Origin of the sequence: Pseudoalteromonas sp. P1-30 (assembly GCF_001400005.1) — a bacterium.
GTDB classification, from domain to species: domain Bacteria; phylum Pseudomonadota; class Gammaproteobacteria; order Enterobacterales; family Alteromonadaceae; genus Pseudoalteromonas; species Pseudoalteromonas atlantica.
Genome location: NZ_LKBC01000002.1, coordinates 922,744 through 980,414 on the forward strand (window position 1 = coordinate 922,744; position 57,671 = coordinate 980,414).

The window sequence follows — 57,671 nt, forward strand, 5'->3', positions numbered from 1 at the left end:
ACCGAAATTAAAATGCTATTTGCGCCACCAAATTGTTTTTCGTGTTTGGTGTACACTTTCATGTATTCATGATTTAGCGGAATATTTTTGTTAAACGAGGCGTCTAGTTCAATGTGAGTGGCTTTATAGCCTAAAAAACATGTGATTAGCGCAAAAGCGATCAACATGATAGTACGGTGTCTAAACACTGCCTTTTCTAAAAAATCTAAAAACGTATGCATTAAGGGTTCAACTCCTTCACTTTAATGCCATCTTCTGTTGCCATGACTAATTTATTATTAATTATTACGCCATCAAGAATAGCTTTACCATCGGGGCGTTGTTCATGTGTAAGTAAGCCGTCTTTTAAATGAAAGATCACACCACTATTTGCCAGCAGTAACCAATGCTCATTATTATAATTTATAATGTTATTAACCGTGGCCGTTTTAACATTTTCAAAATGCTGCCATTGTTGTTCATTTTTATTTTTAACAAATACATTTCCTCTGAGCCCTGCCACAATCTCTTGCTGCGCATCTGATGCTACCGCAAAAAAAGAACCTGGGTAAATTTCATCAAGGCGTTGCCATGTTTGGCCATTATCACTGCTTTTGGCCATTAACCCCATTTCACCGACTAACATCAAACCACTGTCTGTTTTTTCAATACGATTAAAATGAGGGAGTATAGATGCTGTTTCAGCTTCGTAGCCTTGAGGATCATTTTCTTTTAAATCATTCAAATACTCTCTGTCTTCACTAAACAGTAAAGAGTCTAAAAAGCGTTTATGCCAGTGCTTACCGCCATCACTGGTTTGATAAAACATGCCATAAGCGCCAACAGCAAAACCATTTGAGTCATCTTCAAAGTAAATATCTAAACACGGCTTATCAAGCTCTGGCTTTGCTTGTTGTAATTGCCAATTTAAACCACCATCGGTGGTATTAATTATTGTGGCATCGTGCCCGCACGCCCACCCGTGGGTTTCATTAGAAAAATCGACAGCCGTTAACAATACCTGTGTAGGGACGCTTTGCGCTTGCTGCCACTGCTCAGCGCTTTTGCTTGTTATTACCGTACCGTGCTTACCTACAGCCACTAAAGCAGCACCTGTATTAGTAATATCAGTTAGTAGGGTTTTATTTGCGTTGATTGCGCTAATAGCATACTGAGGTGCATCTTGTGCAATACTCGCACCGCTTATGATCAGGCTGGCATATACCAAATACTTCATAAATTTTAATCGCCTTGAACTGAAGAATTGTTTGTCTGTTTGCTGAGGAAAATCCTGCGTGTCGTATAGACAAACGCGATGAGAAAGAAAAAAGCAGCTAACGGGCTGTTAGCTGCATATTACGTTGTTATCTACCTTCACGGCGTAAAGCGCTTGAAGTAAATTCGTTATCGTTAAACGACTCTGAAAAGTCGTACATTTTTTCTTGGTTATCTAAACCAATAGCTAAGTAACGGCGCGAATTTAAATCATGATACACTTCTAAAGTACTCCACTGCGTAGGTACTTCGTAGTAGTTTAAGCCATATGCCATTGCTACACGATAAAGCTGGTCGCGATTATCATAAATATCGGTCACTTGTACTTGCCAGCTATCTTCATCAATATAAAACACGCGTTTTTTATAAATATGGCGTGTATCATCTTTTAAGTTAGCTTCAACAACCCATACACGGTGCTTTTCATAACGCGTATGCTCTGGATTAATGTGGCCGGGTTTTAAAATATCGTCGTACTCTAGTTTATCACTGTGTAACTTGTAGCTATTGTACGGAATATATAGCTCTTGCTTACCTTTTAAGGTCCAGTTGTAACGGTTAGGTGAGCCATTAAACATATCAAAATCATCAGTAGTACGTAAGCTATCTGCGGCTGTACCTGGAGCGTCATATGCAACATTTGGTGCACGACGAACACGACGCTGACCCGAGTTATATGTCCACGCTTGGCGAGGCGTTAAAATTTGATCCATGGTTTCGTGTACAAGTAGCGCTGTACCGGCAAGGCGTGCTGGCTCTGTCACCTTTTGCTTAAATTTAAACAAAATGTTTGAGTCTTGAAGCTCTGCAGGAGTCGCTTTAGGATCTGAATATTTAACCAATAGTTGTTCATCAAAGCCTACATAATTGTACGAACCCGATGCGGTGGGTGCAGCTTGTCCACCAAAACGCTCTATTGATTGTCCACGATAGCGTAATAAGTGATTCCAAATAGCTTCTAAGCCAGATTTAGGAATAGGAAATGGAATACCAATTGCGGTATTTTTTATTCCGTTGCCACCTTCAATAAGCTCAGCCGTTGCAGCAAACTCTTTTGTTGCATCGTATACAAACTGTGGGTAAGACGCAGAGCGGCGCGTTTCATAAACAGGCATTTTAAACGTATCTGGGTATGCTTCAAATAAAGCAATTTGGCCAGGGCTTAAATTAGCTTTGTACCTATCAAGGTTTGTTTTATCAATGGTAAACAACACTTTGTCCGCAGAATACGGGTCTAAATGGTGCATCCCTGGTTCATAACCTTCTGGTGCAGATGTAATACCGCCATTCCACGCTGGAATTGACCCATCAGCATTGGCTGCTTTTTCTGCGCCAAATGGCGTTAAGTCTTGTCCTAAACGTGCAACTTCTTCAGCGCTCATTTTTGCCATTGCCGCTGAACTTAAAAACATGCTACACAAAGCGGTAGCGATGAGGGTAGGTTTTTTAATCATACTAATATTACCCCTAAATTGAATATTTTAAATTGAAAGAAACGTAGTCACGATCTGAGAAAGTATTGATATCGCCACCACCCCAAAATGAGTTGTAGCTCACATCAAGTGACCATGCATTTTGGTAATTAAAGTTCATCGTTACGCCCAACGATTTACGGTCTTCAATAAACAAGAACATAGGATCCGGTGTGTTACCGTTTACATCATGAGAAAATACAAATCGTGGAGAGAAGTTAATACCATTGTAAAGGTTAAAGTAATCACCTTTAGCAATTAGGCGGTAACCCCAAGATGATGCCGTTGCAAACGACTTTTCTTCTGGGCCATTAGAAAGGCCTAGTTGTAATGTTGTGTAGTCAGTAGTGCCTGGGCCTGTGATTACACCGCTTCGACCTGTACCCGACACATTTAAACGCATTTCGTCGTAGTCAGGCATATCATGAATTTTAACAGCACCTACTTCACCTACTACAGCCCAGCTATCAGCACCTAATGACGGGCCAAATAAATGTGTTGCAGTAAACTGAATTTGTGATGTGTCGCGTTCAATATAACCTTGTGCAACTTCACCTGCCGCTACAGAGCTAATCGCATCACCAAAACTCATTTGCGAAATACCCGCAAAGTCTGGGCGAATACCGGCAAGCGCCAATTGTTCAGGCATGGCGGTATAAAGTAGCTCTACATCGTCTATTTGTAACGGTTCGTCTTTACGAAATGCAAACTCACCAGCAAACGCGGTTTCGCCAATTGTGGTGTTAAAGCTTAAACCGTAAAGTTTAATATCTTCTGGGTAATCATTTTCTGCTTTTGAAAACGCAACTAAATCTGCCACGTTGTCATCTGTAATTTCTGTTGTTGCAATCATCGCTAAATCTTGTGCGATGGCAGCTTGAGAAAAGTTAGATACACGACCAGAAATTAGCGGACGTCGACTATGGTAGTTAACGTGGTATAACGCCACTTCTGTGTCGTTCCACTCTGGTAAAAATACACCTAAACGTAAACCATATTGGCCGCCGTCATCTGGCTCTGTTTTACCGTTATCGCCTTTACCTTTAAGCGCAACTTTAGTTGGATGAGCTAAATACATGTTTGCAAGCAGGGCTTGGCCTTCAGCACTTGTTGGGTCGATACCCTGTGCAGCGGCTACCTGAGCAAAATTAGTATAAAGGTTATTAAGGCTGTCGGTTAAAAAGGCCATATCAATGTCAGGGTTTGAAGTAAAACCTAACTGTACATTTTGCTGATAGCCGTTTTCTGCTGCAAAGTCATTGGTAGAAAAATAAGTACCTGCAGCCGGTAGGCGTGTTTCATGCCATTGGTACTGATAAAAACCTTCTAAAGTAATATTTTCAGTGATCCCTAATGACGCCCAAAGCATACCTACAGGAATAAATGCTTCTTTAAGCTCAGCACCTGGCGCTTTTAAGCGGTCAATATCGACCGGGTTTACGTTAATACCATGAGAGATAAGTGTACTCTCACCCCAGTTAACTACTTGTTGACCAAGGCGAATTGACAGCGGGTTGTTGCCATCGTTTAAGTCAAAATTTGCCCAAACGTAAGCATCTAATAAACGGATGTCGGCACAGCTTTGCTCTTTTGTGTCGTCATCATCACATGGATCTACGCCTTGTCCTGAGGTTGGGTTAACGTAGGCTCTATCACCATCCATTAACTCAAAATCGTAAAAGTACATAAAACGTGTGAATAAGCCGTAGTTATCTTTGCTAATTGAAAGGTCGTGTGTTCCTTTCAATAATTTTGAAAACGAATCACCGCTATCAAAATTAAGATTACCTGCATCGCCATTATTAGAGTAAGAGCCTGGTTGGGCCCAAACATCTTGAGAAGAATAAATTGTATTTAATGAAGGATTATACCCAGTCCAATCAAATGCAGGATTATTGCTTTTACCAATAATGTCGAAATCTCTGTCTTCAACACGGACGCTTTGACCATAGGAAAAAGTTGAGTCGAAGGTGACATCAAAGCCCCCTACCTCAAAATTTGCTGCATTCGCTGCTGCAGATAAACCTAAGCTTGCGGCTGCTAAACCTATAGCTATTTTGTTTTTAACAAAAAGCGATCTTCTTATCATTGTGTATCCCCCCTGTCGTGGGTAATTATGTGTGATCAAGTTATTGTTTTTAGTGTAATCTTAACGATAGAAGCGATTATAAAAAATTACAAATGGTCGCGTTCAATCAATTATTATATTTTTTGAGCTGACGTTTACGTATTGGTAAGACGTCATACCAGATAATTTATACACGTAAATTAACAATAGAACAAATTGAAATTAACAAAAAGATAATATTTTTATGTATCTATAACATAAAAACAGCAGGTTAGGCGATACGTTCGAGGCGAATAAATTTATTCTCGGGGGTAACTAAAAGTCTAAAATGCCCTCTTATTCCAATAGATGAAATGTAAGGGCGCAAGTGCGAGGCGGCAAAACGTATTGTTTTACCGTTATCCTCAACTACTTGTACTGAGCTAAAACGACCATGGTAGTAGTCCATGCATTTGTTATAGCTCAGGTGTAAAGAGAAGTAATACTCAATCATTTAATTAAGCGCTTTTTCAACCTTTTCAAATAAATCAGCACTTAATCCTTCAAGGTTTGCTAAGCGTTGCAACTGTGCTTTCATTGCTTGAGCACGGGTTGTGTCAAAGCGTTTCCACGACATGAAAGGCGTTAACATTCTAGAGGCATTTTGCGGATTTATCGCGTTTAGCTTAATAAGTAAATCACCTAATAATGCGTAACCTTCACCATCTTTTCGGTGAAATTGTGCGGTATTAAAATGACTAAAGCTACCCACTAATGCGCGTACACGATTTGGGTTTGAAAAATCAAAGCTAGGATGCGCGTACAACGCTTTTATATTCTCAATAGCACCATCACCAGATTGCATAGCCTGTAGTGCAAACCATTTGTCCATAACTAAAACATCATGACGCCACTGGCTATCAAAGTGATCTAACAACATTGTTCTTAATAGGTGTGATGCTTTTACTACCGCACTTAATGAGGCTAAAACATTGGTCATATTCGGTGAATCTGCCGATTCTCTAATAAAGCGGTCAACTTGCTCAGAAGGTATTTTAGCTAAGTAATGTAAACAAACACCTTTAAGCGCTCTTATAGCCACTGCATCTGCATTTATACTGCCATCATCTACTAACGAACTGTAACAATGTAAAAGCTCATCAGATAATTGCTCGGCAATCTGTTGCTCAAACAATCTTGTGATTGTAATGATTTCGTCAACAGGAATTATGTCAAACTCAGCGGCAAACGTGTCAAAGCTTGGCAGTTTTATAAGCTCTGCTACCAGTGCTAAATCACCACTTTGTGCGCTTATTAACACACGTAGTGCATTAATAACGTTTTCACTTAATGTTGCGTGTTCAGGTGCATTAACTGCTTGCTTAACTGCATTAATAAATAACTGCTGCTGCGCATCCCAACGCGAAAAATCGCTGCGCGCATAACGCATAATATGCAGTAAATCAGGTTCTGAATTTTGCTGGCTTAAAATACAGGGCGCTGAAAAATCTTCAAGTAGTACAGCCACTGGGCGAGCAGGTATTTGATCAAAGTAAAACGTTTGCGTTGGCGCAGTTACGTTAAGCACGTGGTCGCGTTTTTCACCTTGATAAGTAAGTGCAATACTTTGCCCATTTTCATCTAATAATTCGATGGCAAATGGAATGTGCATGCTCTTATTATCTGGCTGATTTAGCGGAGCTGATTGCTCAATTGTTAAAGTATAAAGTTGCTTATCGTGATCATAGTGCTGTGTTGCATTTAATCGTGGTGTACCTGATTGGCTATACCAACGCTTAAATTGCGTTAAATCTATGCCTGAAGCATCACTCATTGCAGCAACAAAATCATCACAGGTAACCGCTTGACCATCATGGCGTTCAAAGTAAAGCTGCATCCCTTTTTGAAAGTTAACCTCACCTAACAGGGTGTGCATCATTCTGATAACTTCAGCCCCTTTATCGTACACCGTTACGGTATAAAAGTTATTCATTTCGATAACTTTTTCAGGGCGAATTGGGTGCGCCATTGGCCCCGCATCTTCACTAAACTGATGTGTGCGCATTACTTTAACGGCATCAATGCGGTTAAGTGCGCGTGAGCCTAAATCGCTACTAAATTCTTGGTCTCTAAATACTGTGAGCCCTTCTTTTAACGATAGCTGAAACCAGTCTCTACAGGTAACACGGTTACCCGTCCAGTTATGAAAATACTCATGACCAACAATCGACTCTATCGTGTGATAATCTTTATCGGTGGCGGTTTCTTGGTTAGCCAATACGCATTTACTATTAAATACATTTAGCCCTTTGTTTTCCATTGCTCCCATATTGAAAAAATCTACGGCAACAATCATGTAAATATCTAAGTCGTATTCTAGGTTAAAGCGCGTTTCATCCCAATGCATGGCTTTTTTTAATGAGTTAATTGCATGTGGTGTTTTAGATAAATTGCCTTTATCAACAAATAACGCAAGCTCAATTTCGCGCCCACTTTTTGTTGTGTAAGTGTCTTTTAGTACATCAAAATCACCCGCTACTAATGCAAATAAGTAACTTGGCTTTTTAAATGGGTCTTGCCATTTAGCAAAATGGCGGCCATCAGCTGTTTCACCACTGTCAATTTGGTTACCATTTGACAGTAAATGCTTAAAGCTTTTATCAGCAATAATCGTCACATCGTATGTGCTTAGCACGTCAGGGCGGTCTAAAAAGTAGGTTATTTTTCTAAAACCTTGTGCTTCACATTGCGTGCAATACGCTCCACCAGATAAATACAAGCCTTCTAAAGAGGTATTTGTATCAGGAGAAATTTCAGTAACAATTTTAAGCTGGCATGTGTGAGGTAAATCATTAATGATTAGGTGCTCACCTTCAATCTTATAATTAGTATAAGCAACATTATCTACTTGCAGCTCCACTAATTGTAAGTCTATGCCATCTAACACAAGCGCTGAATTTTGATTTGTTGTTCTTTTAAGCGTTAGTAGCGCCGTCACTTTTGTATTTAGTGGTTGTAAGTCAAAAGTGAGTTCAGTGTGCTCTATAGAAAAATTAGGCGCAGTGTAGTCTTTTAAGTATTGCGCTTTTGGCTTTGCTGACACAGTCATAGTTACTCCAACTAAAGCTCCTTAAAAAAGGAGCTATTTAGATTTAAGCAGGTTGCTTGGGTTCAATGCGTAAAATTTTAATGCCTACGTACGCATAAATAATCGCTAAGAAAGGGTTAATTAAATTAAAGAAAGCATACAAGGCATAGTCAAATGGGTTTATTAATAAAACGCTTTGCATGTACGCACCACAGGTATTCCACGGAATTAACGGGCTTGTTATTGTGCCGCCATCTTCTAAAGTACGCGATAAATTAACGGGCTTTAAGCCACGCTTTTTATATTCTTCTTTAAACATACGACCAGGCACTACAATAGCAATGTATTGATCAGCCGCTATTAAGTTTGTGCCCACACAAGTAGCAATAGTTGATGTAATAAGCGAGCCCGTGCTTTTTGCAATTTTTAAAATGCTCTTAACAAAAATATCTAATAAACCGGTTTTTTCCATAATGGCACCAAACATAAGAGCCGTCATGATCAGCCATGTTGTAGTTAACATCCCTGCCATACCGCCACCACTGAGTAATGAATCCATTTTGTCATCACCCGTGTCGATGCTAAAACCATCGAAAAAAGTCGTCCAAATAATTTTAAAATAACCAACCAACTCACCCTGAGAAAGGTCAATTTGTGTCGCAATTAAATCAGACTGAAACAACATTGCCCACACAGCCCCAATTACAGCGCCAATTGAAATTGCCGGAAACGCTGGCATTTTTTTAATAGCTAAAACTAGCAGCACAATTAATGGAATTAACATTTCAAAGCCAATATTAAAGTTTTGCTCTAAAATCGCTGTTATTTCGTCAATCCTGCCGGCTTCATTCGAGGCAGTTGCATTGAAGCCCATAAATATAAAAATGATTAATGCAATGACAAAGCTAGGAACAGTAGTCCATAACATGTGGTGAATATGTTCAAATAAATCAGCTCCAACAACAGCCGGTGCTAAGTTAGTAGTTTCAGAAAGCGGACTGAGTTTGTCACCAAAGTAAGCACCCGAAATAACCGCCCCTGCCGTCACAGTTTGATCAAGCCCTAACCCGGTTGCCACCCCTAAAAGCGCCACACCTATGGTGGCAGCTGTGGTCCAAGAGCTACCTATACTCATTGCAACAATGCCACAAATTAAGCAGCTTGCAGCGTAAAACCAGCTTGGGTTAATAACCTGTAAGCCATAATAAATAAGCGTTGGCACGGTGCCCGACAACAGCCAAGTACCAATTAAGGCACCCACCATTAATAAAATTAAAATAGCCCCCAATGATAAGGTAATACCTTCAATCATGGCTTCTTCAAGCTTTTTCCACGTATAGCCATTTTTTAGCCCTATTAATGCCGCAGCAAAAGTGGCAAATAATAACGCTATTTGGTTAGGACCTGATGACGAGTTATCGCCAAATAAATATACCGCTGCGCCTAAAAGGCAAATTAAAACAGTGATAGGAACAAGTGCATCAAAAAACGAGGCGGGTTTAATCGGTTTTTCTAAAGGCTTCAAAATAGTGACTCCTGCACACCACATATCGTGGCGTGGTTATTTATTATTTTTAGCGTATCAGTGCTTTTTTTAAGCCACAGTAATGTAACTCAATTTAGTAATTCGCGATTATAGCAATTTAGCGAAATTTAGGTAACAAAAAAGGCGCAAAAAGCGCCTTTTAAACGGGGTAAACACGTGTTTATTTTTTAGCGATACGGCCAAAGTTAATGTAATCTTGAGTGATCAGTGCTGCCTCTTCTAAGAAAGGGTCAAGCTCTTCAATTATCTCAGGTACATCATCTAGGTTTTCTATTGGCTCCTTACCTAAACGCTTTAAACGCTCATTAGTGCGCGCTAGAGTACGTGCTTCATTTTCATCTTTTTCTTTAATACGGTCTGCTTCAACTAAAGAAATAGTTTTGCGGTCTTTCTCTTCATTGTAACGGGCAATATCATCAAATACGTAACCAAACTCTGGCTCTGACTTAATACGTACTTCGTGCTGTTTTTCAAGATAAGTGATTACAGGCGTTAAATTACCCTGCCTATTGTACTTAGCTCGTACTATGCTATCCCACGGCAATGCATTATCTTGCTTGCTCTCGCCCCATTCTGCTGGGTCTATCGCAGAAGGAAATGAAATATCAGGAATAACGCCTTTATGCTGGGTACTGCCGCCATTTATACGGTAAAACTTAGCAATAGTGTATTGTACGCTACCTAAGTCGTTGTCGTATAAATCGTACGCACGACCTAAGCCTTTGTGCTGCTGAACCGTTCCCTTACCAAAGGTTTGCTCGCCTATAATTACTGCGCGGCCATAGTCTTGCATTGCGGCGGCAAAAATTTCAGAGGCTGAAGCACTGTAACGGTCAACTAAAACAGTTAATGGGCCATCGTAGTAGGTAATTCCGTCACGGTCTTTTTGCTCTTCGATACGGTTATTTAGTGTATGAATTTGTACAACCGGACCTTGGTCAAAAAACAAGCCTGATAGCTGTGTGGCTTCATATAATGATCCACCGCCATTCTGGCGCAAATCAATAATAATACCGTCTACGTTTTCTTCTTTTAGTTTAGCTAATTCAACTTTAACGTCTTTTGAAAGATTGTTGTAAAAGCCTGGGATCTCAATAACACCAATTTTTGAAGTTAAATTTGAATAACTCGCTTCAAATACTTCAGATTTAGCAGCCCTATCTTCTAAGCGAATTTTATCACGGGTGATTTCAACTACTTTAGGCGTGCCATGTGCATCAGAGCCTTTAAGATACTGTAAACGTACCTTAGTGCCTTTAGGGCCTTTAATTAAATCAACCACATCATCTAAACGCCAGCCAATAACATCAACAAACTCTTTTTGATCTTGGGCAACACCAATAATTTTGTCGTCAGCTTTTAGCTGCTCTGTTTTATCGGCAGGTCCACCTGGTACTAAGCTACGAATAACGGTGTAATCTTCATCTGGGCTTAAAACGGCGCCAATGCCTTCAAGCTCTAGGTCCATATCCATTTTAAATTGTTCTGCGCGGCGCGGCGATAAGTACGACGTATGCGCCTCAATGCTTCGCGCTAGCGAGTTCATTACAATTTGAAATGCATCTTCTGAATTTGTTTGCACTAAACGTTTTTGTGCATTTTTATAACGCTTAGTAAGGACCTCTTTGATCCCTTCCCAATCTTTGCCTGTCATTTTTAAACGCAAGGCATCGTATTTAACACGTTCACGCCAAATTTCATCAAGCTCAGCTTGCGATGCTGGCCATGCTGAATCTTCACGGTCAAAAAAGTATTCATCGTCTTTATCAAACGTCATTTCTTTATCTAGTAATGATAAAGAGTAATCATAACGTTCAAAACGGCGCTTTAAGCTTAAGTTAAAAATATCAAACGTAAAGCCAAGCTTACCGGTGGTAATCGCATTATCAAAATCGTTGCGGTATTTTTCAAACGCAGCAATGTCGCTTGCTAAAAACACACTTTTATTAAAATCAAGGGATTCGATATAACGATCGTACACTTTGCTAGAAAGCCCATCGTTAAATCGAACCGGTGTATAGTGTGAACGAGCAAATAAGTTAGCCACTCGTTTGCTGGCAGTGCCATGTTGACTTTCTTGTTTAAGTACAGGCAAGTCTTCAAGTTTTGCCGCTTCTACAGAAGCGAATAAAGAACCCGAAAACAGGGCAGCAACTAACGGAATGAGCGTAAACTTTTTACTCATACACAACTCCTTAATTTATTTACAACTTAAATAATGTATAAGCTGTCAGCTTTGGTTTTAACTTGCATACCAGTTACTAATTCAACATGAACTTCGTCCTTGTTTACTTCAGTAATTACTGCATTTACAAGTGCTTGGCCAAGTTTAACCTTAACCTTGTTATTAACCTTGACCTCACTTGCAGGTAAAGGTTCAACTTTTCCTGAACGTTTAGCTGGCGCTGCTTTAGCTGGTTTATTAGCTTGTGCATTGTTTTTGCTAGCGTGAGCTGGTTTTTTCTTAAAAGATTTAGAATCTGAATCTTGGCGTGGACGCTGCTGCTTTTTGCGCTTTGCCATTTTCGCGCGGCTTTCTTCTAGGGCTTTTTGAGCGTGGTCAATATGCTCTTGCTCTACTTTTTCACCCTGATTACCATCAAGGTCAATACGAAACTCTGACTTAGTCACAGCTTCTAAATAGCGCCAGTTCGACGTGTATTTTCTAAGCGCTTGACGTACTTGTGTCTTACTTACTTTTTCAGACCCTTCAATACGTTCAGCGATATCTTTAAAAATACCGACTTTAAGCGGTTTAATACCGTCTTTTTGTTTAAAACATTGTGGGAATTCTTGATATAAAAATTCCAACACTTCATTAATATCTTTTAGCTTGTTTGTGGTTTCCATTTTAGAACCTATTTTTCACATCTTTTCATCAAGGGACGAATCAACGTAGTGTATTACCCAGTCGACCAACTCTTCGAAGTCGGCCTCTAGTACAGCCATATCACCACGAAGGTGTTCCCAAATACCATTTATTATTTCATCGATTGATTCACAATCTAAATCATCAGGGAGTTTATCCCAGGCAATGTGAATCAAATCATTGAGCGTTTCCGCTACATGTTCTTCATCCCCTTCCCAGTCGCCAACATCTTGTATAGCAAATAGGTAGTCTTGAACATTTAGCAAATCTTTCATTACAAGCTTGCCTCTAAGCATTTAACTAATGCTTCAAGACCCGCTTGGTCATCAGTATCAAATCGACCAATAGTTGGGCTATCAATATCAAGTACAGCAACTATTTTATCATTTTTCATGATAGGTACAACAATCTCTGAGTTTGACGCCGCGTCACATGCAATGTGACCATCAAAAGCGTGAACATCTTCAATTAATTGTGTTTGCAACGTTGCTGCCGCAGTACCACATACTCCTTTACCTACAGGAATACGGATACAGGCCGGATTACCCTGAAAAGGCCCAAGTACTAATTCACTCGGTGAATCCATAAAGTAAAAGCCCGCCCAATTTACATCTTCTAATGAGGTAAATAACAGCGCACTTACGTTAGCCATATTAGCAATGACATTAGATTCACCAGCAATTAGTGATTCAGTTTGCTTAACTAATGACTGGTAAAAATCGTGCTTTTGCATACCAAACTACTTCTTATTAAACAGACAGTAGCTAAAGGTACTCTTTGTCGTGAAAAATTGAAACCTTTTGCAGGCAAAAAAACAGAAATAGCGCCGTTTTTCAGCACGCTTGATTAATATTTCTGCAATTATTTTTTTGAGGATTTACGAAGGCCAAACAAAAATAGTCCAGCAGCAAATGCTGACATTACACTATTAATTAAAAATATCTCGCCTGTAGTCGCACTTAGTAAAAAGCTAAATATTGCACCACCTAATAAACCTAGTGTTAAAACCCCCGAATAGTTTACTTTTGCGTACTTAAACATTAGTAAATAGCCAGGCACAACAAAAGCAGCCATCGTAAGGCCAACAATGTGAGCATTCGCTATTGCGGTCATTAAAAGTTGCAAAAAAATAGTGGTAACATCACCATTAACTGTCAGTCCGTAGTATAAGCCCAACAGGCTGCCAACAATAACGGGCGATAACAAAGAAAGTGCAACACTTTTAGCTAGTTGATGTTTCATATAAGTTCCTAATTACACACTACAAACAATATATTAAGCATGCACCAAGTTCTTAAGGTTAGAAACAGAGACTATGGTCGTAATTTATGATGGGAAATTGAGCACTCTTTAAACGGCTGTAACTAGGCATTTTAATGAATAGTTTGCCAACTAAACTATTTTGTTGGCAACTCACGCTTACTTTGAGCTGCTTATTCGCCTGTAAGGCAAAGCTCACTACTTTACAGGCGCTATCTTCGATAAAACCTAGCCTTAAGATTGCAATATAAATACGTTCTTCAATTAATAGCTAATTTACGCATTTAGGCTGCGGCAGTCATTTGCGGTTTGATCGGGGTATTAAGCGTCGCTACTGATGTATTTATAAATAATGTGGACATAGTGACTTCGCGTTTTTTCCCTCGGCGGATCAGTGCTTCTACATACACAATACTTAATACAATAGCGGTGCCTTTATAAAGGTTGCCGTGCAAATCACCCACTGCGCCACCCGACATACTAAAAATGCCATAAGCTGCATTCATAAAAATATGCATCCACATAGGAAACCAAATTTTATAACCGCACTCACAATAAAGCCACGCAAACCAAGTGCCTGCAACGGTGGTTACTGCGACCGCCATTAGTGCAGAAATGACATCGCCACCTTGGTACATGTGCCCTACTCCAAATACTACCGAGCTTATCAACGCTGCAGGAATGAACCCCCAGCGGCAAAATCGGTATAAAGCGCCAAATAAAGCCGCCCTAAATATTAGCTCTTCAAAAAAACCAGCATAGATTGAGCCTGTTATTAGCCCAGACAAAGACAAATTTAAATTATTACTTAAATATGCATAGCCAAGTGTCATAGGTATACAGCACAGCAAAGCTGCAAAGGTATAGCTTTTAAAGCCTGCGGTGTTAAGGCCAATTGCGTCAAGCATGTTACGTCTTTTAAATAGCAATGTGGTTAGCACTAATAAAGGAGCATATAAAAATAGGTATTTAGCGGGGATAAATAAAACCTCAGTAGACGCATCGGCCTGGGTTAATATTTTCGTCCATTCGCTACCCCAAAAGCTTTTCATTATGTAATGGCAAAAAACAAACGTGGCTATCACTAACAGTGATTTTAAAATAGTGTTCATAGTAACCTTCTTAAGTTGTATTTTTTAGTTCAACTTAAGCATGCCTACTCCATCGTAAAACTACGAACAGTTAGGGATTAACAACATTTTTAGGTATCAAATACATGTATTTGGGCTGACTAACAAGCACTTGGGGTGAGTAACAAAGCCGCTTTTACATTATCTACGTAGCTGCGCGATACAGGAACAGGTATAGGTGTATTTTTAAGTGTTAATTGCAAGCCGCCAGCGTTGCCACTATACGAGTGAATAAAGGCTACATTAACTGCATAAGAGCGATGACACCTAATAATTGCAGAGTTAATCGAGAGCTGTTTAAGTAAGCGAGTTAAGGAAATACGCAGTAGAGTTTGTTGTATTGCGTGTCCGTCATAAACACTAATTTCGCAATAATTATCAGCCGCTTTTATAAACAAAATACGCTCTAATGCTATGCTGATTACATCACTTTTATTATCGCCCACTAACGTAATTTGCTCTAGCACTAAAGGAAGGGTTTCACTTTGCTTGTTTTGTTGCGGCTGTGGTGTTTCATCAATGCTAAACTGACTAGCATGGCGATTTAACATATACATAAAAATTAGCGGAAATGCGCCAATAGCAAATATATAGCCAATAAACAGCATCTGATTTTGCCAATGCCACTTTCCTAAAAACGCCACAACAAAATAAGCGTGGTTAAATAAAGCGCAAATTAAAATATAAAGGCCGCTTATAAGCATAATACGTATTGGCTTATAAAAATCATAACGTAACAGCACTATTTCAATAAAGCCCGATAATAGCAACGCAACAAAAGTGACTAAACCATAGCCTGAAAGCCTGAGTATTTTATATGACGATGTATCGTTAATTGTGCCAAAAGGCTGAAATACAAATAAGACAAACAACGTTACCAACGAGAACATCATTGCACGATAAACAATAAGCTTTCTTGAAGGTAAATCATCCTTGAGCCACAACATACTATTTCAATTACCAATTTTAAAATCTAAAAAATAAAAGTAGCACATTAATATGTTAACAATCTATTAATAGCGGCTAATAGCAAACCAGAATAGTGAAATAAGCGAGAAAACCTAAAGGTGGCCTGATCATAAAGCGTAGATACAAAAAAGCCCGCTTTGAGCGGGCTTTAATATAATGGTGGAGAGATAGGGATTTGAACCCTAGATGGGCTACAAACCCATGCCGGTTTTCAAGACCGGTGCATTCGACCACTCTGCCATCTCTCCGAAAGTGCTATAAACTACAAGTAAGAGTGTACTCATAATTATTGTAATTAGGTGGTGGAGAGAGCCGGTTTTCAAGACCGGTGCATTCGACCACTCTGCCATCTCTCCGCACGGCCTGCATAATAGGGAAACCCATTGGCTTTGTGAAGCTTTTTTTTTAAAAAATTGTTTAAGTGCTTAAAAAACAATTAATTTGTTTAAAGATAAAACAAAAACTTTCTTTTTGGTGCTTTTATGAACTTTAATTAAAAAATAACACTCTATTGATCTACAAAGGTTTGCCCAAACATATAAGAGTTGGTAATCTAATTTTAGTTAAATTATCGAAACAAACATGTTTCACTTAAAGGAGCTCTACAATGGCATTTAATCATTCGTACAATACCGCTAAACCGGTAATGTCGACCATTGAAACAAACAAGGTACTTAAAAACACCTATTTCTTACTGGCCATGACATTAGCATTTAGTGCTGTTACGGCGGGTATTTCAATGGCATTACAATTACCTTACTTTATGGGAATTGTGTTCACACTGGTTTCGTTTGGTTTATTATTTGTTGTAAACAAAAAAGCAGACTCAGCTTCAGGCGTATTTTGGGTATTTGCTTTTACAGGCTGTATGGGCGCAGGCCTTGGCCCACTACTTAACTACTACGCGGCTATGCCTAATGGTCCAATGCTTATTATGCAGGCCCTTGGTTCAACTGCATTAATATTTTTTGGTCTATCGGCTTATGCATTAAACACTAAAAAAGACTTCTCATTTATGGGTGGTTTTTTAACAGTCGGCTTAATCGTTGTTATTGTTGCTAGCATAGTCAATATTTTCATTGGCAGCTCGCTAATGTTTATGGTGCTTAACGCTGCGGTTGTGTTAATTATGTCTGGCTTAATTTTGTTTGATACTAGCCGTATTATTAACGGCGGTGAAACAAACTACATCCGTGCTACGGTATCTTTATACTTAAACGTGTATAACCTATTTACTTCATTACTGCACCTTCTTGGCGCAAGTGATGACTAATTAAATAGTTCTGTTAAAATAGCCCCTTTATTGGGGCTTTTTTATTGGAATTGTTTTGGCACGATTTGTTCTTTCTTTACATACTCCACCATCAGATCACGATACAACGCAGCGCATAATTAAGTTTACGCATGCGTGTTTGGCTCAAGGCCACACAATTGATGCACTTTTTTTGTATCAAAACGGTATTTACCATGCTTCAGAAAACTTTGAGCTTGCCTCTGACGAGCTTCAGATCCCTACACTTTGGCAACAGCTTGCAGATAAAGACATTAATTTAATGCTGTGTATTACAGCAGCAGAAAAGCGTGCGTTAAATTGTAAGCATACCGGTGTGTTTAGTGTGGCTGGGCTTGCCGAATTTGCAATGCTTACCAGTGATGCCGATAAATGGATACAGTTTAAATGAAAAACGTTCTAGTGATGAGTCAGTCAAGCCCATTTGATGAGCTAAATATTAGAGATGCGTTAGATATGTCACTGATTTTTGCAGCGGTTGATCAAAATATTAGCTGGCTATTTAGCGGCCCTGCAGTGCTTGCTTTAAAACATAATCAATCAACACAGCAACTTGGTGTAAAAGATTTTTTTAAAAACATCAAAACGCTTGAAATCTATGAAGTAGAAAACATATATGTATGTGAAAAATCGTTACTCGATTATAACTTAAGCAAATCTCAATTAATTATTGATTCAACCAGCCTCAATTACACTGAGCAACAGCAGCTGATCGGCCAGCAAGATTTTGTGGTGAACCTATGAGTACATTACACATTTTTTCAAAGCCACTGGCTTATTACGACTCTACTCAGCTGGAAAACTTAATTAAAGACACCGATAAAGTGCTCCTTGTTGGTGATGCCTGTTATGCCGCTAAGCAGTATTTTCAATTAAACGATTCGCTATTGTTGCTTTTAGAGGATGCGCAGGCACGCGCAGTTAAACTAAGCCCAGGCCAAACACTTATTAATTACGATGAGTTTGTTGCCCTTACTCTATCTACTAACCAATCTATTACCTGGTAAACCATGCTTGAATTTAATAATCAACAAATCGACACTGATAAACAAGGCTACTTGCTAGATTACACCTTGTGGACAAAAGAGTTAGCCCCCATCATCGCCGAGCAAGAAAACATTATCTTGAGTGAACAACACTGGGAAGTGATTAATTTTGTGCGCAATTTTTACTTAGAATATAACACCAGCCCAGCAATAAGAATGCTTGTTAAAGCCATGGCTAAAGCGCTTGGCGAGGACAAAGGCAATAGTATTTATTTGTATAAATTATTTCCCAAGGGGCCTGCAAAACAAGCCACAAAAATTGCCGGCTTACCCAAGCCCGCTAGGTGTATTTAATGGCGAACAAACCAATGCATAATCGCGCAAGTAAAAGTACCACTAAACGAACCACGGGTAGAACTTACTCACGCAGCGCGCTCACTAAAAAAAGTACAATTTCGCGTGAAATTAAACCCGCTATAGCGCCTAAAGATAGAAAAATTGTTTTATTTAACAAACCTTACGATGTGCTTTGCCAATTTACAGACGATGCCAATAGAAAAACCTTGGCTGAATTTATTCCCATTAAAGATGTATACGCTGCAGGCAGACTCGACCGTGACAGTGAAGGCTTGTTACTTTTAACAAACTGCGGAAAGCTTCAAAATACCCTTACCGCACCGAATAAAAAAACCAATAAAACCTATTGGGTGCAAGTTGAAGGCGAGCCTAGTGAAGAGGCCATTAATGCCCTGTGTAAAGGTGTTGAATTAAAAGATGGGATGACCTTACCTGCAAACGTAAAAATTATTGACGAGCCAAAACTTTGGCCTCGCGTGCCGCCGGTAAGAGAGCGAAAGTCGATTCCTACAACGTGGTTAAGTATTACAATTAATGAAGGACGTAATAGGCAAGTTCGCCGTATGACCGCCCATGTTGGGCACCCTACATTAAGGCTTATTCGCTACAGTATTGGCAATTACACGCTAGATGGCATAAGCAGCGCACAGTACAGTGTTATAAAAGGTGAGGTAAATGCATAAACCCCATGTAACGGTGGCTGCTGTAGTAAAAAAAGGAGAGCGTTTTTTACTGGTAAAAGAGCGAGATAAATTTACTTCTAATATTTGTTATAACCAACCTGCCGGCCATTTAGAACTAAACGAAACACTGGCTCAAGCAGCCAGTAGAGAGCTTTTTGAAGAAACAGGTTTGTCCCTAACGCCCACTGGCTTAATCGGTATTTATAACTTACATGCGGCTAATGGGGTGCATTACTTACGCTTTTGTTTTATGTTTGATGGCACTCAAATCACCACTGAGCCCTGCCCAAAAGATGCTGATATAATTAGTGCCAACTGGCACAGTTTAGAAGACATTAAAGCACTGCCTCTAAGAAGCCATTTAGTTTTAAAATGTATTGAAGACAGCCTAAACCGCCCTATTCAAGACATAGACTTTATTTACGACGATCATTAAACATCTGCGCTTTGTATAATTCTCAAAGCTATATAAATAGTCCAAGGCTATAAATTAACTTAATGCTAAACAATTTCGTCCTTGCCTTTTTGAATAATAAAGTGCGCTGTCGGCGGCCTTAATAAACTCTTTTTGATCGCAACTATCCTCTTTATTAATTGCGTGAATACCCATGCTCAGGGTTAAGTAGCCGGTAAAGCTGTCTTCATGAGGGATGTGCAGCTCTTCAATTGCCTTTTGAATATGCTCAGCAATAAATAAGGCCCCTTGTTTATCGGTTTGAGGCAGCAATACAACAAATTCTTCTCCGCCATAACGCGCCACAAAGTCCTCGGTGCGGCTTACCGTGCACGCTATTGCTTGCGCCACGTTATACAAACATAAATCACCATCAACATGCCCGTAGCGGTCGTTAAATAGTTTAAAGTGATCAATATCGATTAATATAATCGCCAAATCGTCACCACACTCAACGGCTTTTTCAAACTCTTTACTTAGCTTTTCATCAAAACGACGTCTATTTGCTATTTGTGTTAGCGAATCTAAAAATGCCATGTCACGTAAAATATTTTGATCTTCTAAACGCTTGGTCGCATCATTAAATACAGCAATATATTCATCGCCCAAATTGATTCCAGATACTTCCATGGTAATTGTATTACCGTTTTTACAAGTAACATGGTAATCATGCGCGGGGATGTCTTGCCCTGTTTCATTGCCAATTTCTAACGCCGATTGCCACGTTTTTTTCACGGCCTCTCGATAGTGAGGATCTGGGTATGCATTAACCCACCACTGCTCTAAGTTAGGTAAGTCATCAACGGTATAACCAAATACATCTATAAAGCGCTGATTAATCCTAATAATATCACCGGTTTTGGCACACACATTAGAGATAGGCATAGGCAAAATAGTAAATAAATGGGCGTAGTGGCTCATCTCGTGTCGCTTCATAGGATGATGCATTTTTTTAGAAAGGAAACTGTATGGCGCATCTTCTTTTTCATTAGAAAGCGAATTATCCATACTTAATGCAAAATACCATTCATCCCACCAGCGTTTCATAGTCTCAAACAAGGCAGTTTCTGACTCGTCAACTAATTCAAAAGAACTTGAGACAGCATTGAAAATCTCATCAATAGGACTGTTTTGCTTGGCATCTGAGGGTAAAGTGTGCTCAAAAACTTCATGAAAAAGCGTATACGTATCACGTTTTAAGTCGCTTGTAGGCATTATGAGCAACTCATTTAGTTCATCGCGTGAGTTTGCAGCATAATATTGTATTAACGTTGAAAGCTTTTTTACCTGGAAGGCGTAATTCATATATTCATTCCGTTGAAAATATTTTTATAATAAAAAGTGAGTCTAATAAGCTAAATCTTACTGGCAGCTGAATTTACAAGCAAGAACAAGGTAATAAAAGCATTATTATCATTTAATAGAGTAAGAATGGCACCGAAATATCTTTTTACAATGGCTTATTTAAATTTTTCATCATTTTTTATGTTAAATGCGTTTCAGTCTTATTTGCTATTTATTATATGAATAAAATAACTACAAAATCGTGTGTTTGCGCCACTCCTCCCTTTAAGCAAAAACAAAATGCGTGCTATAATCGCGGCCTTTCCAAGTTAACAGCAATCTGTATAAGCGAAATTATTCATGAGCGAAAATAGTCACATTAAAGTCATCGTTGGTATGTCCGGCGGTGTTGATTCTTCTGTATCTGCATATTTATTACAACAACAGGGCTACCAAGTAGAAGGCCTGTTTATGAAGAACTGGGAAGAAGACGACAATGACGAATACTGTGCAGCCGCTGAAGATTTAAAAGATGCACAAGCAGTGTGTGACAAATTAGGCATCGAGCTTCATACAGTTAACTTTGCAGCCGAATACTGGGACAACGTTTTTGAGTACTTTTTAGAAGAGTACAAAGCGGGCCGTACGCCAAACCCAGATATTATGTGTAACAAAGAAATTAAATTTAAAGCATTTTTAGAATTTGCAGCACAAGCACTTGGCGCCGATTATATTGCAACAGGCCATTATGTTCGTCGTGAACTACGAGACGACAAATACGTTATGTGCCGAGGCTTAGACGATAACAAAGATCAAAGCTATTTCTTATATACCTTAAGCCATGAACACATAGGCCAAACTCTTTTCCCAGTAGGCGATATAGCTAAACCAGACGTACGCCGTATTGCAGAAGAGCAAGACTTAATCACCCACGATAAAAAAGACAGCACCGGTATTTGTTTTATTGGGGAGCGTAAATTTAAAGACTTTTTACAAAAGTTTTTACCTGCTCAACCTGGTGTGATTGAAGATACTGACGGCAACAACGTAGGTGAGCACGAAGGGCTTATGTATCATACACTTGGCCAACGTAAAGGCTTGTTAATTGGTGGCATGAAAGAAGGCTCTGGCGAGCCTTGGTACGTTGTAGATAAAGACGTTGAGCGCAATGTGCTCGTTGTCGGACAAGGTAAAGACCACCCTCGCCTTTACAGCAATGGCCTAAACGCCAATCAATTACATTGGGTAGACCGTGTTGGTCCTCAAGGTACAACGCGCTGCACCGTTAAAACCCGTTACCGCCAAGAAGATATTAATTGTACTCTTCTCGTTGGGGAAGATGGTATGGCACGCGTATTGTTTGATGAACCACAAAAAGCCGTTACACCAGGTCAATCAGCTGTATTTTATGCCGATGATGTGTGTTTAGGTGGCGGTATTATAGATTCGGTGATTAAGTAATGAATCAACACCAAGTCATGGCGCTTGCCGCCATGTGCCAAGTGGCTAAACAAGTACAAAAAATTGCGCAATACGGCAGCGCAAACGATTCAGACTTAGACGTGCTATTTACAAGTATTGTACAAACATCACCCGCATCGCCGGTTGATGTTTATCAAGGTACGCATAACTTGCGCGACGGCTATAAAACATTAATGGCGCAGCTTACTGCTGGCGCTCAAAAAGATGTTGAAATAGTTAAGTACGTAGGTGGTTTAATGCAGCTTGAACGTATTTTAAATAACGAGCCAAAAAGCTTAGCTGAACTTGGCCGTCGTATCGACGACATTCATCGTCGCTTAGATCATTTTGCCATAACCGATGACACCGTAGTTGCCGGTTTAGCAGATATATACTCGTCGGTGCTGAGCCCCCTTGGGCACCGAATTCAGGTTTATGGTAAACCCGAGTTATTAAAACAGCAGCAAACGCAAAATAAAATTCGTTCCCTTTTATTAGCAGGAATTCGCAGTGCTGTATTATGGCGACAAATGGGCGGTAAACGCCGTCACTTTTTCTTTGCAAAAAGAAAAATTCTCGCTATTGCAAAAACAAACATTTAATTATCGTTCAAAACTAAAATTTAGGAGTTATTATGGAGCTTTCAGCGTTAAGCGCTATCTCTCCAGTGGATGGTCGCTACGGCAGCAAAACCACTGAACTACGCAGTATTTTCAGCGAATTTGGCTTAATCAAATACCGCGTAACCGTTGAAGTGCGTTGGTTGCAAGCCTTAGCTGCAGCAAGCGATATTAAAGAAGTACCTGCATTTAGCGAACAAGCCAATGCACTTTTAAATGCCATTGTTGATAACTTCAGCGAAGCAGACGCACAGCGTGTTAAAGACATTGAACGCACCACAAACCACGATGTTAAAGCGGTAGAATATTTACTAAAAGAAAAAGTAGCCGATAACAGCGAAATTAACGCTATTAACGAGTTCATCCATTTTGCCTGTACATCAGAAGATATTAATAACCTATCTCATGGTTTAATGCTAAGCGAAGCTCGTGATAATGTGCTCCTTCCATACTGCGACCAATTACTTAACGCTATAAAAGAAAAAGCCATTGAGTACAAAGCAGTACCTATGATGACGCGTACCCACGGCCAACCAGCTACGCCTTCAACAATGGGTAAAGAGTTTGCTAACGTATACATGCGTTTAAAACGCCAACGCGACCAAATCGCACAGGTAGAAATGCTAGGTAAAATTAACGGTGCTGTAGGTAACTACAATGCTCACCTGAGTGCTTACCCAGATTACGATTGGCATACCCACGCAAGCAACTTTGTAACTAGCCTTGGTTTAACCTTTAACCCGTTCACTACACAAATAGAGCCGCATGACTACATTGCCGAGCTATTTGATGCTATTGCTCGCTTTAACACTATTTTACTTGATTTTGATCGTGACGTTTGGGGTTACATTGCCCTTAACCACTTTAAGCAAAAAACCATTGCTGGCGAAATCGGCTCTTCAACAATGCCGCATAAAGTAAACCCTATCGACTTTGAAAACTCAGAAGGTAACCTAGGTTTAGCAAATGCTATATTTGCTCACCTTGCACAAAAACTGCCTGTTTCTCGTTGGCAGCGTGACCTTACCGACTCAACCGTTTTACGTAACTTAGGTGTGGGTATGGGCTACACGCTTATTGCGTATCAATCTACACTTAAAGGCGTAAGCAAGCTTGAAGTAAATGAGCAACGTTTACTTGATGAGCTTGATCAAAACTGGGAATTACTTGCTGAGCCAATTCAAACGGTTATGCGTAAATACGGTATTGAAAAACCATACGAAAAACTTAAAGATTTAACGCGTGGTAAACGTGTAAATCAAGAGATTATGGCCGACTTTATCGATGGTTTAGACCTGCCAGAGCACGCTAAAGTAGAAATGAAAAAACTAACACCTGCCAACTACATTGGCCGCGCTGTTGAGTTTATTGACGATTTAGTTTAAATACTAAATTGCGCATATAAAAAGCGAAAGGATAATCCCTTTCGCTTTTTTTGTACTAAAAATTATAGGCCAACTCTATGTACCAATTAAAAATAAACAACCTCTGTGAGCAAGAATTTTTAAACCAATACTGGCAAAAAAAACCGCTATTAATTAAACAAGGCTTTACAGACTTTCAAGACCCAATAGAGGCAGAAGAGCTTGCCGGTCTTGCTATGGAAGAAAGTATAGAGTCGCGAATTGTTACCAACCACAATAACGATTGGCAAGCATACCAAGGCCCATTTGAAGACTTTGAAAAATTAACTGAGCAACACGCTACTTTATTGGTACAAGCGGTTGATCATTGGCATAGCGATGCAGCACAACTGCTTCAGCCATTTCGGTTTATACCTAACTGGCGAATAGATGATTTAATGATCAGCTACTCAACCCCTAAAGGTGGCGTTGGTCCACACCTAGATCAGTACGATGTATTTATTATTCAAGGCGAGGGTAAGCGTCATTGGCGTGTTGGCCTGCCTGATCCAACACTTAAACAATTTGCGCAAAATAACAAACTACTGCAAGTTGAGCAATTTGAAGCCGTTATAGATTGTATTTTAGAGCCTGGCGATATTTTATATATACCACCTGGGTGCCCTCACGAAGGCTATGCAATAGAAAACGCCCTTAACTACTCGGTTGGATTTAGAGCGCCTAATCAGCAGGACTTATTTTCTAGTTTTGCCGATCATGTTATTGATACCGACAGCGGCCAAAAACGCTATACCGATCATACTTTAGCCCTTAGGGACTCTAAAGGTGAGCTTTTAAAGAGCGAAACCGATAAAGTTAAAACCCTTATGCAAGCGCTACTTAATAACGATGAGCTATTTAAGCATTGGCTTGGTAATACCTTAAGTCAAGCCAAGCACGAAATGGACTTAGCCCCGCTTGAAGAGCCTATAACCTGCGAGCAAATGAGTGATTTTATAGCAAACAATGCAGAAGAATTTGAGCGTTTAGGCGGCGTACGTGCTATCTATCAGCAGCTAGAAGACACCCTATTATTAAGTATTAATGGCGAAAACTACCCGTTACCACTTTGCGACTTAAATGCCGTTACACTATTAACAGATCACGATTATGTTAATACCGACGATTTAAACGCAGCGCAGCCCAGCCTAGTTTTTATTCAAACCTTTACTACACTAGTTAATGAGGGGATGTGGTTTAATTAGAGGTGCGCTATGGGCTATCAAATTAATAAGGTCGAGTGGGATAGGCAAAAAGACCAGCTACAACAAATACGTGAAAAAGTATTTGTATATGAGTTACACATACCCAAACGAATAGAATTTGATAGCCAAGACAAACTAGCACACCATGTGCTAGTTACTCACAACAGTAACGCCCCCGTAGCCACAGGTAGGCTGTGTACAGATGGTTTAATAGGCCGAATAGCCGTTTTACCCGCACACCGTAATCGCCATGTTTATACTTCATTACTTACTTTTATTGTTAATCTTGCCGCTAACGATGGGCACCAAGTTATTAGTATTAATTGTATTTTAAACGAAGTTGAACGTTTTAAACGAAACGGCTTTATACAACAAGGCGGTGTTTTTATGGAAGCAGGTATACCTAGGCAGCGAATGCAATGCCAAGTGTCTGAGTTTGTCACTAAACCATTTACATTAGTACATTAAAAAAGGGCCGTTAATAGCCCTTTTTTACGTTTATACAAACAATACCTTATTTTGGTTCATTAGCCCAAAGTTGCTCGTTTTCATGCATTTCGTATAAGCCGTGTGCACGGTTTATAAGTAAGTTAGCAAAGTCGACCTGGGTTTTATCGCGTGCGCCAACACTCATTATTTGATCTGCTTTTAACTGCCATTGTAATGAAAAATAACGCATAGCATCGCGCGCATCTTTTGCTGCACTTACTTCTGCATGATCAGTAGGTAAGCGCCCTGTTATTACCCAGTAGCTCTTGCCGTTTTGCGCTTTAAATTTCCACATAGCACACAATGGCGCTAAAAAGCGGCTGTCTTTGTCTATTACTGATTTAGGCATAATGCCTTTTTCTGCTAAGTATTTTTGGGCGTTTTGAAAACACTCGCGTTGCCAAGCAACCCGTTGTTGCTCTATTTGTGCTTGCTCTTGAGCTGTTAATGGTTTTTTTTCTTCTTGCTGCATTTTATTAACCTTTACTGCTTTTTTCTACACTCTAAGTGCATAACAAATAAGGTGCAAGCATAAAACACCTGCTTTGCACCTTAAATACACCATTTGATTTGTTTTTAATCACAATTGCGCTTAAGCAATAATAAATCGCTGTTATTTTATATTGTGATCAAACGAGCCTACATCACCTGGGAACACCACTGGCGATTCAATCCCGTCTTTGCTTATCGCTGCAACACCAAAATAGTAATTATCTATAACAACGTTTTTAAGTGTAGCTTTACTTACATTGCCCACATCTTGACTAAATTGCCATTGTGGCTCACTGGTATAGCGCCAATAAATACGATAACCGGCAATATTATCATCATCTGAACTTTGCCACGAAAGCGTAGTGTCGGCCTTAACCGCGCCTTCAATTTTTACCTGCTTAGGGGGAGCTGGCGCCCAAGCCATTGAAGCCATTGTTACTGCGTTCAGTGATGTAAGCTTTGCTGTGTAGTCAAAATCAACGCCATCTATGGTATCGCCATAAACCACCCCGTTTTCTGTACGTAAATCTTGATGTTGTCGGTCGTAATGCTCATTAGTTTCCATAATTCTGACTGCTGCAAAACCTGCATCGTTAAATGGTCGATGGTGCCCGCCCCGGCCAAATCTATCTAACCTGTAAACTAACATCGTATCTAAATTTGGAATGTACCTATCGGCAATTGTATCTATATACCGCGCTAAATTACGGCTCGCCGAATCGACTTCACCACCTGTAAATCGGCGCGTTCTTGCTTGTTGTTTCGTTTCTACTACACGCGTGCCTTCTGAGAAAATACGCGCCGTTGTATTGTCGGTAACGCCATTAATACCGGTAATGTTGCCAATCATGTCGTTATTTAAAACGCCATGTACTTGCCAATTGTGCTGTTGCGCATACGCTGTGAGTATTTTACCGCCAAATAAACCTTGCTCTTCGCCCGACAACGCTGCATACACAACTGAGCCATTAAATTTATGCTTGCTTAGTACACGTGCAGCTTCAATAACCCCTGCCACGCCTGAAGCGTTATCATTAGCACCCGGTGAATCACTGGTAAAGTCCATTACATCACTCACCCGCGAATCAATATCGCCCGACATAATAACCATTCGGTTTGGCTCAGTACTACCACGCTGAATGGCCACTATATTCACTACTTCAACAGGATTAGGAATTCGTTTTTCACCTGATATAGTGTCTTTAACTTCAATAACTTCTAGGCAACCACCACATTGCGCTGATATTTTTTCAAACTCTTTTTTGATCCAACGCCGTGCAGCACCTATGCCCCGTGTATCTGACTCAGTTTCAGAAAGCGTATGGCGGGTACCAAAATCCACCAGCGTTTGTATGTCGCTCTCAATACGTTTAGCTGATACCTGCGCTGCAATATCATGTAGCTTTTGTTGTTCTTCATATTTTATGCTGGCATGAGCCTGTGCTGATAATCCTGCCGTACAAGCAAAGGCTAACGCACTCAAATTAATAAGTTTAGTGGTAATAGAAAAAGGGGGTTTGCGCATTATAAGCTCCTTATTTTTTACCTTACCATTACTCAACAACCTTTTTAGTGCAACTATTTTGAGTTAAAGCTTTATACAAGTAAGCTCAACTGTAAAAATTAACCACACTTAAGTACTCCCCTCTTTTAAGTAACCAAGCGTATTACAAACCTTGTTACATAAATACGCTATATACATAGCGTGTTTTCGTGGCAAACTAATGGGGTGTTTTATTTGTATTTGTAACCTATGCGCCAGCTTAAAGCCGACACTGTCTCTGCCAATTTAATAGCCACTAGTAACAACCAATATGGGCCTATTTGTGTTTATCAAAATACGGCCTATCGCTGGTTAACACTTGCCCAAAATGCGCAAAGCGATATCACTATTCAAGGGGTGATGAGCCTTAATAAGAATGAACAATTACTGATTGCGGTTAATCAATGCATGCTGTTATTTTTACTTAAAGCAGCTGAGCCACTACGGGTGTTAAATTTAGGTTTAGGCACTGCGGGCATTGAACGAGCCATTCATTATTTACATAACAAAACGGCTTATATAAATAACTTAGCTGTGTTTGACAGTGTAGAAATAAACCCCGCGATGATAAGCGTTGCTAAGCACCATTTTAACTTGCCCGCTAATCATACAGTGCACTTACAAAATGCAGAGCAGTTTGTTGCAACGTGCACGCGCACATACAATGTCATTACAATTGATATTTTTAGTGGCGATGTACATCAAGACTTTTTATCTAGCAGCGTATTTTGGCAAAACATACGTCGCTGCAGCGGGCTAAATGCGCAAATTATTATAAATTTAAACCCTAAAACAGGAAAAGAGCTCCAAGCTTTACTCGTCCTGTTTAGGCAACACTTTAGCTGTATTGCCCTTATAGAGTTTAACGAATACAAAAATATTGTCGTGATACTTTCTCAGCAAAGCTTAGTGCACATTAATAATGAAGAAATAGCCCATTCGCCATTATTTAAAACGTGGGCACCTTCCCTTCACAACGACATAAACAGCATTTATCACATAGAGTAATTTAGCGCCCTGGTTCGTGTTTTTCATAGCACGGCAAATGGGTTTCTATTTGCTCCCAATTGGCTTTAGAGCTAACAAAATTATGCGACATTACCTGCTCAGCAATATCGTCATCTATCAACCCTAGGCGTATTCGCAAGCGAGATTTATCCTCTGCATTAGCACTGTAAATAGGTGAGCCACATGTTTTACAAAAAAAGCGCGCACGCCCAGGTTTGAAATTAAATTCAGTTAAATTATCTTCACCTTTGGTAAGTGTAAATTCGTGAGTGTTTACAAAACCATTCGTGGCAAAAGCAGTTCCGCTGTTTTTTCTGCATAGTGAGCAGTGACAATGAATAATTTGAGAAATAGCCCCTTTAATTTCAACACTTACCGCTTTACATAAGCACGTTCCAGTATACATATAATCCCTTTTATTATTTTTAATTGCGTGTTGTTAGGTATTTTACGCGTTTAAAATAAAAACGTCAGTAGAATAGATAAAACACAATATTGGTTGACTAATTTACACCAAATTGGTTATATAAATTTTAAGTTTGAAAAATTAAAAGTCATATATTGGTTTACCAATTTATATACTTATACTTACATTAGTAAAAGAGGGATTATGCGCGTTAAATACAGCTTACTGTTAGTGGCTTGCTCAGGATTATTAGCCTGTAGCCAAAACAATCAAAATGCCCCCTCTGCAAAGTGGCTATTAGTAGATAACTTTGAACAACCGCTAAAAGGCTGGACAAAGGCCGACACAGACAACCAAACTCAACCTTATGTCGCTAACCCACAAGTAACTAAAATAGAAGTTGAGGACACAGCCAAAGGGATAAACCATTTTTTAATTAAAAAACCTGCCGAAAATGGCATTGTCGGCAACCGCAAAGCCCTTAGCTATAAAAAGCTTCCAAAAACAGTGCCCGTTGGCGAAACCTACACTTTTTTTACCCGTATTAACGTTGCCTCTTTTCCAAATAACCATGCTTTTGGATTAAGTAACTTAGAGCCAGAGCAAATAAACGTTCATGGCTACGACGCCTTTGAAGCCACTTTACGAGTTACCGATAAAACCGAATCAAACGGCTTAGTTAATACCGGGGCGCTAATGGTCAAAACTGATAAAGGCTATAGTAATATCCAAAACTATGCACAAGCGCAATCGGCTAAACCACTTGATACAAACAGTTGGTACAACATTTGGTACGTTGTTAATAATGCATCGGTAAAAATGCAAGGCCAGCAATACAATGTATATGTACAAGGCGGCGAATTTAAAAACCAAACCTTAGTGTATAAAAATGCCACCTTTAGAATGAAACGCGAACGCCCACTTAGCTATTTTTTAGCTAACTGTAATACGGGCCCACATAAAAAGCCTTACGGAAATGGCGGTTTACGCTATGACGACATTTATATGATTAAAGGCGTAAATCTCACAAACCCTATTCGATAAAAGTAGCAGTGTAAATTAGTCGCTAAAGATCTACAGCGCGCCACTTAAATGGTATGATCATTTTCTATTATTTGTCATTTAAGTTTATAAAATGTATCGATTATTCGAAAAAATGACCAACGCATTTCCTGAGCAAAAGCCAACGCAGCCGCCCTCTACCTTATTTGCGTTTTGTCGTCATTACACTAAAGGTATGGAGCTGTCGTTAGTTTTAATGTCTGTTAGTGCTGCCCTGCTTGCCATTTTAGAAGTATCGTTATTTAGCTATATGGGCCAACTGGTTGATTGGTTGGGCACCTACACACCGCAAACCCTATTTGAAGAGCAAAAAGCCGAACTTATAAAAATGGCGGTAGTGCTTTTAGTGATATTGCCTATTGTGGTGTTTTTTCACTCGGCTATTTTGCACCAAGCATTACTGGGTAATTACCCTATGTCGATTCGTTGGTCGGCGCATAGATACTTATTACGCCAAAGTGTTAGCTTTTATCAAAACGAGTTTGCAGGGCGTATTGCCACAAAAGTAATGCAAACATCACTGGCCGTACGAGAAGCCGTAATGAAACTGCTCGATGTACTAATGTATATTGTGGTTTATTTTGGCGCTATGGTGTTTTTAGTTGCAGAAGCTGACTGGCGTTTAATGCTACCGCTTTTAGTGTGGGTAATTATTTATGCCGCTATTCAAATGTACTTTGTGCCAAAACTTAAAAAAATTGCCAGCTCACAGGCCGATGCGCGCTCTGAAATGACCGGCCGTATAGTCGATAGCTATACAAATATATCAACCATTAAGCTTTTTTCGTACACACAACGTGAAGAGCAATACGCTAAACAAAGTATGGATGTATTTTTACAGCCTGTTTATAAGCAAATGCGTTTAGTAACCAGCCTTAACTTTGCCATTAATAGCCTAAATTACTTATTAGTATTTAGTGTGGCCGCACTATCCCTTTATTTATGGTCGCTAAGTGCAATTAGCGCAGGCGCCATTGCTGTTGCTGTTAGTTTATCGCTTAGATTAAATGGTATGGCGCAGTGGATCATGTGGGAAATAAGTAGCTTGTTTGAAAACATTGGTACCGCAACCGATGGCATGAAAACCTTATCTACGCCCATTAAAGTAGATGACAAACCCGATGCAAAAGCGCTTAACGTTTCTAAGGGCGAAATCGCGTTTTCAAATGTTCACTTTAACTACGGCAAAGCCGCTAACGAAACCAATCGCGGACCGGTAATGAACGGCCTAAACCTCCATATCAAACCCGGTGAAAAAATTGGCTTAGTGGGTCGCTCTGGCGCTGGTAAATCAACGTTAGTTAATTTACTGCTGCGCTTTTACGATACCGATTCGGGGACGATTAAAATTGATGGCCAAAACATTACCGATGTAAGCCAAGAAAGCCTTCGCCGCTATATAGCCATGGTTACGCAAGACACTTCCCTGCTTCACCGCTCTGTAAAAGATAATATTTTATACGGCCGGCCCGATGCCTCAGAAGCCGAAATGCTCAGCGCTGCCAAGCAAGCTAAAGCACTCGAGTTTATAAGCGATTTAGAAGATAGCAAAGGCAATAAAGGGTTTGATGCTCAAGTAGGCGAGCGCGGTGTAACCCTCTCTGGTGGGCAACGCCAGCGTATCGCTATAGCGCGGGTATTACTGAAAAATGCACCTATTTTAATACTCGATGAAGCCACCAGCGCGCTCGACTCAGAAGTTGAAGCCGCAATACAAGCAAGCTTAGATGATTTAATGACAGGTAAAACTGTGATTGCCATTGCTCACAGGCTATCGACCATTGCGCAAATGGACAGACTTATTGTACTTGATGGAGGACGTGTTGTAGAGCAAGGCAGCCACGAAGCGCTCATTGCACAAAATGGTATTTATGCTGGCCTTTGGGCGCATCAAACCGGTGGGTTTATTGGTGTCAGCTAAAAACTAAAAAGCAAAAGGGCTAATTACAGCCCTTTCGCTTTTATACTAACGGTTTAATAGCCTTTAATCGCGTGGTATTAAGCTATTAATCTTAAGCCAATTAAAATTAGCATAACAATATTGGCTATAAAACTGATTAAAAAGAAGTACGTGCGTGGGCTTGGGTTTTTCTCTGTGGCTATAACGTAATACAGCGCCATATGAATTAATCGCGCTATTACATACACCCAAACACACATGGCAAATATAGGGCTTTGGTAATTTATTACAAATGCAAACAACACAGTACCAATAAACAGCGCGCTGTTTTCTAGTGTGTTATGAAAAGTACGATGGGCTCTAAATATAAAACTGTCGTGCGATAAATCATCGCTAATTTTACCCGGTACAGCATTAGGCTGTTTAGCTTTGCTAAAGGTAGCTACCGACCACTGTACCACTAACATTATTAAGTAAACGTAAAACGCCATATAGGCAGAAAGCGCAACTTCAGTCATTTTTATGTCCTTAAAATTGTTTTAACTCAGTAGTTACAGCAAGTTTTAAGCCTAAAATAAGTTCATTATAATTAATAACTTATAATTTATAGGTTCAATAATAATGTAAAAGCTGCAAACCTATTTATAAATGTTACCCACGTATTAACTCCTTAACGTTAGCGTAATTGATACCACTGCGTGATCGGTTGTTAAATCGTCTCGTTCGTATTCTGGGTTTATTAAATGCCTGTCGTATGTATGATAATCACTCACTTCATAAAAGCTATCATCGTAACTTGGGTCAAATTCACACGAGAGTAAAATATAATCAAGTACCGTACTACTTGTTCCATAGTAATGGGTAGGGCTGCGATTTAATAACGGCGCCGAGGGGCCATTACTTTGTTGAGCATCTGCATGGCTGCCAGCGTTTTGCTGTGTGTTGTGCGCCGTAAATTGGCTCATTTTTAGTGTTTTAAATAACTGCCATGCGTCATTTAAACAATATTTAGCAAGGTATGTTTTAACATCAAACGCTGGGGCAAATCGCAATGTATTCGTTAGTAAATGGCTCAACACGCCATCGGCTAGGTCGTTATTAAAATCGCCCATTAACACCATAGGCTGTTGTGTAGCTTCGCGTCGGGTAATCATTTCTATCATTAGTAAAGTGGCTTCACTGCCGCGCTGAATGGTTGAGCCCCACGAGCCGGTCACCTTTGCTTTGAGAGTGTCTATTATGTTTTTTTCGCTTGAGAGCGGCTCGGTTTTGGCTGAGCTAGTAGTACTTTCATCACTTTCAATCATGGCTCGTTTTGACTTAAAATGCACTACATAACAGTCGGTATTACCTACATGAGGTAATTTAATGGTTGCTCTTAACACCTTACGGCTAAAAGTAAAATTACTATTAAGGCCAAGCATTCCAACAAGCTCGGTATTGTGCTTAACCGCAGCCACATCAACAATCTCAAATTTAGACGCTATTGCCACGACCGGGCGTTTAAAAATAAAATCATCAATCACCTCTGGCGTATCAACCACAGCAAAATATGTATAGCCTTGCTGCGCCATTAACGCCTTTAGCGATTCAATACTAAATACTTCTTGAAAACCTACTACATCAGGCGCGTACTCATTTAAATAATCTACAATCCAGCGCTGTTTGCGTGCCCATTGCTCTGCGGTATAAATTTTTTCAAAATCGTAATATGCATTAGGCGGCTCAAGGTAGTTAAATAAATTAAACGTGGCTATTTTAAATTGCGTGTTTTTTACTACAGGCGCGTTTAAATCAGCGGCAGGTTCAGCCTCAAGCGTAGTGTGATGTAATGTCGATTCAAAATTACTGATAACAATAGCCTAGCGAATAAAAGTGCGTTAATTATACCCTAAAGGGTTTAAAGTTCTAAACCGTGAATTATTCTCAACATGCAAATAAAGCCCTTTATTTACGCTATACTGCCCTCCTCGTTATTAGCGCACACATAGGTATTATGAACTACTCAAATTTTGGTACTAAATTTACACAACCCAACGGAATAACGCAGCTTATGGAAGATTTAGGCAGCGCTAACGCAAGCAATAATCCAAATATTGTTATGCTAGGTGGCGGTAACCCCGCACACGTACCACAGGTTAATGCCGTATTTTTAGATGAATTACAAAAGCTAGTAGCCAGTAATAAAGTATCGCAAGTATTTGGTTTGTACGACGGGCCAACTGGCAATGATGAATTTAGAGCGGCCCTTGCTAAACAGCTCAATAGCGAGTTTGACTGGGGCTTAACACCACAAAACATAGCACTGGGTAACGGCAGCCAAGCTAACTTTTTTGTATTGTTTAATATGCTTGCGGGCAAAATGAGCGATGGCACTAATAAGCGTATTTTGTTTCCGCTTGCGCCTGAATACGTAGGTTACGCCGACCAAGGTTTATCTGATGATATGTTTGTGGCAATCAAGCCCGACATCGAAATTTTAAATATACCCAGTGGCTCTAAGCAGTTTAAATATGTCATTGATTTTGACGCGGTAGAAAACGTATTAGCCAACGATACCAGTATTAGTGCACTGTGCGTATCGCGCCCTACCAACCCAACTGGTAATGTCATTACCGATGAGGAAGTACGCCACCTAGATGCCCTTGCACACAAGTACAATATTCCCCTAATTATTGATAACGCCTACGGCGACCCTTTCCCGGGCTGTATTTACACCGATGCAAACCTTACGTGGAACTCAAACATTATATTGTGTATGTCGCTTTCAAAACTGGGCTTGCCAGGCCTGCGCACTGGTATTGTGGTTGCCAATAACGAAATAATTAAAGCCATTGGCCGTGTTAACGGCTCTATGGTGTTATCGCCTAACGCTATTGGCCCAAGCTTAGTAACCCGCTTAATTAACGAAGGCGAATTACTGCCTTTGTGTAAAAATACGGTATTGCCTTTTTATAAAAATAAAGCAGAGATAGCCATAAACCTGTTTGATGAAATTTTTGCAGACTTACCTGTCTATTTGCATAAACTCGAAGGCGCGTTTTTTATGTGGCTATGGTTTAAAGACTCAAAAATAACCAGCGAAATGCTTTATCAAAAACTCAAAGAGCAAGATGTATATATAATTCCTGGGCATAACTTTTTTATTGGCATTGAAGATAGCTGGGAGCACAAACACCAGTGCGTACGCATTAACTACGCCAACGATGAAGCCACACTCAGAAAAGGCTTAGAGGCTATTAAGGCGCTTATTATGTAGCGCCTTAGCGTTAGCCACTGTGTTTTTTATTTAACCTACTGTTTAGGGGCTAACGCCTTGGTTAACAGGGCAAACAGCAAGCCACCTAAAGCACCTGCTAGTAACTGCAAATAAAATCCCCATCCACGAGCGCCCGCTATAATATGAATATTCATAATCGACTCAATCGCCACTAAGACCACGGCAAAAGCAGTGATACCCGATGCCACAAATAACGCCATGCTGTATTTTTTAAACTTTTTAACAAGTAACACAACAGCAAAAAAAGCGATAGCCAAAGCAATGGCAATAATAGCGCCATAGGTAGGTAATAGCCCTAACCAATCATCTAGCGTTAAATTAATACGGTCGCTTAAGCTGACCACTACACCCACATCAACTAATTGATTGACAACGTATTGGCTATGAAACAAGCTAGCAAGCGTAAAGGTAAATAACCAAGAAACTAAAAATATAGGGAGTAAACGTGTTAAAAATGGCATGGTTATCTCAACTTAAAGTAAAGCTTTTTTCTTACAGTAGCAAAGGCTTGCAATGTAAACAACGACTCTCTCTATTAGCGCTATGGCTGTTTGTAGGGCTTTTTGCATCTACCGCCAGTGCAGCTACATTACCTAAAGAGCAATACAGCACTCACACACTCGCAGCACAATTAAATTCGCCGTGGAGCATGGTTAAGCTACCAAACGGGTCATGGCTAATTACAGAGCGCGACGGCCACGTTGTTATTGTAAAAAACAATCAGCAAACTAGAGTAAATTTAAACCTTGAAGGTTTATACGTTGCAGGCCAAGGCGGCTTACTCGATATAGTGCTCTCGCCTAATTTTAACACCAGCAAAGAAGTCATTTTTACCTACGCACAAGGCACAGCTGAGGCTAATCGCCTAGTAATTGCAAAAGCTACCTTTAATGGCACCGGCTTTTCAACGCCTGTTATTATTTACACAGTAGCGACTGATAAAAATACCCCACAACACTACGCTGGCCGCGCCCTCTTTTTACCCGACAACACTCTACTGTTTTCAACTGGTGATGGCTTTGATTTTAGAGAACAAGCACAAGTAATAACCAGCCAACTTGGCAAACTATTACGTATAAACCTAGATGGCACTATCCCAAAAGATAACCCATTTATTAATCACAAAAACCCCAATGCACACGCTGTTTACTCGCTCGGTCACCGAAACCCACAGGGCTTAGTGTATGATTACGATACCGAGCAAATTATTAGCCACGAGCACGGCCCCGCCGGTGGCGATGAGTTAAATTACTTAACGCCAGCTACCAACTACGGCTGGCCGGTGATCACCTACGGTGACGATTACTCGCAAGCGCGCATATCTCCTTTTAGAGATTACCCCGGCATGCAAAAGCCAAGCGTAGATTGGACGCCATCAATCGCCCCGTCAGGCATGGCATATTACGGCACTAAACATACAGCTTTCCCTTCACTTCAAAAACATGTGCTCATTACCACCCTCGTTGATAAAAAGCTCTACAGCGTTAATTTAGCTAATGGCGAATTCACCCAGTCACACATATTTCCAGAAGCAACAGGAAGATTAAGAAATGTGTATGTGACCACGCAAGGTAATGTAGCAGTATTAATGGATGGGAAAGATGCTGAGCTGGTGTTGTTTAAATCTAATTAATTCACAAGATGGTAAGAAGAACTGCTCTTTTTGAGAAAAACAGCGGCTTTTAGTAAGCCGCTTTAATACGTTTAAGTTATGTTGCCCGAAGTATAATAATACGGATTTGAGCTCTTAGTTTCCCCATAAACAGTCTGACATGTAACAGAAACTTTATACTACATTATATACATGTTGAGATATTGCCTTTCCGCGCTCTAAAACTTTTTCTTTGTCCCAATCCTGCCCATGAATGAAGTTCGCCTCTAATGGATAGCCAGTTTTACTAAGTATGGAAATCTTCTCTGTTGGCAGATTATCTTTTAATTTATGACCATTTGTACTCGCATCAGTAAGTAACAAATTTCCTACATTACCTATTATAAAAGGGTCTGAACCAGATTTGATCATCGCTTCTGGAATAATGTGTTCAATCGTTAAGTTAGAATGGTTAATATCAAGCCCATTAGATTGAGTGCCTAAAAGCTTACACAAAGAGTACTTTATAACATTTTTAGACTTTGTTTTATTTGATAGGTAGTCCAAGTCTAAGAACTTAACCTCAAACTCACCATATGAAGGTAGCTTTTCATTTAACTTACGTTTTAAACCAGTTAATACTCTTTGTACTGCATCATTATCCTGAGCTTCCGTCAATCTAATTGAGTTTTGCGAATACATTGTCGCAATGCTACCTGAGGATCTTTGCTGCGTAACAGCATTAAACGCAAAGTGAAAATGCTCAATCTGTTTAAGCGTCGATTTGAGTTGCTTCAGTGTTATCTTTTTAGAGTCGTATGCAACAAGAAGCGCCAATACAAATGATGATTGCTGTTTTACTTTAAAACTATTTAGAGCTATTAAGGATGTTTTAACTTCAAATAGCTCTTTAGTCCACTCGGAACTTTCTGGGCTCAACATTCTGCTATAGCAAACTGCATACTCCCCAAGGTCATGTAACAAAACTTTAGCGTTGTTCGAGTCTATCTTTATATATTCTTTTATTAGGGCAAATAACTTCTTGTCAGTCGTATAAGCATGCTTTGATATCCAGAAATGTAAAAGAAAAGCATCGATAACACTGGAATCGGAGATATCATCAAAGCGCTTTACAAGGCTGCTCCATGCTTCTTTTGGGCTATCAAGTGAATGATGTGAATTTTTTATTGTTTTTAGAATCAAGTTTTTAACAAGATCTGAAGTCTTTAGATCACGACCACGAGCATTTAGTGTTTCGAAGATTAAATAAGCATCATCTTCGTTATCTAGTTGAATAAAAACGAGTTTTAAAGATAAAAATTTATCCCTTAGTTCTTTTAACTTTAATACTGGGTCTTCATGAGCGAAGATTTCCATTTGTGGATCTTCTGCTTCAGTAAAAGGTATGTATTGCTCTAATTTATCTGAAAGTAGCTCATAGGCTGCTTTTAAATTGGATTCTTCGGCACCAACCTCACAATTAATTTTAATACTAGAATTGTTATCATTAAAAGCTTGGATATGGTTTTGAAGATATGGAAATGAAGTCTCGGCATTAAGAACAAATTCATTTACATAATCATTATTTGGTGTCTCAATAAAGCGATGAATACCCTTTGCTAAGTTTTCTTCACCAAGTCTAAGAAAGGCGTCTCTTATCACTGAGAGGGCGATTGTAATAGTCGTCAAACGCTGTTGTCCATCAACGATACCAAAATATGGCTTTCGAGTTTGGTATACAACCATCGAGCCAATAAAATAGCTATCTGTTTTATCCCCAATTATATCCAGCCAAAAATTTTCAACTTCATCTTTACCCCATGAATATGGGCGCTGAAACCTTGGAATTTGAAAATAGCCGGAAGAAAAAATATCTTGTACTTCTTTATCATTAGCTTCGATTTTCATTATTTAAACAGTCCTTTTTATAAAAAACTTACATATTGCAGCACGACTCGTCATGCATCGAAATATATTGCGCCACATAACCTTTTACTCAGCGGAAAGCGCGACCAATGAGTGGTTTTCCAATGATTTAACTTGTTAAATGCTATTTATTGTCACTCTCAACTTTTTGTCTGATTTTAGGCATTTGTATGTGTAACAGGACAAATGCTAGCACTTATGGACCAAATGCAAACCAAGCTTGCATTTGAAAAGCCCAAAAGTAAATGAACCAACCTTGGGAAATAACTAAGCCAATGAGTTTTAAACAGCGCGAGAAGAGCATTAGGTCTTCCATTGCAGCTAAAGCTAACCCAAAAGCCATATAGATATAGAGCTATAGATTAAAACTTACAGATGAATGAATAACTTCAGAATCTATGGCAATGCCAAATATAAATGGAATTAATACCAGCATCATAATGCTTAAGAGAAAACGCTCATTACTTTGATGTTTCGGATGATCTTTATTTTTCTTTGAAAGTTTCTCTAATGTGTCCATGGCATTTAACATCTTAGTATCAGGCATTTGTCGCTTTCCAAACTGACAAATGTCCAAATATTACGAACCATACAATTTAACCAGCGAATAGACACATGTAAACAACTACTTAGCTATCATCTAAATTTACTGGATGCGAGAAAACACCAAAATGGTAGAGATCAGTAATAAAGGACAAAAGAGTAATACACTAATAAATAACAAAACTTAGACTTTTTTCTTTCGCCTTGAACCTTTTACCTTTAAGTTTTTACCCACAAAAAAGCCGCTGTTCGTTTAAAACAGCGGCTTTTCTACTTATAGCTTATAGCTTATAGCTTATAGCTTATAGCTTATAGCTAAAAACTAATAGCTAAACCTTAAACTTTCCCAATCACTTCAAGTCCACCCATGTATGGGCGTAATACTTCTGGTACTATTACTGAACCATCGGCTTGTTGGTAGTTTTCTAGTATGGCGACTAGTGTACGCCCTACCGCTAAACCTGAACCGTTTAATGTATGTAACAGTTCTGGTTTTTTAGCACCTTCACGGCGAAAACGTGCTTGCATACGGCGCGCTTGGAAGTCGACCATATTTGAACAAGACGAAATTTCGCGGTAGGTATCTTGGGCCGGTAACCATACTTCTAAGTCGTATGTTTTAGCTGCGCCAAAGCCCATGTCGCCCATACATAAAATTACTTTACGGTATGGTAGTTCTAGCGCTTGTAAAATTTGCTCTGCGTGGCCTGTTAGCTCTTCAAGCGCTTGCATTGAATCTTCTGGTTTTACTAGTTGAACTAGTTCAACTTTATCAAACTGGTGCTGGCGAATTAAGCCGCGTGTATCGCGACCGTAGCTGCCCGCTTCACTTCTAAAACACGGCGTGTGCGCAGTTAAGCGAATCGGTAAATCGCTTTCTTCGTAAATTTCGTCGCGTGCGCTATTAGTCAGCGGTACTTCTGCTGTTGGGATTAAGCTAAAGCCAGCTTGTTGTTCACCGTCGTCGTTTACTAGGCCTAATGTATGGAATAAATCGCCTGCAAACTTAGGTAATTGGCTTGTACCGTAAAGGCTTGCGCTATTTACTAAGTACGGTACATACATTTCTGTATAGCCGTTTTTATCTGTGTGGGTATCTAGCATGTATTGCGTAAGTGCACGGTGCATACGCGCTATTTGGCCGCGCATTACTGTAAAACGTGCGCCACTAATTTTAACGCCCATTTCAAAGTCTAGGCCGTTTAGGTCTTGGCCTACGTCTACGTGATCTTTTACTTCAAAGTCGTACTTTTTAGGCGTGCCCCAGGTAAGTATTTCAACGTTGTCGTCTTCATCAGCGCCTTCTGGTACTGATTCGTCTGGCAAGTTTGGAATTGCTAAAGCAATGTCGTTAATGGCGTTGAGTACTTCATCTTGCGCTTTTTTAGTTGCGTCTAATTCGCTGCCTAAATTTGCCACTGCGTCTAGTAGTGGTTGTGCGTCTTCGCCTTTTGCTTTTGCTTGGCCAATGGCTTTAGCACTGGCGTTACGTTGACTTTGAAGCTCTTGCGTTTTTACTTGTAATGTTTTGCGTTGTTCTTCAAGTTCTGTCACTTTTGCAACATCAAGCTCGTAGCCACGAGCCGCTAAGCGTGCTGCAGTTTGCTCAACGTCTTGTCGTAAATATTTAGAATCTAACATGTTAGTTTTTTAACCTTTTTGCATTACCAGCTGAAGGCCCAGCCAAGCCATAAAAATACAGATCATCACATTTAAGATGATATTGAGGGCCATTTTAATAAAGTGACCTTGTTGTAATAACAACAACGAGTCCATTGAGAATGTTGAAAAGGTGGTTAACGCACCTAAAAAGCCAATACCAATAAGGGTTTTAGCGGGGCTTGTGGCGATAATTTCTTTCTCTATCAAACCGTACAAAATGCCCATTAACAATGAACCCAGAATATTAACCGTCAACGTGCCAAAAGGGAATCCCCTACCAAGGAGTTTTAGCATGGTTTCGCTAATAAAAAAACGTAAACAGGCTCCTGAGGCGCCGCCAAGGGCGATCATCATATAAAGTTTAATCATTTTCGTATCGTTTAAGTGGGCTTTGCGCGTCGCGTTCTTTTAAGTAATCAAGCTTTTGCTTAATTTTTTGCTCAAGGCCGCGATCGCTCGGTAAATAATAGTGTTTGTCTTGAATTTCTGGCGGTAAATATTTTTCACCGGCGGCAAAGGCGCCCTCTTCGTTATGTGCGTAGCGATACTCGGCGCCATAGCCTAAATCTTTCATTAGGTTTGTGGGCGCGTTTCGTAAATGCTCTGGCACTGGGTAGCTTGGCTCGTTTTTGGCATCAGCTTTTGCTTGGTTAAATGCCATATAAACCGCATTACTTTTGGGTGCGCTGGCTAAGTATAAAGTGGCTTGCGCAATGGCGCGTTCGCCCTCGCTTGGGCCTACACGCTGAAATATATCCCATGCATTTAACGCCACTTCCATTGCCCGCGGGTCGGCGTTACCTATGTCTTCTGTGGCAATGGCAAGTAAACGCCTTGCTACATAAAGTGGGTCGCCGCCACCGGCTAAAATACGGCAATACCAATACAGCGCACCATCGGGTGAGCTGCCTCGTACTGATTTATGAAAAGCCGATATTAAATCGTAAAATTCATCGCCGCCTTTATCGTATTTAGCTAAATGGGTTGGCAGTACTTGGCTTAATACGTGCTCATCTACGTTGTATGTGCCGTTTTGCTCACTCGTTAAATCAACCGCTTGCTCAAGCAGGTTTAACACTTTACGGGCATCGCCGCCGCTTGCTTGGCAAAGCGCCTGTTTGGCGTTATCGGCAATAACAATATTTTTTTGGTTTAGTTGCTCATCTTGCTTAAGTGCGCGCTCTATCACTGTGTATAGGTCGGTATCGGCTAGCGACTTTAAAACATACACGCGTGCACGCGATAAAATCGCATTATTAAGTGCAAATGAAGGGTTTTCGGTTGTCGCACCTACAAATATAAAAGTGCCGTCTTCTATGTGAGGTAAAAATGCATCTTGCTGCGATTTATTAAAACGGTGTACTTCATCCACAAACATTAAGGTGCGTTGCCCGCGGCTTTGTAGGTTATCGTGCGCTTGCGTTACGCTGTCGCGAATATCTTTTACGCCTGCAGTCACAGCCGACATTTGTATAAGTTCGGCATCGGCGTGGTTTGCAATAATTTGCGCAAGGGTGGTTTTACCCACCCCTGGCGGCCCCCACAAAATTAAGCTGTGGCAACGCCCTGCAACAATGGCTTGGTGCAAGGGTTTGTCGCTACTTAGTAAATGCTGCTGACCTATGTATTCGTCAAGCGTTGTTGGGCGCATACGCGCCGCAAGTGGGCGTACATCGGGCCCAAAGTTAAAGCCTAAATTATTCACCGTTACTCTGATCGTCTATTTCTACACCCTCTGGTGGGGTAAATTCAAAGGTGCTTGTATCAAGCGCGGTATTTACTTGTGCATTGTTAAAACTAAACGATGAAAGCTGACCAGAATTATCCGTCACAACTAACTTAGCAAGGCCTTGCTCGTTACCTGCAAAGGTAATATCAAGTTGCTCTACTTGGCTTTCTACGCCTTTATTTGGCGTTACACTAAAGCCAGACTCTGTGGCTTGAACACTGTATTTTTCCCATTGTGCGGGATCTTTTGAAGTAAGCAGTACAAACGGTGTTGAATCTATAAGGCTATGGGTATCCATAATAGTTACTTGCTCAGCAAAGCTGTCGAAGTAATAGGTTTTGTCACCATTTGATACAAATAAGGTATCGTCTGGGTTTGTTTGCTGCCAGCGGATCATCATAGGTTGTTTAAGGGCAATTGTGCCCTCGCCTTGCATAACCGCTTGGCCTTGCGGATCGGTTACGTTTTGAGAAAACTGCGCTTTAAAACTTTTAAGGGTTGCGAGTTTGTCTTGCAGTGCTTGGCTGTCATCAGCAAAGCTAGGCGTGGCAATTAAACTGCCAAGCACTAATAATAAACTGTTTAATTTTTTCATTAATTTGCTCCATTAGGTACTAATACATCGCGAGCGCCGTTATGGCCTGGTGAACTCACGATACCCGATGTTTCCATTTGTTCTACTAGTCGTGCTGCGCGGTTATAGCCAACACGTAATTTACGTTGTACTGATGATACCGATACTTTGCCGGTTTCGATTACAAACGCAACGGCTTCGTCGTATAGCGGATCTGACTCTTCATCTGCATTTTCACTGGTTTCACCTGGTAATAAAACATCTTCTGTTGCATCACCATTTAAAATTTCATCAATGTAATTAGGTTTACCGCGTGCTTTCCAATCGTTTACTACCGCATGTACTTCATGGTCGTCTACAAATGCGCCATGCACACGCTCTGGTACGCTTGTGCCTGGCGGTAAGTAAAGCATATCACCCATACCTAATAGGTTTTCGGCGCCTTGTTGATCCAATATGGTACGCGAGTCTATTTTACTCGACACCTGAAACGCCATACGCGTAGGTATATTGGCTTTAATTAAGCCGGTAATTACATCTACCGATGGGCGCTGTGTTGCAAGTACTAAATGTATACCTGCGGCACGTGCTTTTTGCGCAATACGGGCAATTAGCTCTTCAACTTTTTTGCCTACAATCATCATCATGTCGGCAAATTCGTCTATTACAACCACTATGCTCGGTAATTTATCTAACTCGTCTGGGCCTTCTTTCATGCCGTCGGTGTCTTTAAATAATGGGTCAAGAATTGGGTAACCCGCTTCTTTGGCCTCAAGTACTTTTTGGTTGTAACCTTTTAAGTTACGTACACCCAACGCCGACATTAATTTATAACGGCGTTCCATTTCGCCTACACACCAACGTAGTGCGTTAGCGGCTTCTTTCATGTCGGTAACTACTTCACACAATAGGTGCGGAATACCTTCGTAAACCGAAAGCTCAAGCATTTTCGGGTCAATCATGATCATACGAACATCATCAGGGCCCGATTTGTACAGTAAGCTTAATATCATTACATTAACGCCCACTGACTTACCCGAACCCGTGGTACCCGCTACCAGTAAATGGGGCATTTTACCTAAATCGGCGCACACAGGTTGTCCTGCAATATCTTTACCTAACACCATGGTTAGTGGCGATGGATTTTGCTCAAATTTAGGGGCGTTGATTACCTCAGATAAACGTACAATTTCACGGTACTTATTAGGCAGCTCTATCCCTATGTAAGTTTTACCTGGGATCACCTCAACCACACGTACACTAATTGCCGATAACGAACGGGCTAAATCTTTTGATAAACCAGTAATTTTAGACACCTTTATACCCGGTGCTAAATCAAGCTCAAAACGTGTTACAACTGGGCCTGGGTATACGCCAACCACTTTTACTTGTACGTTAAAGTCGAGTAATTTTGTTTCAACAAGACGCGACACGCTTTCAAGCTCTTCTTCCGATATCGGGTTTTTTGCTTTATCCGGTCTGTCGAGTAAATCAAGCGACGGTAATGGCCCTGGCGGTGGCTCTTTATCAAGTAACTCTTCAAACTTTTCTTTTGCTGTTGGCGGTGGCTGATATGCAGGTTTTGGTTTAGGCATAGGCCTTGCTGGCGATACCACCGTGGTAACCGGTTTTTCAGGCTCAACAACTTGGCTTTGATCAAGCGCATTAAGTGCAGCCGCTGTATCCATAGGCTCATCATCTATGGCGCTAAAGCCAATTTCTTGGTCGAGTATATCGTCTAGCTCATCAAATGGGCTGTAGTCATCACTAATTTGCGGCTCGCTAAAGGTAGGCTGCTCTTTCGTAATGGCTTTTTGCTTAGCTGGTTTTTTACTTTTAGCAGGCTCTTGTTCAAATTCTGGTGATTGCTCGAGTGTGGTATCGCGTTTTTCATAATCGTCAGGGTCATCATTAAATTGGGCATCGGCTTGCACCGGATTTGCCGCAATACGCTCTCGTTGCATCCAACCTTGGGCGTAATTAGCAATGTAACGGTAGCCTCTAACCACTAAATCGCCGAGGTAGTCTACAAATTCAACCCACGACACACCGGTTAATAAAGTAAGCCCAGCAAAAAAGAAGCACAATAATAGTATAGAGGTACCGGTAAAGTTAAATGCTGGCATCATGGCCGATGCAATCACATCGCCCACTACCCCACCGGATGAAAAGTTATAAATATCATCAAAGTTAATGCTGCTGATTGCCGTTGCTGAGGTAATAAATAAAGCAAAGCCAATAACACGCAAGGCAAGTGTGGTGTAATCGAGCTGTAAAATACGATGAGGTTGTTTAAATAATAAATAGCCAAACAGCTGAATAGCGGCCGGCACTAAATAAGCAAGCCAACCAAATGAGAGTAATAATATATCGGCTACCCAAGCACCGGCAGTGCCTGTAATATTTTTTACGTTTCTAAATTCACCCGTTTGCGACCACGCAGGGTCAGCGGGATCAAAGCTGATTAAAGCACATAAAATGAATATTGCCGCAAAGGTACTGATGATCAGCCCTGTTTCTAATAGTCTTTGCACACCGTTTAGGCGCATAACTTCCTATCCCTCTTTATTGTTCTATTGGCACTTGCTTGCAATCAAATACCTTAGCAGGAAATGCAATTTGATGCACTTTATCTTAATGTGTATGGCCTGATTATGAACAAGTTTTTATAAATTAGAGTGTGTTAATCTTTTGCGGTTAAATTTAAGCAATGTAAGGGCGAATAATTACGCCGTCTTCACCTTTTACTTCTTCCATTACTACATAAGTGCGGCTCTCACTCACGTTTGGCAGCTTTAAAAGAATGTCGCCTAGTACACCGCGGTATTCTGACATATCGTTTACGCGTGTTTTTAATAAAAAATCAAAATTACCCGATACCAAGTGACACTCAATTATCTCTTCGTGCTGTTTAACCGCCGCACTAAACTCATCAAATACGTCGGGCGATGTTTTGGTAATGGTTACCTCAACATACACAGATAAGCCTTGGCCAAGCTTTGCTGGATCAACTACCGCTTTGTAGCCAAGTATATAACCTTCACGTTCTAACTTTTTTACGCGTTCCAGACAGGGCGTGGCGCTCAGGCCAACTCGTCGGGCCAGTTCTACATTAGAAAGGCGTCCATCGTGCTGTAATTCCATTAAAATTTTACGGTCAATTCTATCTAATAACTGATGCATACACCCAACTAGTTTAATATTCTGTTTATTTTTATTATTTAGATAATAACACTGCCTAGCCTTTTAAAAAAGGTGAGACACACTGCCTTATGATGAATATAATAGTGAAAAATGTTAATCCGTTCTTAATAAGGCAAATTTTATGATTATTGGTGTACCTAAAGAAATTAAAAACCATGAATACCGTGTAGGTATGGTTCCTGCGAGTGTTCGTGAATTAGTAAATCACGGCCACCAAGTGATTGTTGAAACAGATGCAGGTATGGGCATTGGTTTTACTAACGAAGATTACACACAAGCTGGCGCTGAAATTTTAGCAACTGCAGCTGATGTTTTTGCAAAAGCAGACATGATCGTAAAAGTAAAAGAGCCACAAGCTGTTGAGCGTGCAATGCTACGCGAAGACCAAATTTTATTTACTTACCTTCACCTTGCACCTGATCTTCCACAAACTGAAGACCTTGTTAAAAGCAAAGCGATTTGTATTGCTTACGAAACAGTGACTGATGCACGTGGCGGTTTACCGCTTCTTGCACCAATGAGTGAAGTAGCAGGTCGTATGTCTATTCAGGCAGGTGCACAAGCGCTTGAAAAATCTAACCACGGCCGTGGCATGTTACTTGGCGGCGTACCAGGCGTTGAAGCAGCTAAAGTAGTTGTTATTGGCGGCGGCATGGTAGGTCGTAGTGCAGCGCAAATGGCTGTTGGAATGGGCGCAGACGTTGTTGTACTTGACCGCAACATTGATGTACTTCGTGCACTAGATGCGCAATTTGGTAACAAAGTTAAAGCGATTTACTCAACAGCTGACGCACTTGAAAAACACGTACTAGAAGCTGACTTAGTAATTGGTGGCGTACTAATTCCAGGTGCTGCAGCACCTAAACTAGTAACAGCCGATCACATTAAAGCAATGAAGCCAGGCTCTGCAATTGTTGATGTTGCTATTGACCAAGGTGGTTGTATTGCAACTTCTAAAGCAACAACACACGCTGATCCTACATACATTGTTGATGAAGTTGTTCACTACTGTGTTGCTAACATGCCAGGTGCAGTACCGCGTACTTCTACCTTTGCACTTAACAATGCAACATTGCCGTTTATTATTAACCTTGCAAACAAAGGTTACAAAAAGGCACTACTAGATGACGCGCACTTCTTAAAAGGCTTAAACGTAATTAAAGGCCAAGTAACTTACAAAGAAGTAGCTGAAGCGTTCAACATGGAATATGTTGACCCTCGTACTGCAGTAGAAAACGCGTAATTTTGCGTTTAGTCGTTAGGTGTTATTGAACAAAATAGTTACCTAACTACAAACAATAAAAAAGCAGCTAATTAGCTGCTTTTTTTGTATCTAAATTTTGACTATATAAATTAATTTATATAAAACGCTTAATTATAAAATCTACTTTTACGCGTTTAGCCTGACCAAGTAGCTTTTTAACCGGTTGCGGGTAATTTTCTACTGTTTCTAAATCATTTGGCCCAGTTAAACGGCGGCAGTGTTTTAAAATTTCCTGCTTTTCGTTATCTATGGCTTGCATAATACTTTGCTGTGGGTCTTCAATTAAAATACCGTTTTCGATATCAAGCCCCCACGCTCGCGGATTAAGGTTATGCCCGCTTAATAAGTGGCGTTGTCGGTCGGCGCAAATACCTTTTAAGTGAAACGAGTTACTCTCGTGCTTCCATAAATACACGTTTAAATTGCCGTTATCTATATGGCGCTTTTGCGATTTTACAAATTTATGCAAAATAGTTTCGTATAAATACGGGAGTGCACCAATTTTACTAAATGGCTCACTTGGCGGCAGATAAAAATCGTTTGCGGTTTTATCACCTACTACAATGGTTACTTGCTTACCTTGTTTTAATAATCGACGAAGTGAGCGCATAAGCGGTGCCGGAAAATTAAAATACGGTGTGTAAAGTACAAGCTCTTGCTCTGTGGTATCAAACAAGTTTTTAATTAATCGGTTAAGGCTATTATTACGACGCCCTAAACCTAAAAACAAACGCACACCGAGTGGGTCGTTATTGGGCGTAGTTGGGTTTGCATAACTGGCCGACTTGAGATCGCGCATTAATTGCTTTTGTTCAAATTTAAAGTCTATTAAGCGCTTAAGCGGGCGTGTATCAATACGTGGCACGGCTTGCGAGCCTATTAACTTAGACTCAATAAAATCAACCACAGAGTCGCACAGTGCAGCTTGGTCAACTAAAAAGTAACGGTCGAGCCTGTAGCGTTCGTTGTATTGTAAGTACACGTTATTTAAGCTGGCGCCGCTGTATAATAAAGTATCATCTACAACAAAACCTTTAAGGTGTAACACACCAAACAACTCTTTGGCTTTAACTGGCACACCGTAAACTTGTACGTTTGATTTAAATTTTTCTAAATAGTCACAATATAAACTTGCGTTACCGTCTGATTTTTTTGCACCAATAAGACCACGTTGAGCACGATGAAAATCAACCAACACTTTTATTTCAAGGTTGGGGTTTGCCAACGACACACGATGCAGCGCTTCAAGTATTTCGCGCCCTGCTTCGTCATCTTGTAAATAAAGTGCCGTAATGTAGATTCTTTTTTTTGCATTGCTAATTAAACGTAGCAATTGCGTACGGTACTCTTGTGCGTTGGTTAAGACGTTAACGTCTTTTGAAGTCAACCCAAATGCGGGTTTTTCCTGCCAAAATAACATAGTTGCCTATTCACTAAGGTCACATAATCTATCAGTGACAAATAAAATTAGGTAAAACATATCAAAAAAATACTAACGGGTCATGAATTAACGAAGCTTTGTTGCTCATCTGTTTGTTTTTTAGCCTTTACGCGGGCTTTTTTATCGTTCAAGACAAAGTCAGTACATAATATTGCACAGCTTTTAATTTTGTCAGAAAAAAATATTCACATAATTTGTTTACTTGTGCCTTGTTTTTCTTAGAATCGAAGCCATTAAGTTCAGTATTAAACGTTTAGGAAAAGATCATGACTGAAGCAAAACACTCTAAGTTACTAATTTTAGGCTCTGGCCCTGCGGGTTACACTGCCGCAGTATACGCCGCACGTGCAAATTTAAACCCCGTTTTAATTACCGGCATTCAACAAGGTGGCCAATTAACGACCACAACTGAAGTTGAAAACTGGCCAGGCGATGCGCACGGTTTAACAGGCCCTGCATTAATGGACCGTATGAAAGAGCACGCTGAGCGCTTTGAAACGGAAATTGTGTTTGACCACATTAATAAAGTAGATGTGTCTAAGCGCCCTTTCACGCTTACTGGCGACCAAGGTACTTACACATGTGATGCATTAATTATTGCCACTGGTGCATCGGCTAAATACTTAGGCTTAGAGTCTGAAACTAATTTTCAAGGTCGTGGTGTATCTGCATGTGCTACATGTGATGGTTTTTTCTATAAAGGGCGTAAAGTTGCTGTTGTAGGTGGTGGTAACACTGCTGTAGAAGAAGCACTTTACTTATCTAACATTGCGGATGAAGTACACGTTATTCACCGTCGTGATAGCTTCCGCAGTGAAAAAATTCTTGCTGATCGTCTTAACGAAAAAGCGCAAAATGGTAACGTAGTAATGCACTACAATCGTACGCTAGACGAAGTACTTGGCGATGACATGGGCGTAACTGGCGTACGCATTAAAGATACGCAATCTGATGCTACCGAAGAGCTTGACTTAGCGGGTGTGTTTATTGCTATAGGCCATAAGCCAAACACCGACATGTTTGAAGGCCAACTAGAAATGAAAGACGGCTATTTAGTGGTTGAGTCTGGTCTTAACGGTAACGCTACACAAACAAGCGTACCTGGCGTATTTGCCGCAGGTGATGTGTCTGATCATATTTACCGTCAAGCAATTACATCTGCAGGTACAGGCTGTATGGCAGCCCTAGATGCAGAGCGTTTCTTAGATAACCTATAAACGCTACAAAATTAATAAAGGCTGTTAGTTCAGCCTTTTTTTATGCCTAAAATATAGTTACACTTTTATGATAATTAATAAGTTAAGCCCTCTATGAGAAACCAGCTATACCAACTAAGTGAAACCGATATAGCATTTCCAAATCCCGAATATGCACTTACCTCCCCCGATGGACTGCTTGCCATAGGCGGCGATTTATCTGTAAAGCGCTTAAGTATTGCCTATAAAATGGGTATTTTCCCATGGTTTAGCGAAGGTGAACCCATTATGTGGTGGTCGCCAAGTGAACGCGGCATTGTAGAGCTAAATGACTTTCATATAAGTAAAAGCTTACGTAAACATTTAAAAAAACATCCTGTTAAAGTAACTGTTAACAATGCCTTTGCTGAGGTGATAGAAGCGTGCTGTGAGCAACGTATAGACACCGAAGGCACATGGATAACAAACGACATGTTAAGCGCTTATATTGCTGCACATGACGCTAATATTGCGCATAGTGTTGAGGTATGGCAAGACGGCGAACTTGCCGGTGGGCTGTATGGCATTATGCAAAATGGCGTTTTTTGTGGCGAGTCGATGTTTCATCATCAAACTAATTGCTCAAAACTGGCCATGTGGGCGTTAGTTAATTGGTTAAAACGCCATAACGCACATTTTATTGACTGCCAACTAGAAAACCCATATTTAACCTCTTTAGGCACAAAAGTGATCCCTCGCTCAGAATTTTTGACTAAACTTAAACGAGCAAATGCTTACACCCTCAACTCAACCATGTGGCAACCACAGGAGTTAACAGCAATTTATGAGTGAACACATTCCTGCACGCGTTGGCCTTAGCCAAGAGTTTGCTTGTAGCTATTTACCTGACAGGCAAGAGCAATTATTGGTAATACTTGACCCGACCTGTTACAGCACGCATAAATTTGAGATGCTTTTATCGCTCGGTTTTAGGCGCAGTGGTAACCAAATTTATCGACCGCACTGCCCTTCGTGTAGCGCCTGTAACTCGGTGCGCGTGTTAGCCCAAGAGTTTACCCCTTCAAAGTCACAAAAAAGAAAACTAAATAAAGTAAAAGCAAACTTTGAAGTTAAATACACACAAGCTAAGCGCGAAGAATATTACCCACTTTATAGTAAATACATTTCAATGCGCCACAGCGATGGCACTATGTTTCCGCCTAATTTAGAACAGTTTCAAAGCTTTTTATTTTGTAGCTGGTTAGAAATAACGTTTATTGAGCTTTGGCACCAAGACACTTTAGTTGCAGTGGCCGTAACAGATTGCATGGATAACGCTGTTTCGGCTATTTATACGTTTTTCGATCCCGACTTTGAGCACTACAGTTTAGGGACTGTGATGATTTTACAGCAGCTCGAATTTGCCAAACAGCAAAATAAAGAATTTGTGTATTTGGGCTACCAAATCGATGAATGCACCAAAATGAAATACAAAACTCAGTTTTTACCCGCGCAAAAACACGTTAATGACCAGTGGTTGGCTATTTAATTTGCAAAAATGCCCGCTGCGCCTTTACTTATTGGCGTATTTTGGGCAAAATCTGCAGCGTTTAACTATTAAAGAGGTGTTACGCTAAACATGGCGAAAGAAGACGTAATCGAAATGCAAGGGACAGTCCTTGATACTTTACCAAATACAATGTTCCGAGTTGAGCTAGAAAATGGTCACGTAGTTGTGGCTCATATTTCAGGTAAAATGCGCAAAAACTATATCCGTATTTTAACCGGCGATAAAGTAACGGTAGAAATGACTCCTTACGATTTATCGAAAGGACGTATCGTATTCCGTGCTCGCTAAGTGCGTAAACGAGATTTAGTTTTTGGCTAGTGAATAACTAGCTTAAAGCGTTTATTAAATGTAATTGATGGTACTGACTAGCAATTACATTTAATAAACAAAAAACCCAGCTTTTGCTGGGTTTTTTGTTGCCTATAAAAAAGCACAAAAAAGCCCACGCGTATCGCGTAGGCTAGTTTATATACCCATCCGCATAATTAAGGTATTTATTTTGCGGATGGGTACTATAAGTGAATACACTTATTTAGGCGGGTGTTAAATTACTTTCATAGTCAAAGTTAATTTTCTTATCTTTAACTGATACTTTAACAGTACCGCCATCAACCAGTTCACCAAAGAGTATTTCGTTAGCCAATGGCTTTTTAAGCTCATCTTGAATAACACGAGCCATTGGACGTGCACCCATTGCTTTATCGTAGCCTTTATCTGCTAACCACTCTCGGGCCTTAGAGGTCAGCTCAAGGTTAACTGACTTCTTATCTAATTGTGCTTGCAGCTCAACTACAAATTTATCGACCACTTGCAAGATAACGTCTTTTTCAAGGTGGTTAAACCAAATAATATTATCTAAGCGGTTTCTAAACTCAGGTGAAAATACCTTGTTAATTTCACTCATTGCATCGTGCGTATGATCTTGCTCGGTAAAGCCAATCGATTTACGTGTGGTTTCTTGCACGCCGGCATTGGTTGTCATAACCACCACCACGTTTCTAAAGTCAGCTTTACGACCATTGTTATCGGTTAACGTACCGTGATCCATTACTTGCAGTAGTATGTTGTAAATATCTGGATGGGCTTTTTCAATTTCATCTAATAATACAACTGCATGCGGGTTTTTAATAACGGCTTCGGTAAGTAAACCACCTTGTTCAAAACCAACATACCCAGGAGGCGCACCAATTAAACGGCTTACTGCATGGCGCTCAACGTACTCTGACATATCAAAGCGGATAAACTCAACACCCATACATTTAGCGAGCTGTTTAGTAACCTCGGTTTTACCTACACCCGTTGGCCCCGCAAATAAGAACGAGCCCACTGGCTTATCTTCGTTTGCAAGCCCAGAGCGAGATAAACGAATCGCAGATGTTAGCGCGTCGATTGACTGATCTTGCCCAAACACTAACATTTTAAGATTACGATCAAGATTTTTAAGCGTTTCTTTATCGGTCGATGACACGCTTTGAGCTGGGATACGCGCCATTTTAGCAATAATTGATTCAATATCTGATACACCAATGGTTTTTTTGCGTTTAGAGCTTGGCTGCAATCGCTGGTTGGCACCGGCTTCATCTATTACATCAATGGCTTTATCAGGTAAATGACGCTCATTAATGTATTTAGCACTTAGTTCAGCAGCTGCTTTTAATGCTTTTTGCGTGTAACGAATGCCATGGTGTTCTTCATAACGCTCTTTTAAACCATTTAAAATTTTAGTGGTATCGGCCACACTTGGTTCAAGTACATCAATTTTTTGGAAACGACGCACTAACGCACGGTCTTTTTCAAATATATTTTTGTATTCATTGTAAGTGGTTGAGCCCATACAACGTAACTGCCCGCTTGAAAGCAGCGGTTTAAGTAAGTTAGAGGCATCCATAACACCACCCGATGCAGCACCTGCACCAATAATAGTGTGTATTTCATCAATAAATAAAATTGAATTAGGTTTTGCTTGTAACTCTTTTAATAAGCTCTTAAAGCGTTTTTCAAAGTCGCCGCGGTACTTAGTACCGGCAAGCAATGCGCCCATATCAAGCGAGTAAACAACAGCATCGGCAATCACTTCAGGCACTTGTTCATTAACAATGCGGTACGCAAGGCCCTCTGCAATGGCTGTTTTACCTACCCCTGCTTCACCAACAAGCAGTGGGTTATTCTTTTTACGGCGGCATAAAACCTGCACGGTGCGCTCTACTTCGCTGTCGCGCCCTACTAATGGGTCAATGTTACCGTCTTTGGCTTGGGCATTTAAATTAGTGGTAAAGCTATCTAACTTACTTGCCTCTTCGTTTTGAACCTCTTGTACTTCTTCATGAATATCGTCAGTGTCATCTCCTAACTCATCATCCGTTTTAGAAATACCATGAGAAATAAAATTCACTATATCTAAGCGAGAAATATCGCTTTTCTTAAGTAAATAAACCGCTTGGCTTTCTTGTTCAGAAAAAATAGCAACGAGCACGTTAACGCCTGTAACTTCGTTTTTACCAGATGATTGAACATGAAAAACCGCACGTTGAAGCACGCGCTGAAAGCCCAGTGTTGGTTGGGTTTCGCGTTCTTCTTCTAAATCGGGAATAACCGGTGTGGTTTCGTCTATGAATTCTAATAGTTCGGTTTTTAAACCAGAAATATCAACACCGCAGGCGTTTAGCGCTTCGCCTGCTGAAGGGTTATCTAAAAGCGCAAGTAAAAGGTGTTCTACCGTCATAAACTCATGGCGGCGTGTACGCGCTTCACGAAACGCGGCATTTAACGTTAGTTCTAAGTCTTTGTTTAGCATTGGCAACCCCTTACTGAGATAATTATTTTATACCACAACAATGAGATGATTGATCACCTAATTGGTATTTATTCCTGCTCACAACTACAAAGCAGTGGATGCTCGTTATCCCGTGCATAACGGTTAACTTGTTCCGCTTTGGTATGGGCTACATCGGCGCTAAATACACCGCATATCCCTTTACCTTTTTCGTGAACTTGTAGCATCACATCAGTTGCTCTATCGCTATCCATATTGAAAAACGTCATTAGAACTTCTATAACAAAGTCCATTGGCGTGTAGTCGTCGTTATTTAAAACAACTTTGTATTTTCGCGGTGGCTGCAGCTTTTGCTTTTCACTATCGCGAACTGTGTCGATGACACCTGAATCTTTCATACCACTCATAATTAAATATAGTCTTGTCTTTAGAACTCAAGCAAACTTGAATAAAAAATAAATTAAATGTTAAAAAAATACCACAAAACACTTGACTGACTGGCCAAATAAACTACAGTCAGAAGTAGATTGATTAATCCTTAGTCAGTCTAGCAAATTATACGGTTTAGAATAACTAAATTAGTCAACTTATAGAAGGATGTAGAAGTATGGCTTGTGGTAAAGTCAAATGGTTCAACAACGCCAAAGGTTTTGGTTTCATCGTAGAAGACGGCTGCGAGAATGATATTTTCGCTCATTACTCAACGATTGTAATGGACGGTTATAAGACACTTAAAGCTGGTCAGGATGTAACATTCGAGCTAGAACAAGGCCCTAAGGGCTTACACGCTAAAAACATTGCGCCTAACGGCGACATTTTAGAGTGATCAAAAATTTGTTCGACTAAAGCGAGCGACCTAATTTAGATCCTCGCTTAATTCCCCACTTACCATTCAACTCTCTTCTTATTACTAAATTGCTCCTATACACGCTAAATTCAACCCTTTTCCTTGATTTTATTTTATATACCCCAATGTTCTAACAGTTACCTGCTAATTAAGGCTGTTCAAAAGCGCAAGCGCTAGCCCTTTTTAAACAAGCTTGTTACACTCTTGTTGCTAAATTACGCGGTTACATTTTAGCTTATGCTTTTACGCGGCTAAAATACGTGTACTTTGCAACCTATAAAAATCAGTTAGTCAGGTGTGACTATTCTGCCTTTTGGCATATTAAGAGTACCGACACCTAACAAACTGCTTGTTAACGCAACCATGCGCTAATGAGTTTCTTTGCATTGTTGAATACGGCCACTGCGGCCTACTATCTAGGAATGATGATGACATCAAAAATTATCTACACTAAAACGGACGAAGCTCCGGCGCTAGCAACCTACTCGTTGCTACCAATTATCCAAGCCTATACAAATGCGGCAGGTGTTGAAGTTGAAACTCGCGATATCTCATTAGCAGGTCGTGTAATTGCAAACTTCGCTGATTACCTTACTGAAGAGCAACGCATAGGCGATGCGCTTGCAGAGCTTGGCGAACTTGCAAAAACACCAGAAGCAAACATCATCAAATTACCAAACATCAGTGCGTCTGTACCGCAATTACGCGCTGTCATTAAAGAGCTTCAAGAAAAAGGCTACGCACTACCAGAGTACCCGGCTGAGCCTAAAAATGATGAAGAAGCTAAAATTAAAGCAACTTACGACAAAATTAAAGGCAGTGCTGTAAACCCAGTATTGCGTGAAGGTAATTCAGATCGTCGTGCACCAGGTTCTGTTAAAGAATATGCACGCAATAACCCTCATTCAATGGGTGCGTGGAGCAAAGACTCACAATCATACGTTGCGAGCATGAGCGAAGGTGACTTCTTTGGTTCTGAGCAATCTGTAACTGTTGATGCAGCAACTGATGTACGTATTGAGCACGTAGCGACTAATGGCGATGTAACTGTACTTAAACAAAGCACGCCGCTAATTGCTGGCGAAGTAATTGATGCATCGCGCATTAGCGCAGCTAAACTACAAGCGTTTTTAGCAGCAGAAATTGATGCAGCTAAAGAAAAAGGCGTATTATTTTCGCTTCACATGAAAGCGACAATGATGAAAGTATCTGACCCTATTATTTTTGGTCATGCGGTAAAAGTTTTCTACAAAGACGTATTTGCTAAACACGGCGAGCTTTTTGAAGAGCTAGGTGTTGATGTAAATAACGGTTTAGGCGACGTTTATTCTAAAATTCAAACATTAGATGATGCTAAGCGCGAAGAAATTGAAGCAGACATTCAAGCGGTTTACGCTGAGCGTCCTGCTATTGCAATGGTTGATTCTGACCGTGGTATTACTAACTTACACGTTCCAAGCGATGTGATCATTGATGCGTCTATGCCTGCTGCCATTCGTTCAAGCGGTCAAATGTGGAACAACGACGGTAAACTACAAGACACTAGCTTTGTGATCCCAGATCGTAGCTACTCAAGCGTTTACCAAGCTACAATTGATTTTTGTAAAGAAAACGGCGCGTTCGATCCTACCACTATGGGTAGCGTACCAAACGTAGGCCTAATGGCTCAAAAAGCAGAAGAATACGGTTCTCACGATAAAACGTTTGAAGCAAAAGCGGATGGTTCTATTCGTGTTGTTGATGCAAATGGCACAACATTACTTGAGCACGCTGTTGAGCAAGGCGATATTTGGAGAATGTGTCAGGTTAAAGA

56 protein-coding genes and 1 tRNA gene (2 of these 57 only partly in view) are annotated in these 57,671 nt (G+C 40.3%); 24 read left to right on the plus strand and 33 right to left on the minus strand.

Annotated elements, in window-relative coordinates; translation table 11 throughout:
* The 15 genes from AN395_RS07570 to AN395_RS07640 all read right to left on the minus strand — a co-directional run.
* Positions 1–221, minus strand: partial view of an RND family transporter gene (locus tag AN395_RS07570; protein ID WP_054982574.1) — the 5' portion only. 2,101 nt of this gene lie to the left of the window's left edge; only the first 221 of its 2,322 coding nucleotides appear in the window; it begins with the start codon at positions 219–221; its stop codon lies beyond the left edge, outside the window.
* On the minus strand, positions 221–1,216 hold the full coding sequence (locus AN395_RS07575) for a YCF48-related protein (RefSeq protein ID WP_054982575.1): 996 nt from the start codon (positions 1,214–1,216) through the stop codon (positions 221–223). Before AN395_RS07575 ends, AN395_RS07570 begins: the two co-directional genes overlap by 1 nt.
* A gap of 127 nt (positions 1,217–1,343) precedes the next feature.
* Positions 1,344–2,708: a DUF1329 domain-containing protein gene (locus tag AN395_RS07580; RefSeq protein WP_054982576.1), complete on the minus strand. Its 1,365-nt coding sequence runs from the start codon at positions 2,706–2,708 to the stop codon at positions 1,344–1,346.
* A gap of 13 nt (positions 2,709–2,721) precedes the next feature.
* Positions 2,722–4,815: a DUF1302 domain-containing protein gene (locus AN395_RS07585; RefSeq protein WP_004586707.1), complete on the minus strand. Its 2,094-nt coding sequence runs from the start codon at positions 4,813–4,815 to the stop codon at positions 2,722–2,724.
* 250 nt (positions 4,816–5,065) lie between these two features.
* Positions 5,066–5,287 carry a DUF2835 domain-containing protein gene (locus tag AN395_RS07590; protein WP_054982577.1) on the minus strand — a complete coding sequence of 74 codons (222 nt, stop codon included), beginning with the start codon at positions 5,285–5,287 and terminating at the stop codon, positions 5,066–5,068.
* Positions 5,288–7,882 carry an aminopeptidase N gene (gene pepN, locus AN395_RS07595; RefSeq protein WP_054982578.1) on the minus strand — a complete coding sequence of 865 codons (2,595 nt, stop codon included), beginning with the start codon at positions 7,880–7,882 and terminating at the stop codon, positions 5,288–5,290.
* A gap of 43 nt (positions 7,883–7,925) precedes the next feature.
* On the minus strand, positions 7,926–9,386 hold the full coding sequence (nhaC, locus tag AN395_RS07600) for a Na+/H+ antiporter NhaC (protein WP_171036153.1): 1,461 nt from the start codon (positions 9,384–9,386) through the stop codon (positions 7,926–7,928).
* A 181-nt stretch (positions 9,387–9,567) separates the two neighbouring features.
* Positions 9,568–11,592 (minus strand): carboxy terminal-processing peptidase, encoded by a 2,025-nt coding sequence (prc, locus tag AN395_RS07605; RefSeq protein ID WP_054982580.1) that lies wholly within the window; start codon positions 11,590–11,592, stop codon positions 9,568–9,570.
* Positions 11,593–11,618: 26 nt separating this feature from the next.
* Complete coding sequence (gene proQ / locus AN395_RS07610; protein ID WP_004586712.1) at positions 11,619–12,257, minus strand: RNA chaperone ProQ; 639 nt, start codon at positions 12,255–12,257, stop codon at positions 11,619–11,621.
* 15 nt (positions 12,258–12,272) lie between these two features.
* Positions 12,273–12,551 (minus strand): hypothetical protein, encoded by a 279-nt coding sequence (locus tag AN395_RS07615; RefSeq protein WP_054982581.1) that lies wholly within the window; start codon positions 12,549–12,551, stop codon positions 12,273–12,275.
* The gene (locus tag AN395_RS07620) at positions 12,551–13,009 is read right to left on the minus strand and encodes a GAF domain-containing protein (RefSeq protein WP_054982582.1); all 459 of its coding nucleotides are present in this window, start codon (positions 13,007–13,009) and stop codon (positions 12,551–12,553) included. Before AN395_RS07620 ends, AN395_RS07615 begins: the two co-directional genes overlap by 1 nt.
* A 128-nt stretch (positions 13,010–13,137) precedes the next feature.
* Complete coding sequence (locus AN395_RS07625; protein ID WP_054982583.1) at positions 13,138–13,518, minus strand: hypothetical protein; 381 nt, start codon at positions 13,516–13,518, stop codon at positions 13,138–13,140.
* A 302-nt stretch (positions 13,519–13,820) separates the two neighbouring features.
* The gene (locus AN395_RS07630; protein ID WP_054982584.1) at positions 13,821–14,648 is read right to left on the minus strand and encodes a CPBP family intramembrane glutamic endopeptidase; all 828 of its coding nucleotides are present in this window, start codon (positions 14,646–14,648) and stop codon (positions 13,821–13,823) included.
* 119 nt (positions 14,649–14,767) lie between these two features.
* Positions 14,768–15,613 (minus strand): LytTR family DNA-binding domain-containing protein, encoded by an 846-nt coding sequence (locus AN395_RS07635; RefSeq protein WP_054982585.1) that lies wholly within the window; start codon positions 15,611–15,613, stop codon positions 14,768–14,770.
* A gap of 179 nt (positions 15,614–15,792) precedes the next feature.
* Positions 15,793–15,883 (minus strand) — tRNA-Ser (locus AN395_RS07640).
* Positions 15,884–16,242: 359 nt separating this feature from the next.
* On the opposite strand from AN395_RS07640, the gene AN395_RS07645 reads away from it, so the two are divergent.
* Genes AN395_RS07645 through AN395_RS07675 form a run of 7 tightly spaced genes read left to right on the plus strand, consistent with a single transcriptional unit; the run spans position 16,243 to position 19,388 of the window.
* Positions 16,243–16,908, plus strand: coding sequence for a Bax inhibitor-1/YccA family protein (locus AN395_RS07645; protein WP_054982586.1), 666 nt, complete (start codon positions 16,243–16,245; stop codon positions 16,906–16,908).
* A gap of 55 nt (positions 16,909–16,963) precedes the next feature.
* On the plus strand, positions 16,964–17,317 hold the full coding sequence (gene tusD / locus AN395_RS07650; protein ID WP_054982587.1) for a sulfurtransferase complex subunit TusD: 354 nt from the start codon (positions 16,964–16,966) through the stop codon (positions 17,315–17,317).
* On the plus strand, positions 17,314–17,670 hold the full coding sequence (locus AN395_RS07655) for a DsrE family protein (protein WP_054982588.1): 357 nt from the start codon (positions 17,314–17,316) through the stop codon (positions 17,668–17,670). The genes tusD and AN395_RS07655 overlap by 4 nt, the downstream gene beginning before the upstream one ends.
* A complete protein-coding gene (tusB, locus tag AN395_RS07660; protein ID WP_054982589.1) occupies positions 17,667–17,933 on the plus strand; it encodes a sulfurtransferase complex subunit TusB in 267 nt (88 codons plus the stop codon). The genes AN395_RS07655 and tusB overlap by 4 nt, the downstream gene beginning before the upstream one ends.
* Positions 17,934–17,936: 3 nt before the next feature.
* Positions 17,937–18,266: a TusE/DsrC/DsvC family sulfur relay protein gene (locus AN395_RS07665; RefSeq protein ID WP_004586720.1), complete on the plus strand. Its 330-nt coding sequence runs from the start codon at positions 17,937–17,939 to the stop codon at positions 18,264–18,266.
* A complete protein-coding gene (locus AN395_RS07670; RefSeq protein WP_054982590.1) occupies positions 18,266–18,952 on the plus strand; it encodes a pseudouridine synthase in 687 nt (228 codons plus the stop codon). The genes AN395_RS07665 and AN395_RS07670 overlap by 1 nt, the downstream gene beginning before the upstream one ends.
* Positions 18,945–19,388, plus strand: coding sequence for an NUDIX domain-containing protein (locus AN395_RS07675; RefSeq protein ID WP_054982591.1), 444 nt, complete (start codon positions 18,945–18,947; stop codon positions 19,386–19,388). Before AN395_RS07670 ends, AN395_RS07675 begins: the two co-directional genes overlap by 8 nt.
* A gap of 54 nt (positions 19,389–19,442) precedes the next feature.
* Here the strand turns inward: AN395_RS07675 and AN395_RS07680 are convergent, their stop codons facing one another.
* Complete coding sequence (locus tag AN395_RS07680) at positions 19,443–20,711, minus strand: sensor domain-containing diguanylate cyclase (protein WP_054982592.1); 1,269 nt, start codon at positions 20,709–20,711, stop codon at positions 19,443–19,445.
* 339 nt (positions 20,712–21,050) lie between these two features.
* Here AN395_RS07680 and mnmA point away from each other — a divergent pair, with 339 nt between their 5' ends.
* The 5 genes from mnmA (at position 21,051) to AN395_RS07705 (ending at position 25,847) form a co-directional block, all read left to right on the plus strand.
* Positions 21,051–22,151 carry a tRNA 2-thiouridine(34) synthase MnmA gene (gene mnmA, locus AN395_RS07685; RefSeq protein ID WP_004586724.1) on the plus strand — a complete coding sequence of 367 codons (1,101 nt, stop codon included), beginning with the start codon at positions 21,051–21,053 and terminating at the stop codon, positions 22,149–22,151.
* Positions 22,151–22,753, plus strand: a complete 603-nt coding sequence (gene hflD, locus AN395_RS07690) for a high frequency lysogenization protein HflD (protein WP_054982593.1) — start codon at positions 22,151–22,153, stop codon at positions 22,751–22,753. Before mnmA ends, hflD begins: the two co-directional genes overlap by 1 nt.
* A 32-nt stretch (positions 22,754–22,785) precedes the next feature.
* Positions 22,786–24,156, plus strand: a complete 1,371-nt coding sequence (gene purB / locus AN395_RS07695; RefSeq protein ID WP_054982594.1) for an adenylosuccinate lyase — start codon at positions 22,786–22,788, stop codon at positions 24,154–24,156.
* A 77-nt stretch (positions 24,157–24,233) separates the two neighbouring features.
* Positions 24,234–25,379: a cupin domain-containing protein gene (locus AN395_RS07700; protein ID WP_054982595.1), complete on the plus strand. Its 1,146-nt coding sequence runs from the start codon at positions 24,234–24,236 to the stop codon at positions 25,377–25,379.
* A gap of 9 nt (positions 25,380–25,388) precedes the next feature.
* On the plus strand, positions 25,389–25,847 hold the full coding sequence (locus AN395_RS07705) for a GNAT family N-acetyltransferase (RefSeq protein WP_029772652.1): 459 nt from the start codon (positions 25,389–25,391) through the stop codon (positions 25,845–25,847).
* Between the two features lie 46 nt (positions 25,848–25,893).
* Here AN395_RS07705 and AN395_RS07710 read toward each other — a convergent pair whose 3' ends face one another.
* Both AN395_RS07710 and AN395_RS07715 read right to left on the minus strand, forming a co-directional pair.
* Complete coding sequence (locus AN395_RS07710) at positions 25,894–26,340, minus strand: DUF4826 family protein (protein WP_029772653.1); 447 nt, start codon at positions 26,338–26,340, stop codon at positions 25,894–25,896.
* 141 nt (positions 26,341–26,481) lie between these two features.
* Positions 26,482–27,885 (minus strand): M28 family peptidase, encoded by a 1,404-nt coding sequence (locus AN395_RS07715; protein WP_054982596.1) that lies wholly within the window; start codon positions 27,883–27,885, stop codon positions 26,482–26,484.
* Between the two features lie 228 nt (positions 27,886–28,113).
* Here AN395_RS07715 and AN395_RS07720 point away from each other — a divergent pair, with 228 nt between their 5' ends.
* The gene (locus AN395_RS07720; protein WP_054982597.1) at positions 28,114–28,911 is read left to right on the plus strand and encodes a hypothetical protein; all 798 of its coding nucleotides are present in this window, start codon (positions 28,114–28,116) and stop codon (positions 28,909–28,911) included.
* 1 nt (position 28,912) lies between these two features.
* Here the strand turns inward: AN395_RS07720 and AN395_RS07725 are convergent, their stop codons facing one another.
* On the minus strand, positions 28,913–29,317 hold the full coding sequence (locus tag AN395_RS07725; protein ID WP_054982598.1) for a GFA family protein: 405 nt from the start codon (positions 29,315–29,317) through the stop codon (positions 28,913–28,915).
* A 204-nt stretch (positions 29,318–29,521) separates the two neighbouring features.
* Between AN395_RS07725 and AN395_RS07730 the strand changes: the two genes are divergently transcribed.
* Complete coding sequence (locus AN395_RS07730) at positions 29,522–30,361, plus strand: hypothetical protein (RefSeq protein WP_029772658.1); 840 nt, start codon at positions 29,522–29,524, stop codon at positions 30,359–30,361.
* 91 nt (positions 30,362–30,452) lie between these two features.
* On the plus strand, positions 30,453–32,300 hold the full coding sequence (locus tag AN395_RS07735; protein WP_054982599.1) for an ABC transporter ATP-binding protein: 1,848 nt from the start codon (positions 30,453–30,455) through the stop codon (positions 32,298–32,300).
* 77 nt (positions 32,301–32,377) lie between these two features.
* Here AN395_RS07735 and AN395_RS07740 read toward each other — a convergent pair whose 3' ends face one another.
* On the minus strand, positions 32,378–32,797 hold the full coding sequence (locus AN395_RS07740) for an MAPEG family protein (RefSeq protein WP_054982600.1): 420 nt from the start codon (positions 32,795–32,797) through the stop codon (positions 32,378–32,380).
* Positions 32,798–32,941: 144 nt separating this feature from the next.
* On the minus strand, positions 32,942–34,036 hold the full coding sequence (locus AN395_RS07745) for an endonuclease/exonuclease/phosphatase family protein (RefSeq protein ID WP_054982601.1): 1,095 nt from the start codon (positions 34,034–34,036) through the stop codon (positions 32,942–32,944).
* A gap of 239 nt (positions 34,037–34,275) precedes the next feature.
* Between AN395_RS07745 and AN395_RS07750 the strand changes: the two genes are divergently transcribed.
* Positions 34,276–35,538, plus strand: coding sequence for a valine--pyruvate transaminase (locus tag AN395_RS07750; RefSeq protein WP_054982684.1), 1,263 nt, complete (start codon positions 34,276–34,278; stop codon positions 35,536–35,538).
* A gap of 35 nt (positions 35,539–35,573) precedes the next feature.
* On the opposite strand, the gene AN395_RS07755 is transcribed toward AN395_RS07750, so the two are convergent.
* The gene (locus AN395_RS07755; RefSeq protein WP_054982602.1) at positions 35,574–36,020 is read right to left on the minus strand and encodes a hypothetical protein; all 447 of its coding nucleotides are present in this window, start codon (positions 36,018–36,020) and stop codon (positions 35,574–35,576) included.
* On the opposite strand from AN395_RS07755, the gene AN395_RS07760 reads away from it, so the two are divergent.
* Positions 36,005–37,192 (plus strand): PQQ-dependent sugar dehydrogenase, encoded by a 1,188-nt coding sequence (locus AN395_RS07760; protein WP_054982603.1) that lies wholly within the window; start codon positions 36,005–36,007, stop codon positions 37,190–37,192. The two genes, AN395_RS07755 and AN395_RS07760, sit on opposite strands and share 16 nt — an antisense overlap.
* Before the next feature lie 153 nt (positions 37,193–37,345).
* Here AN395_RS07760 and AN395_RS07765 read toward each other — a convergent pair whose 3' ends face one another.
* The 8 genes from AN395_RS07765 to lrp form a co-directional block, all read right to left on the minus strand.
* Positions 37,346–39,058, minus strand: a complete 1,713-nt coding sequence (locus AN395_RS07765; protein ID WP_054982604.1) for a DUF262 domain-containing protein — start codon at positions 39,056–39,058, stop codon at positions 37,346–37,348.
* A 373-nt stretch (positions 39,059–39,431) separates the two neighbouring features.
* Complete coding sequence (locus tag AN395_RS19615; RefSeq protein WP_235576555.1) at positions 39,432–39,623, minus strand: hypothetical protein; 192 nt, start codon at positions 39,621–39,623, stop codon at positions 39,432–39,434.
* Between the two features lie 332 nt (positions 39,624–39,955).
* Complete coding sequence (gene serS / locus AN395_RS07775; protein ID WP_054982605.1) at positions 39,956–41,260, minus strand: serine--tRNA ligase; 1,305 nt, start codon at positions 41,258–41,260, stop codon at positions 39,956–39,958.
* A gap of 9 nt (positions 41,261–41,269) precedes the next feature.
* Positions 41,270–41,650, minus strand: coding sequence for a fluoride efflux transporter CrcB (crcB, locus tag AN395_RS07780; RefSeq protein WP_004586743.1), 381 nt, complete (start codon positions 41,648–41,650; stop codon positions 41,270–41,272).
* Positions 41,643–42,986, minus strand: a complete 1,344-nt coding sequence (locus AN395_RS07785) for a replication-associated recombination protein A (protein WP_054982606.1) — start codon at positions 42,984–42,986, stop codon at positions 41,643–41,645. The genes crcB and AN395_RS07785 overlap by 8 nt, the downstream gene beginning before the upstream one ends.
* Positions 42,979–43,605, minus strand: coding sequence for an outer membrane lipoprotein chaperone LolA (lolA, locus tag AN395_RS07790; protein WP_054982607.1), 627 nt, complete (start codon positions 43,603–43,605; stop codon positions 42,979–42,981). Before lolA ends, AN395_RS07785 begins: the two co-directional genes overlap by 8 nt.
* The gene (locus tag AN395_RS07795) at positions 43,605–46,133 is read right to left on the minus strand and encodes a DNA translocase FtsK (RefSeq protein ID WP_054982608.1); all 2,529 of its coding nucleotides are present in this window, start codon (positions 46,131–46,133) and stop codon (positions 43,605–43,607) included. Before AN395_RS07795 ends, lolA begins: the two co-directional genes overlap by 1 nt.
* Before the next feature lie 154 nt (positions 46,134–46,287).
* Positions 46,288–46,767: a leucine-responsive transcriptional regulator Lrp gene (lrp, locus tag AN395_RS07800; protein ID WP_004586747.1), complete on the minus strand. Its 480-nt coding sequence runs from the start codon at positions 46,765–46,767 to the stop codon at positions 46,288–46,290.
* Positions 46,768–46,909: 142 nt separating this feature from the next.
* Here lrp and ald point away from each other — a divergent pair, with 142 nt between their 5' ends.
* Entirely contained in the window at positions 46,910–48,031 is a 1,122-nt protein-coding gene (gene ald / locus AN395_RS07805; RefSeq protein WP_004586748.1) for an alanine dehydrogenase, read from the plus strand.
* A gap of 115 nt (positions 48,032–48,146) precedes the next feature.
* On the opposite strand, the gene pssA is transcribed toward ald, so the two are convergent.
* Positions 48,147–49,472: a CDP-diacylglycerol--serine O-phosphatidyltransferase gene (pssA, locus tag AN395_RS07810; protein ID WP_054982609.1), complete on the minus strand. Its 1,326-nt coding sequence runs from the start codon at positions 49,470–49,472 to the stop codon at positions 48,147–48,149.
* A 287-nt stretch (positions 49,473–49,759) separates the two neighbouring features.
* Here pssA and trxB point away from each other — a divergent pair, with 287 nt between their 5' ends.
* The 4 genes from trxB to infA all read left to right on the plus strand — a co-directional run bounded on the left by trxB (position 49,760) and on the right by infA (position 52,526).
* Positions 49,760–50,710, plus strand: coding sequence for a thioredoxin-disulfide reductase (gene trxB / locus AN395_RS07815; protein ID WP_024033489.1), 951 nt, complete (start codon positions 49,760–49,762; stop codon positions 50,708–50,710).
* Positions 50,711–50,803: 93 nt separating this feature from the next.
* Positions 50,804–51,520, plus strand: a complete 717-nt coding sequence (gene aat / locus AN395_RS07820; RefSeq protein ID WP_054982610.1) for a leucyl/phenylalanyl-tRNA--protein transferase — start codon at positions 50,804–50,806, stop codon at positions 51,518–51,520.
* Complete coding sequence (locus AN395_RS07825; RefSeq protein WP_054982611.1) at positions 51,513–52,217, plus strand: arginyltransferase; 705 nt, start codon at positions 51,513–51,515, stop codon at positions 52,215–52,217. The genes aat and AN395_RS07825 overlap by 8 nt, the downstream gene beginning before the upstream one ends.
* A 90-nt stretch (positions 52,218–52,307) precedes the next feature.
* Positions 52,308–52,526, plus strand: coding sequence for a translation initiation factor IF-1 (gene infA, locus AN395_RS07830; protein WP_002962494.1), 219 nt, complete (start codon positions 52,308–52,310; stop codon positions 52,524–52,526).
* A gap of 244 nt (positions 52,527–52,770) precedes the next feature.
* On the opposite strand, the gene clpA is transcribed toward infA, so the two are convergent.
* Both clpA and clpS read right to left on the minus strand, forming a co-directional pair.
* Positions 52,771–55,032: an ATP-dependent Clp protease ATP-binding subunit ClpA gene (gene clpA / locus AN395_RS07835; RefSeq protein ID WP_004586753.1), complete on the minus strand. Its 2,262-nt coding sequence runs from the start codon at positions 55,030–55,032 to the stop codon at positions 52,771–52,773.
* A 68-nt stretch (positions 55,033–55,100) separates the two neighbouring features.
* The gene (gene clpS / locus AN395_RS07840; protein ID WP_004586754.1) at positions 55,101–55,409 is read right to left on the minus strand and encodes an ATP-dependent Clp protease adapter ClpS; all 309 of its coding nucleotides are present in this window, start codon (positions 55,407–55,409) and stop codon (positions 55,101–55,103) included.
* Positions 55,410–55,618: 209 nt separating this feature from the next.
* Here clpS and cspD point away from each other — a divergent pair, with 209 nt between their 5' ends.
* Together cspD and AN395_RS07850 are read left to right on the plus strand one after the other, a co-directional pair.
* Positions 55,619–55,837: a cold shock domain-containing protein CspD gene (gene cspD / locus AN395_RS07845; protein WP_004586755.1), complete on the plus strand. Its 219-nt coding sequence runs from the start codon at positions 55,619–55,621 to the stop codon at positions 55,835–55,837.
* Between the two features lie 449 nt (positions 55,838–56,286).
* Positions 56,287–57,671, plus strand: partial view of an NADP-dependent isocitrate dehydrogenase gene (locus AN395_RS07850; protein WP_054982612.1) — the 5' portion only. 838 nt of this gene lie beyond the right edge of the window; the window shows 1,385 of its 2,223 coding nt (coding positions 1–1,385); its start codon is at positions 56,287–56,289; its stop codon lies off the right edge, out of view.

Coding starts and splice junctions, on each gene's coding strand:
- hflD (WP_054982593.1), top strand. CDS start 22,151: ATGAATCAACACCAAGTCATGGCGCTTGCCGCCATGTGCCAAGTGGCT.
- crcB (WP_004586743.1), bottom strand. CDS start 41,650: ATGATTAAACTTTATATGATGATCGCCCTTGGCGGCGCCTCAGGAGCC.
- tusB (WP_054982589.1), top strand. CDS start 17,667: ATGAGTACATTACACATTTTTTCAAAGCCACTGGCTTATTACGACTCT.
- mnmA (WP_004586724.1), top strand. CDS start 21,051: ATGAGCGAAAATAGTCACATTAAAGTCATCGTTGGTATGTCCGGCGGT.
- AN395_RS07575 (WP_054982575.1), bottom strand. CDS start 1,216: ATGAAGTATTTGGTATATGCCAGCCTGATCATAAGCGGTGCGAGTATT.
- AN395_RS07750 (WP_054982684.1), top strand. CDS start 34,276: ATGAACTACTCAAATTTTGGTACTAAATTTACACAACCCAACGGAATA.
- purB (WP_054982594.1), top strand. CDS start 22,786: ATGGAGCTTTCAGCGTTAAGCGCTATCTCTCCAGTGGATGGTCGCTAC.
- AN395_RS07615 (WP_054982581.1), bottom strand. CDS start 12,551: ATGAAAGATTTGCTAAATGTTCAAGACTACCTATTTGCTATACAAGAT.
- AN395_RS07630 (WP_054982584.1), bottom strand. CDS start 14,648: ATGAACACTATTTTAAAATCACTGTTAGTGATAGCCACGTTTGTTTTT.
- AN395_RS07725 (WP_054982598.1), bottom strand. CDS start 29,317: ATGTATACTGGAACGTGCTTATGTAAAGCGGTAAGTGTTGAAATTAAA.
- cspD (WP_004586755.1), top strand. CDS start 55,619: ATGGCTTGTGGTAAAGTCAAATGGTTCAACAACGCCAAAGGTTTTGGT.
- proQ (WP_004586712.1), bottom strand. CDS start 12,257: ATGGAAACCACAAACAAGCTAAAAGATATTAATGAAGTGTTGGAATTT.
- trxB (WP_024033489.1), top strand. CDS start 49,760: ATGACTGAAGCAAAACACTCTAAGTTACTAATTTTAGGCTCTGGCCCT.
- AN395_RS07590 (WP_054982577.1), bottom strand. CDS start 5,287: ATGATTGAGTATTACTTCTCTTTACACCTGAGCTATAACAAATGCATG.
- AN395_RS07620 (WP_054982582.1), bottom strand. CDS start 13,009: ATGCAAAAGCACGATTTTTACCAGTCATTAGTTAAGCAAACTGAATCA.
- clpS (WP_004586754.1), bottom strand. CDS start 55,409: ATGAAAGATTCAGGTGTCATCGACACAGTTCGCGATAGTGAAAAGCAA.
- AN395_RS07720 (WP_054982597.1), top strand. CDS start 28,114: ATGCGCCAGCTTAAAGCCGACACTGTCTCTGCCAATTTAATAGCCACT.
- AN395_RS07765 (WP_054982604.1), bottom strand. CDS start 39,058: ATGAAAATCGAAGCTAATGATAAAGAAGTACAAGATATTTTTTCTTCC.
- AN395_RS07635 (WP_054982585.1), bottom strand. CDS start 15,613: ATGTTGTGGCTCAAGGATGATTTACCTTCAAGAAAGCTTATTGTTTAT.
- AN395_RS07580 (WP_054982576.1), bottom strand. CDS start 2,708: ATGATTAAAAAACCTACCCTCATCGCTACCGCTTTGTGTAGCATGTTT.
- AN395_RS07670 (WP_054982590.1), top strand. CDS start 18,266: ATGGCGAACAAACCAATGCATAATCGCGCAAGTAAAAGTACCACTAAA.
- AN395_RS07680 (WP_054982592.1), bottom strand. CDS start 20,711: ATGAATTACGCCTTCCAGGTAAAAAAGCTTTCAACGTTAATACAATAT.
- AN395_RS07730 (WP_029772658.1), top strand. CDS start 29,522: ATGCGCGTTAAATACAGCTTACTGTTAGTGGCTTGCTCAGGATTATTA.
- AN395_RS19615 (WP_235576555.1), bottom strand. CDS start 39,623: ATGCCTGATACTAAGATGTTAAATGCCATGGACACATTAGAGAAACTT.
- AN395_RS07585 (WP_004586707.1), bottom strand. CDS start 4,815: ATGATAAGAAGATCGCTTTTTGTTAAAAACAAAATAGCTATAGGTTTA.
- AN395_RS07795 (WP_054982608.1), bottom strand. CDS start 46,133: ATGCGCCTAAACGGTGTGCAAAGACTATTAGAAACAGGGCTGATCATC.
- AN395_RS07665 (WP_004586720.1), top strand. CDS start 17,937: ATGCTTGAATTTAATAATCAACAAATCGACACTGATAAACAAGGCTAC.
- pssA (WP_054982609.1), bottom strand. CDS start 49,472: ATGTTATTTTGGCAGGAAAAACCCGCATTTGGGTTGACTTCAAAAGAC.
- AN395_RS07715 (WP_054982596.1), bottom strand. CDS start 27,885: ATGCGCAAACCCCCTTTTTCTATTACCACTAAACTTATTAATTTGAGT.
- AN395_RS07825 (WP_054982611.1), top strand. CDS start 51,513: ATGAGTGAACACATTCCTGCACGCGTTGGCCTTAGCCAAGAGTTTGCT.
- lolA (WP_054982607.1), bottom strand. CDS start 43,605: ATGAAAAAATTAAACAGTTTATTATTAGTGCTTGGCAGTTTAATTGCC.
- AN395_RS07705 (WP_029772652.1), top strand. CDS start 25,389: ATGGGCTATCAAATTAATAAGGTCGAGTGGGATAGGCAAAAAGACCAG.
- ald (WP_004586748.1), top strand. CDS start 46,910: ATGATTATTGGTGTACCTAAAGAAATTAAAAACCATGAATACCGTGTA.
- AN395_RS07655 (WP_054982588.1), top strand. CDS start 17,314: ATGAAAAACGTTCTAGTGATGAGTCAGTCAAGCCCATTTGATGAGCTA.
- infA (WP_002962494.1), top strand. CDS start 52,308: ATGGCGAAAGAAGACGTAATCGAAATGCAAGGGACAGTCCTTGATACT.
- lrp (WP_004586747.1), bottom strand. CDS start 46,767: ATGCATCAGTTATTAGATAGAATTGACCGTAAAATTTTAATGGAATTA.
- clpA (WP_004586753.1), bottom strand. CDS start 55,032: ATGCTAAACAAAGACTTAGAACTAACGTTAAATGCCGCGTTTCGTGAA.
- pepN (WP_054982578.1), bottom strand. CDS start 7,882: ATGACTGTGTCAGCAAAGCCAAAAGCGCAATACTTAAAAGACTACACT.
- AN395_RS07675 (WP_054982591.1), top strand. CDS start 18,945: ATGCATAAACCCCATGTAACGGTGGCTGCTGTAGTAAAAAAAGGAGAG.
- AN395_RS07740 (WP_054982600.1), bottom strand. CDS start 32,797: ATGACTGAAGTTGCGCTTTCTGCCTATATGGCGTTTTACGTTTACTTA.
- AN395_RS07710 (WP_029772653.1), bottom strand. CDS start 26,340: ATGCAGCAAGAAGAAAAAAAACCATTAACAGCTCAAGAGCAAGCACAA.
- AN395_RS07735 (WP_054982599.1), top strand. CDS start 30,453: ATGTATCGATTATTCGAAAAAATGACCAACGCATTTCCTGAGCAAAAG.
- aat (WP_054982610.1), top strand. CDS start 50,804: ATGAGAAACCAGCTATACCAACTAAGTGAAACCGATATAGCATTTCCA.
- AN395_RS07700 (WP_054982595.1), top strand. CDS start 24,234: ATGTACCAATTAAAAATAAACAACCTCTGTGAGCAAGAATTTTTAAAC.
- prc (WP_054982580.1), bottom strand. CDS start 11,592: ATGAGTAAAAAGTTTACGCTCATTCCGTTAGTTGCTGCCCTGTTTTCG.
- serS (WP_054982605.1), bottom strand. CDS start 41,260: ATGTTAGATTCTAAATATTTACGACAAGACGTTGAGCAAACTGCAGCA.
- AN395_RS07625 (WP_054982583.1), bottom strand. CDS start 13,518: ATGAAACATCAACTAGCTAAAAGTGTTGCACTTTCTTTGTTATCGCCC.
- AN395_RS07645 (WP_054982586.1), top strand. CDS start 16,243: ATGGCATTTAATCATTCGTACAATACCGCTAAACCGGTAATGTCGACC.
- AN395_RS07755 (WP_054982602.1), bottom strand. CDS start 36,020: ATGCCATTTTTAACACGTTTACTCCCTATATTTTTAGTTTCTTGGTTA.